This is a genomic window from Pseudomonas sp. TH07, assembly GCF_016651285.1.
Taxonomy (GTDB): Bacteria; Pseudomonadota; Gammaproteobacteria; order Pseudomonadales; family Pseudomonadaceae; genus Aquipseudomonas.
Genome location: NZ_JAEKED010000001.1, coordinates 3,116,655 through 3,173,943 on the forward strand (window position 1 = coordinate 3,116,655; position 57,289 = coordinate 3,173,943).

Here is a 57,289-nt window from a genome sequence, read left to right on the forward strand (position 1 = left end):
GCCCGCGTTGGGCAGATTCCGCAGAGTGCGGTGGCGCCGATCGAGGCGGCCTGTCGCGCCGAGCTCTATGATTTCGCGGTCCTCGGCGAAGCCATTGCCACGGCCGGCAACTCGGCGATTCCATTGGTCAAGGCACTGGGCAAGCAGATTGCCCAACGCGACGCCGAGGCCGAGCGCTATGTGCACCTGGGGGCGACCAGCCAGGACGTGATGGACAGCGGGCTGGTGCTGCAACTGCGCCAGGCCCTGGGCTTGATCGAAGCCGACCTGGGGCGCCTGGGGCACATCCTTGCGGCCCAGGCCACCCGCTATGCCGGCACACCGTTGGCCGGGCGGACCTGGTTGCAGCATGCGACCCCGGTCACCCTGGGCATGAAAATCGCCGGCTGGCTGGGGGCGGTCAGCCGCAGCCGGCAACGCCTGCTGGAGTTGAAGCCGCGGCTGCTGGTGCTGCAGTTCGGCGGCGCCTCCGGGACCCTGGCGGCCCTCGGCGAGCAGGCATTGCCGATTGCCCAGGCATTGGCCGGCGAGCTGCACCTGGGCCTGCCGGAACAACCCTGGCACACCCAGCGCGACCGTCTGGTGGAGTTCGCCGCTGCGCTTGGCCTGATCGCCGGCAGCCTGGGCAAGCTGGGACGGGATATCAGCCTGTTGATGCAGACCGAAGCGGCGGAAGTGTTCGAGCCCTCGGCGCCGGGCAAGGGCGGATCATCGACCATGCCCCACAAGCGTAATCCGGTGGGCGCGGCGGTTTTGATCAGTACCGCGACCCGGGTTCCCGGGCTGCTGGCAACCATGTTCAGCGCCATGCCCCAGGAGCACGAACGCAGCCTGGGCCTGTGGCATGCCGAGTGGGAAACCCTGCCGGAGATCTGCTGCCTGGTTTCCGGTGCCCTGCAACAAGCCTTGCTGGTGGCCGAGGGCCTGGAGGTCGACGCCGAGCGCATGGCCAGCAACCTCGACCTGACCCGCGGCCTGGTATTGGCCGAAGCCGTGAGCATCGCCCTGGCCCAGCGTCTGGGACGCGAGACGGCCCATCATCTATTGGAACAATGCTGCAAGCGGGCGGTGGCCGAAGGGCGCCACCTGCGTGCGGTACTGGGCGATGAACCCCAGGTCGGTGCCGAGCTTTCGGCCGCTGAACTGGATCGCCTGCTCGATCCGGCCCATTACCTCGGCCAGGCCCAGACCTGGGTCGAACGCGCGGTGGCCGAACACTTTGCCTTGAACGCCTGAAGGAGACTGCTGTGGCATTCGTAAAACTCGCCGATGGCGAACTGCACTACCAGCTTGATGGTCCGGAACACGCTCCGGTACTGGTGCTGTCCAACTCGTTGGGCACCAGCCTGCGCATGTGGGATATCCAGATCCCGGCCTTTACCCAACACTTCCGTGTGCTGCGCATGGATACCCGAGGCCACGGCAAGTCGCTGGTCACCCCGGGGCCCTACACCATTGACCAGTTGGGCCATGACGTGCTGGCGCTGCTGGATGCCTTGCACATCGAGCGCGCGTACTTCTGCGGCCTGTCCATGGGCGGCCTGATCGGCCAGTGGCTGGGCATCAATGCCGGCGAGCGCCTGCATAAGCTGGTGGTGTGCAACACCTCGGCGAAGATTGGCGAGCCGTCGATCTGGAACCCGCGCATCGAAACCGTACTGCGTGACGGCGAGGCAGCCATGGTGGCGTTGCGCGATGCTTCGATCGCCCGCTGGTTCACCGCGGACTTCGCCGAAGCTCACCCTGACCAGGCCAAGTTGATCACCGACATGCTGGCGGCGACTTCGCCCGAGGGCTATGCAGCCAACTGCGCGGCCGTGCGTGATGCAGACTTCCGTGACCAAGTGTCGGCGATCAAGGTTCCGACCCTGGTGATTTCCGGTACCGAAGATGCGGTCACGCCGCCGTCGGGCGGGCATTACATTCAGGAACATGTTCTGGGCGCCGAGTACGCCGAGTTCTACGCCGCGCACTTGTCCAACGTGCAGGCTGGCGCCGCATTCAGCGACCGGGTCGTGGAATTCCTGCTGGCCGACAAGAGCATTTGAGGAGTCGCTTGTGGACGAGAAACAACGTTATGACGAGGGGATGCAGGTGCGCCGCGCGGTGCTGGGTGATGCCCACGTCGATCGCAGCCTGAATGCCCTGACCGAGTTCAACTCGGAGTTCCAGGAGATGATCACCCGCCACGCCTGGGGCGATATCTGGACCCGTCCGGGCCTGCCACGGCATACCCGCAGCCTGATCACCATTTCCATGCTGATCGGCATGAACCGCAATGAAGAGCTCAAGCTGCACCTGCGTGCCGCCGCCAACAACGGGGTGACCCGTGGCGAGATCAAGGAAGTGATCATGCAGAGCGCGATCTACTGCGGCATTCCTGCGGCCAATGCGACCTTCCATCTCGCCGAGTCGGTGTGGGATGAATTGGGTGTCGAGTCCCGCGAGGCCTGAACCCCGCACGCCGATAAAAAAGGCCAGCACCGGTAAACCGGGCTGGCCTTTTTCATGGGTGGGTTTTGCCGGAGCAGGTCCTGGCGAAACGACTTACAGCAGGCTGATCGGGTAGCTGACGATCACGCGGTTCTCGTCGAACTCGTTGTTGCTGTAGTCGCGACGCATGCTGGAATTGCGCCATTTGAAGTTGAGGTTCTTCAGGGTGCCGCTCTGCACGGTATAGGCCAGTTCCGACTCGCGGCCCCATTCCTTGCCATCGGTGATGGTGCCGGTGTGCACGTTGTCACCGCTGATGTAGCGGTTCATCAGGGTCAGGCCCGGTACGCCGACGGCGGCGAAGTTGTAATCGTGGCGCAGCTGCCAGGATTTTTCCTTGGCGTTGTCGTAGCTGGAGTTGTAGCTGTCGTTGGCCAGGGTGCCGCCGCTGGTGCCGTTGACCCGCATCCAGGCGTTGTCCCCGGTGAGTTTTTGCAGGCCGACATAAAAGGTGCTGCCGCCGTACTTGGCCGAGAACAGGCCGGACCAGGTCTTGTTGTCCAGGTCGCCGGCGCGGGCACTGCCGTCTTCCTTGCCGTAGAAGAAACCGAGGTTGGCGCCCAGGGTCCAGTCCCCCACGGGTTGGGTATGAACCAGATTGATGAACTGTTGGCTGTAGATGTCCTTGAGTTCGGCGTTCCACAGGCCGATCTGGGTGCGCTTGTCGTTGAAGCTGTATTCGCCGCCCTGGAAGTTGAAACGGTCGGACGTGAACGCGGCTTTGCCGGTCATCGACATGTCGCTCATGCTGCTGTCGTCTCGCGGGCTGTTGGCGCGGAACTGGCCGCCGTAGAGGGTTAGGCCGTCGATTTCCTTGGACGTGATCTGGCCGCCACGGAAGGTCTGTGGCAGCGAGCGGCCGTCATCGGAACGCAGGATCGGCAGCACCGGCATCCATTCGCCCACCTTGACCTCGGTCTGCGACAAGCGCGCCTTGAACGCCACCCCCAGGCGCCCGAAGTTGTCGGCCGGGCGCCCGTCACGGTCCAGGGGCAGTAACTGAGTGCCGCCGGTGCCTTTGCCGCCGTCGAGCTTCAGCGAGTACAGGCCCAGCACGTCCATGCCGAAACCCACGGTGCCTTGGGTGAACCCGGACTTGGCATCGAGGATGAAACTCTGGGTCCACTCTTCGGCCTTGCCCTGGGCCTTGGTCGGGTTGGTGAAGTTGCGGTTGATGTAGAAGTTGCGCAGGTTCAGGTTGACCTTGGCATCTTCGAGAAAACCGGACTCTTCGGCCATCGCCGGCAGGGCGGCAGCGGCCAGCGCCACGCCGAGCAGGCCAGGCAGGAGGAAAGGAGAAGTGGGGGTCGTTGGCTTCATGTTGTCGGTCTCTCTAATTGTTAGGGCGCAGCACGGCACTGCCGCTACGTCAGTCGCAGAGCCAGGTGGAAAGTGAGCGTGATGAAACGGCTGCAAATCAGCCGGAGAGGGCAGGGCGAGGGGTCATGGTGCAGAGCCTGTTGTTATTGGTTTTTATCGCTGCGGGGAATGGTGCGGTGCCAGATAGGGCGATTCAATCGGGCATGAGCGGGTTTTGGGCGATAAACGAACACAAGTGACAGGCCGGGCACAGGCCAAAAAAAACCCACCGTGAGGTGGGTTTTTTCACAGCCGGCAGGTGCTTAGAACAGGCGCAGCTTCGGTGCCTGTTCGGCCACCGGTTCGTTCTTCGCGGTCTGCTCGTTCCAGCCGCCACCCAGGGCCTTGTACAGATTGACCTCGCTGGTCAGCTGCGAAAGGCGGTCACTGATCAGCGCCTGTTGCGCACTGAACAACGAACGCTGGGCGTCGAGGAAGGTCAGGTTGCTGTCGACCCCAATGCGGTAGCGGCGCTCGGCCAGACGGTAGTAGTCCTGGTTGGCGGTGACGAAATCACGCTGGGCCTGCAACTGCTGGTTGTAGGTCTGACGTGCCGCCAGGCCATCGGAGACTTCCTGGAAGGCGGTCTGGATGGATTTCTCGTACTGCGCAACCGTGATGTCTTTCTGGATCTTCGAGTAGTCCAGGCTGGCGCGCAGGCTGCCGGCGTTGAAGATCGGCAGATTGATCTGCGGCTGGAACAGCCAGGTCCCCGAACCACCTTTGAACAGGCCGGACAGGTCCGGGCTCAAGGTGCCGGCATTGGCGGTCAGGCTGATGCTCGGGAAGAACGCCGCGCGGGCCGCGCCGATATTGGCATTGGCCGCCTTGAGCTTGTGTTCGGCTTCAAGGATGTCCGGACGCCGTTGCAAGAGCTCCGAAGGCAGGCCCGCTGGCATTTCGCTCAACAGGTCGGCCGCCAGGGGCTGTGCGCCAGGCAGGTTGGCTGGAAGGCCGGTGCCCAGCAGCAGGGTCAGGCTGTTTTCGTCCTGGGCCACTTGGCGCGTGTAGCGCGCCAGTTGCACCCGGGCGTTCTCGACCGAGGTCCGCGACTGGCTCAGGTCCAGCGCCGAGGCAACCCCGACTTCGTTGCTGCGCGAGGTGAGCCGGTAGCTCTCCTCGAAAGCGCCCAGGGTGTCCTGGGTCAGCTTCAGCAGTTCCTTGTCGGCCTGCCAGGTCAGGTAGGCGTTGGCCACGCTGGCCACCAGGCTGATCTGGGTACTGCGCCGGGCTTCTTCGCTGGAGAAGTAGGTCTGCAGGGCCTGCTCGCTCAAACTGCGAACGCGGCCGAACAAGTCCAGCTCATAGGCGCTGATACCCAGGGTGGCCGAGTACTGGCTGGTGATGCCCGACTCGCCGGTTTGCGACATGCGCGCCGGGGTCCGCTGGCGGCTGCCGCTGCCATTGGCCGAGACCGCGGGGAACAGGTCCGCGCGCTGGATCTGGTACTGCGCGGCATAGGCGTCGATGTTCAGCGCCGCCACCCGAAGGTCGCGGTTGTTGACCAGCGCGGTCTGGATCAGCTGTTGCAGCGCCGGGTCATGGAAGAACTGCCGCCAGCCCTGTTCGGCGGCCGCCTGGTTGGCGGCCTCCGTTGGCGAATAGGCCGGGCCTTGCGGGTATTGCGCGGCCACCGGTGCTTGCGGCTGCTGATAATCGGGTATCAGCGAGCAGCCACTTAGCACGGCGGCGGTGATTGCCAGGGAGAGTAGCGACTTGCTCATTGGCCAGCCTCTTTAGGAGTTTCAGATGTTTCTGCCGAGTCCGCGTTTTTCTTGCGACCCATGCCAGACACTGTGACGAAGAACAAAGGCACCCAGAATATCGCCAGAATCGTCGCGGTGAGCATACCGCCAATCACCCCGGTACCGATGGCGTGCTGGCTGCCCGAGCCCGCGCCGGTGGAGATGGCCAGGGGGACCACACCCAGCACGAAGGCCAGCGAGGTCATGATGATCGGTCGCAGACGCATGCGGCAGGCTTCGATTGCCGCGTCCGTCAGGCTGCGACCCTGCTCATGCAGTTCCTTGGCGAACTCGACGATCAGAATGGCGTTTTTCGCCGCCAGACCGATGGTCACCAACAGCCCCACCTGGAAGTACACGTCGTTGGACAGACCCCGCAGGCTGGTGGCCATCAGTGCACCGATGATCCCCAGGGGTACCACGAGCATGACCGCGATCGGAATCGACCAGCTTTCATACAGCGCCGCCAGGCACAGGAACACCATCAGCAGCGACAGGGCATACAGCGCCGGTGCCTGGGAACCCGACAGGCGTTCCTCATAGGACAGGCCGGTCCAGGAAATACCCACGCCCGCCGGCAGCTTCGCGGCAATGGCTTCGACTTCGGCCATGGCTTCACCGGTACTGTATCCAGGCGCCGGAGCCCCCAGGACTTCCATCGCCTCGACACCGTTGTAGCGCGCCAGCTTCGGCGAACCGTAGACCCACTCACCCTTGGCGAACGAGGAGAACGGCACCATGGTCCCGGCACTGTTGCGCACGTACCATTTCTTCAGGTCTTCCGGGCTCATGCGAGCGCCGGGCTGACCCTGGATGTACACCTTCTTCACTCGACCACGGTCGATGAAGTCGTTGACATAGCTACTGCCCAGGCCGATCGACAGGGTGTTGTTGATATCAGAGATGGTCACGCCCAAGGCACTGGCGCGTTCATCGTCGATGGTCAACTGGTACTGCGGCTCATCGCTCAGGCCGTTCGGACGCACCTGGCTCAGGATCTTGCTCTGCGCGGCCATGCCGAGGAACTGGTTGCGTGCTGCCATCAGTTTCTCGTGCCCGATACCGGCGCGGTCCTGCAGGAACACGTCGAAACCGGTGGCGTTACCCAACTCCAGTACGGCTGGCGGAGCGAAGGCAAACACCATCGCGTCGCGAAAGCTGAAGAAGTGCTGCTGGGCACGGGCCGCGAGGTTGAACACGCTGTTTTCCGAAGAGCGCTCGCCCCACGGCTTGAGCATGATGAACGCCATACCCGAACTCTGGCCGCGACCGGCGAAGTTGAAGCCGTTCACGGTGAATACCGAGGCTACGGTGTCCTTCTCCTTGTCCAGCAGATAGGCGCGCATTTCATCGACCACCACCTGGGTCCGCTCGGCACTGGAGCCGGCTGGCGTCTGCACCTGGGCGAAGAGTACGCCCTGGTCTTCTTCCGGCAGGAACGCCGATGGAATACGGGTGAACAGCCAGATCATGCCAAGCACGATCAGCACGTATGCCAACAGGTACGGCACCTTGTGACGCAGCATATTGCCCACGCCGCGCTCGTAGCTTTTGACGCTGCGGTCGAAGGTGCGGTTGAACCAGCCGAAGAAACCGCGTTTCTCGGTGGCGTGCTCGCCTTGTGGGTGAGCCTTGAGCATGGTGGCGCACAGGGCCGGGGTGAAGATCAGGGCAACCAGTACCGACAGGGCCATGGCCGAAACCACGGTGATCGAGAACTGCTTGTAGATCACCCCGGTGGAACCACTGAAGAACGCCATTGGCAGCAGTACCGCGGACAGCACGAGGGCGATACCCACCAGTGCGCCCTGGATCTGGCCCATGGACTTTTTCGTGGCCTCCTTGGGCGATAGCCCTTCCTCCTGCATCACCCGCTCGACGTTTTCCACCACGACGATGGCATCGTCCACCAGCAAACCGATGGCCAGCACCATGCCGAACATGGTCAGGGTGTTGATGCTGAAGCCGGCTGCCGCAAGGATCCCGAAGGTCCCGAGCAACACCACCGGAACGGTCATGGTGGTGATGACGGTGGCGCGGAAGTTCTGCAGGAACAGGAACATCACCAGGAACACCAGCACGATGGCTTCGACCAGGGTGTGAACCACACCGCTGATGGACTCCGTCACCACCGGGGTGGTGTCGTACGGGAATACCACTTTCATCCCGGACGGGAAGAAGGGTTCCAGGTCGCTGATGGTCTTGCGCAGCGCCTTGGCGGTATCCAGGGCGTTGGCGCCGTTGGCCAGTTTGACCGCCAGGCCGGAAGCCGGCTTGCCATTGAACTGGGCGCTGACTGCGTAGTTTTCACCACCCAGCGCAACGTCGGCGACATCACCCAGGCGAACCTGCGAGCCGTCCTTGTTGACCTTCAACAGGATCGCCTTGAACTGCTCGGCAGTCTGCAGGCGGGTCTTGCCGATGATCGTGGCGTTCAGTTGCTGGCCAGGCAGCGCCGGCAAACCACCGATCTGGCCGGACGACACCTGGACGTTCTGCGCCGCAACGGCGGTTTTCACGTCCACGGGGGTCAGGCTGTAGTTGTTGAGCTTGGCCGGGTCGAGCCAGATACGCATGGCGTACTGTGCACCGAACACCTGGAAGTCGCCGACACCTGCGGTCCGCGACACCGGGTCCTGCATGTTGGACACGATGTAGTTGGACAGGTCGTCCTTGGACATGCTGCCGTCTTCGGAAACCACACCGATAACCAACAGGAAGTTCTTCACTGCCTTGGTTACCCGGATGCCCTGTTGCTGCACTTCTTGCGGCAGCAACGGGGTGGCCAGGTTCAGTTTGTTCTGGACCTGGACCTGAGCGGTATCGGAGTTGGTGCCTTGTTCGAAGGTCGCGGTGATGGTCATGCTGCCGTCGGAGTTACTTTCCGAGGACACATAACGCAGGTTATCGATACCGTTGAGCTGCTGCTCGATGACCTGAACCACGGTGTCCTGCACGGTTTGTGCAGAGGCGCCTGGGTAGGTCACGGAGATAGCGATCGCCGGTGGCGCGATGCTTGGATACTGGTTTATCGGCAACTTGAGGATCGATAGAGCCCCGACCAGCATGATCACCAGGGCAATTACCCAGGCGAAAATCGGACGGTCGATGAAAAATTTCGACATGGTTTACTCCCCTTTGCCGCCTGCAGCTTTGTCTGTTGCCTGTGCAGGGGCCGGGTTGGTCGCCGGAACATTGGTCGCTTCGGTCGCCTTGACTTCAATGCCTGGCTTGACGAACTGCAGGCCTTCGGTAATCAGTCGATCGCCGGCTTTCAAGCCGTCTTCCACCAGCCATTGGCTGCCGACGGTGCGACTGGCCTTGAGCTGACGCAGTTCGACCTTGTTGTCCGGGCCGACCACCAGGGCGGTTGGCGTGCCTTTGAGGTCACGGGTCACGCCTTGTTGCGGGGCAAGAATGGCCGCAGCGTTGATCCCGGCCTGCAATTGCGCGTGCACGAACATGCCTGGCAACAGGGTGTGATTAGGGTTCGGGAACACGGCGCGCAGGGTTACGGAGCCGGTGGTTTCGTCGACCGAGACTTCGGAAAACTCAAGTTTGCCGTCCTGTTGGTACTGGCTGCCGTCTTCCAGGGTCAGCTTGACCTTGGCCGAGTTGTCGCCGGCCTTTTGCAGGCGACCGCTTTCCAGCTCGCGGCGCAGTTCCAGCAGCTCCACGGAGGACTGGGTGACGTCGACGTAGATCGGATCGAGCTGCTGGATCACGGCCATGGCGTCGGCCTGGCCGTTGCTGACCAGCGCGCCTTCGGTGACCGAGGAGCGACCGACACGGCCGGTCAGTGGCGCAAGCACCTTGGTGTAGCGCAGGTTGATCTGCGCGCTTTGCAGCGTGGCTTCCGATTGCAGGCGGTTGGCTACGGCAGTGTCGTATTCCTGGCGACTTACGGCCTGTTCGTCGACCAGTTGCTTGTAGCGGTCGGAGATCGACTTGGTCGATTGCAGGTTGGCCTGGGCGCTTTTCAGCGTCGCCTCATAGACCGACGGGTCGATCTGGTACAGCTGCTGGCCTTCTTTGACATCCCCGCCTTCTTTGAACAGACGCTTGAGGATGATGCCGTTGACCTGCGGTCGCACTTCGGCGATGCGGTAGGCGGTGGTCCGCCCCGGGAGTTCCGAGGTCAGGGTGAAGGGTTGGGTTTTCAGGGTGACTACGCCGACCTGAGGGGCCTGTTGGGGAGGGGCCGCCTCTTCCTTTTTACATCCGCTGAGCAGCGATGCCAGGGCGACGGCAGTGACCAGAGCGGTAACAGCTGGCTTGAATTGCATGAAAATCCTCGGGTCAGGCGCGCAAGACGCGCACTCGAAAGGTGGAAGGGTCAAAAAAGTGCGCTGAGTGGATAAGTAGCTTGCTATGGAATATACTTACATTCATGGTTGTTTGTAAACAGCGGGTCGCGTACCCGGTTTAATACAAAACATGAGTTGGCGGACGATAAACACATAACAATCGCCGTCCGTAATTAAGCTCGGATTAAGGCCTCGTGCGCCCCGAGCCATCCTGATTGAGGTTTTGCTGCCATGGCCCGTCGTACCAAAGAGGAAGCTCAAGAAACGCGCAAGCAAATACTTGAGGCAGCAGAAAAGGCTTTCTATGAACGCGGAGTCGCCCGTACGACATTGGCGGACATTGCCACCTTGGCAGGGGTGACTCGTGGCGCGATCTACTGGCATTTCAGCAATAAGGCGGATCTGGTGCAGGCCATGCTGGATACCTTGCGCGAGCCGCTGGAAGAACTGGCCAGGGCCAGTGAAAGCGAGGAAGAGCTCGACCCGCTGGGCTGCATGCGCAAGCTGCTGATTCATCTGTTCCATCAGGTCGCTCTGGATCCAAAGACTCGGCGAATCAACGAAATTCTGTTTCATAAGTGCGAGTTCACCGATGAAATGTGCGACCTGCGCCATCAGCGCCGGGCTGCCAGTATTGACTGCAACGTGCGTATCGAATTGACGTTGCGCAATGCAGTGAACCGTGGACAGCTGCCGTCGAATCTCGACACTGCCCGCGCTGCCATCAGCATGCACGCCTATATCGACGGCATCCTTTATCAGTGGCTTCTGGCCCCGGACAGCTTCGAGCTTGATAAGCAGGCTGAGCGCTGGACCGACATCGGGCTGGATATGCTGCGTCTGAGCCCCAGCTTGCGCACTTAAGACAAAATGCGTAATTGCCACCGCTTGTGTCAACAGTTAAGGCGAGCATAGATCATTCTGGTGCTCGCCTTATTTCGATGGGGTGCTTTTATATACGCACCGGCCCTTTCTTTATAGATAGCGGGTTACGTATTTTGTAGGGATTTTGTGTCGGGTGTGTGAACGAGTGTGAACCCTCATTGCTCAAGGGCGCCGAGCAGCCGATCAAATGGATAGCCCTGATCTGCATGCTGCCAGCCACGATAGGCAACCCAGGATCCTGTTGAACAGGTAATGAAAAAGCCCCGGCTCTCACGAGTCGGGGCTTTGTTTTTAGCGCTGTGCTTACAAGGTCGGGTAGTCGATGTAGCCGACCGGGCCTTTACCGTAGAAGGTTTCCGGATGCGGCTCGTTCAACGGTGCATCGGCTTTCAGGCGGGCGGGAAGGTCCGGGTTGGCGATAAATGGCACACCGAAGGCCACGGCATCGGCCTTGCCGGCAGCCAGCCAAGCGTTGGCGCTGTCTTTGGTGAAACGTTCGTTGGCGATGTACGGGCCACCGAATGCGGCTTTCAATTGTGGGCCGAGGCTGTCGGCGCCTTCTTTTTCCCGCGAGCAGATAAAGGCAATGCCGCGCTTGCCCAGTTCACGGGCGACGTAGGTGAAGGTTTCGCTGAGGTTGTCATCACCCATGTCGTGAGAGTCGGCACGGGGTGCGAGGTGCACGCCAACCCGGCCCGGGCCCCAGACTTCGATGACCGCATCAGTCACTTCCAGCAGCAGGCGCGCACGGTTTTCCAGGGAACCGCCGTAGTGGTCGGTACGCTGGTTGGTGCTGCTTTGCAGGAATTGGTCGAGCAGGTAGCCGTTGGCGCCGTGCACTTCCACACCGTCGAAACCGGCGGCCTTGGCGTTTTCCGCACCCACGCGGTAGGCGTCGACGATGTCGGCGATTTCAGCGATTTCCAGGGCGCGCGGAGTCGGGTAGTCGGCCAGCGGACGCACCAGGCTGACGTGACCTTTAGCCTGAATGGCGCTCGGTGCCACTGGCGCCTCGCCGTTCAGGTAGGACGGGTGGGAAATGCGGCCGACATGCCACAGTTGCAGGAAGATTTTGCCGCCCGCGCCGTGGACCGCCTTGGTCACGTTGCTCCAGCCGCGAACCTGGTCGTTGGACCAGATGCCCGGGGTGTCCGGGTAGCCGACGCCCATGGGTGTCACGGAAGTGGCTTCGCTGAGGATCAGGCCCGCGGAAGCACGTTGTACGTAGTACTCGGCCATCAGCGCGTTGGGCACTCGGCCTTCATCGGCGCGGCAGCGGGTCAAGGGCGCCATGATGATGCGGTTGGCCAGTTCGAGGTCGCCGAGTTTGATCGGGTCAAAAATAGTTGTCATGAAATACACCCTTCTTAAATAAACGTATCAGTTGGTCGCTGGGGCCAGATCGGCATTGCCGCCCTGGCGAAAAGTAATCAGGGTCACCAGCAGCGCCAGTACCGCCAGGGCTGCTGCGGCCAGAGGCACGCTGGTCAGGCCGAAACCATGGGCGATCACGCTGCCGCCGACCCAGGCGCCGAGGGCGTTGCCGATGTTGAAGGCGCCGATATTGAGGGTCGACACCAGATTTGGCGCGGCCTTGCCGAAGGTCACCACGTTGATTTGCAGCGCCGGTACGGCGGCGAACGAGGCGGTGGCCCAGAGGAACAGGGTGATCTCGGTCGGGATCAGCGCGACGCTGGTCCAGCTCAGGACGGTGGAGACCACGGCCATGCTGATAAACACGCCGATCAGGGTGGCCGCCAGGCGTTTATCCGCCAGCTTGCCGCCAATAATGTTGCCCACGGTCAGGCCCAGGCCGATCAGCAGCAGGGTCCAGGTCACGCCTTTGGGCGACACCCCGGTGACGTCGCCCAGCAGCGGCGCGACATAGGTGAAGAGGGTGAACATGGACGCGGCGAACAGCGCGGTCATGCTCAGTGACAACCAGATCCCGGCGCCCTTGAGGGCGGCCAGTTCCGAGCGCATGTCGAGTTTTTCCTCGTCGCGCTTGGCCGGCAGAAAGCGGATCAGGCCGATCAGGGCAACGACACCGATCACGGTCACGGCCCAGAACGTCGAGCGCCAGCCGGCTTCCTGGCCCAGTGCCGTGCCCAGTGGAACACCGAGGACGTTGGCCAAGGTCAGGCCGGTGAACATCAGGGCCACGGCCGAGGCGCGCTTGTTGGCGGGCACCAGGCCGGCGGCAACCACCGAACCGATACCAAAGAAGGCGCCGTGGCAGAGGGCGGTGACCACTCGGGCGAACATCAGCACGTTGTAGTCACTGGCCAGCGCACACAGCAGGTTGCCGACAATGAAAATGCCCATCAGGGCTACCAGGGCAGCCTTGCGCGGCAGCTTGGCGGTGGCCAGTGCCATGAAGGGCGCACCGATGGCCACGCCCAGGGCGTAACCGGTCACCAGCCAGCCGGCGCCCGGGATCGACACACCGAGGTCGTTCGCCACATCGGGCAGCAAGCCCATAATGACGAACTCGGTGGTGCCGATGGCGAAGGCGCTCAGGGCCAGGATAAGTAGCGAGAGGGGCATTGTGGGTCCTTGTCAGATCAGAGCTCTTGGCTCATTTGTTTGAGGAACAGCTGAATGTTTTCCTCATTGCGTTTGAAGAAATGCCATTGGCCGACTTTGCGGCTGCTGATCAGTCCCGCTCGTTGCAAGGTGGCGAGGTGGGCGGAGACGGTCGACTGCGACAGGCCGCAGCGTTGATCGATCTGCCCGGCGCATACGCCGTGTTCATTGCTGTGGCTCTGATCAGGGAATTCAACAGTCGGGTCTTTGAGCCAGTGAAGAATTTCTCGCCGTACTGGGTGCGCCAGGGCTTTTATTATTTCGTCGAGATCGATAGGCATGGCAGTGCTCGGTTTGGGTAAAACGTTATATCGCGATGAAGCGAACTTTAAATCGGTATTTCGCGATATACCAATATGATTTTGGTCTTAAATCATTCTTTATCGGTATATCGGGTTATAACGATGCGTGTCGCGCGGTGCTAAGCTGCGCCCATGAATTATCTCGCACATCTGCACCTCGGCGGCCAGCGCCCCGGTCAATTGCTCGGCAGTCTGTACGGCGACTTCGTCAAAGGTCGGCTGCAAGGCCAGTTCAACCCGGAGATCGAAGCCGCGATTGCGTTGCATCGCAGCATCGATACTTACACCGACAGCCACCCACTGGTGGGCGCTGCGCTGTCGCGTTTTTCCCTGACCCGCAGGCGCTATGCCGGCATTGTCATCGACGTGTTTTTCGATCACTGCCTGGCGCGCGACTGGGCTCTGTACGCCACGCAGCCACTGGCGCTGTTCACCTCGGACGTGTACCGGGTGCTGGCCAGTGAACCGCAACTGCCGGGACGCCTGGCGCAGATCGCGCCGCATATGGCGGCCCATGACTGGCTGGGTTCCTATCGGGAGTTCGAGGTGCTGGAGCAAGTGCTGCGAGGGATTTCGCGTCGCTTGTCACGCCCGGAGGAGCTGGCGCAAGCGATGGGCGAACTGGAGCGGCTGTATCAGCCATTGAGCGAGGACTTTCGGGAGTTCTACCCGCAGTTGCAGCTGTTTGCCCAAGAACGCCTCAGGGAAACCGGCTGACCTGCCGGCTTCCCAGGAAGCGTCCTGTGACGAAGGCGCTTGCTGGCGATGCACTGGGCTGGCGCGCCAAAAACGAATTCCTCAGGCCGCCACCCATTCCTCGCCGCGCCCAACCTCAACGCCCTTGGGCACCTCGCCAAACAGCGCCTTCTGCACCGCCTGCTGCGCCTGGAAGGCCAGCGCCGCGCGTTCCTGGCCGCGACAGGCAATGGGTTTGAGCAGGTGGATTTCGACCTGGCCCTGGTCGTTGGCAAACAGGCGCATCAGGTGCGAGAGCAGATCGTCATCGCCGATAAACGGTGCCAGAGAGTCAATTTGCCCGTCACGCAGGTAACGAATGGCCACCGGCTGCAGCGCCACGTCGGCGTCAATGGCACTGGCCAGCAAACGCCCGTGAAAGGTGCGCAGGCCACGGCCATCGGTGGTGGTGCCTTCAGGGAACATCAGCAGCGGATGTTGCTGCTGCAGGTGCCGGGTCATTTGCTTGCGGATCAACTGGCTGTCGCCCGCGCCACGGCGGATAAACAGGCTGCCGGCCTTGGCCGCGAGCCAGCCAGCCACCGGCCAGGTCCGCACTTCGGCCTTGGACAGGAATGACAACGGGTTCAGCGCGCCAAGCAACGGGATATCAGTCCAGGACACGTGGTTGCTGACCCACAGCATCGGCTGCCGCGGCACCTCGCCATGTACCGTGATTTCAAAGGGCAGGGCGTTGCTCAGGCGGGCCATGAAGAAGCGCGACCAGCGCTGGCGCCGAACCATGGAATTGGCCACGCCCAGGCGTTCGAACAAGCCAAACACGGTGGCCATGCTCAAGCCCAGCGCGACCACCAGCAGCACCCGGGCAATCCGCCCGTAGACCCGTAGCCGGCTCATTACACGGCCGCCTTGAAGTGCCGGGCGTAGCGGGGGCACAACTCGTCGCGCTTGAGCAGGATAAACACGTCGGCGACCTGGAAGTCTTCGTCCCAGCACGGCTCGCCGCAGATCTTCGCGCCCAGGCGCATGTAGGCCTTGAGCAGCGGCGGCATTTCAGCGATCACGTTGGACGGGATATCGAGGCTCGGCAGCGGTTTTTTCGGTTCGGCACGCAGGTGTTCGGTGCACAGGTAGCGCTCGCGCAGGCGTTGCATGATGGCGTGGGCCTGCACGCCGCCGTCCTGCATCGGGATGCTGGCGCAGCCCATCAGGTAGCTGTAGCCGCCCTGGTTGAGCACTTCGGCCAACTCGCCCCAGAGCACGGCAATGGTGCCGCCGTTGCGGTAGGCCGGGTCGACACAGGTGCGACCGATTTCCAGGATCGGGCCCTTTAGATGCACCAGCCCGTGCAGGCTGAATTCCTCTTCGCTGTAAAAGCGCCCCAGGCTGCTGGCGGCCTGGTGGTCGAGCAGGCGAGTGGTGGCGACCAGGCGCCCGGTGTTCAGGTCACGCACACCGATATGGCTGCAGTGGACGTCATAGTCATCCATGTCCAGACCCAATTCCGCGCCCTTGAGCTTGGCGTTGAACTCGCCGCTGAAGACGGTGAAGCGCAGCGCCTGGGCTTCTTGCAGGGCGTGGGCGCCGACCAGACGTTCGGCTTGCAGGCGGCGTTCACTGCCGGTGTCGCTGATGCGGGCGATCTGAGTCATTGTGAATCTCCGTGCGGGCCGCTGACCCGCCTTGGGTTGCAGCCGATCGACTTTGTTGTGCAAAGTCAGGCTATGTAGCCCCGGTGTCATCGCCATTAAGCTTTGGTGATGCTTATATGACAGCCCAGAAGGAGCCCCCCATGCCTTGGCCAGACCTGCTCAACTGCCGTGAACGACTGCCGGCCAACCCGGACCTGGCGGAGGGTTACGCCGCGCTGCTGGAGCACCTGGGCCCGGTCACCCCGTTCGACCTGGCGCTGCGCGGCGGGCGCTTGATGAGCAGCCCGGGGCTGGCGTTTCTGGTGGGTTACCAAGCCGCGTTGCGTGTGCTCTGGCCCAGTGCGCCGCCGAGCCTGGGCGCCTTGTGCGCCACCGAGCAGCGCAGCCTGCGCGCGGCGGACATGCAGACCCGGCTGGCGGATCTGCGCCTGAGCGGGCGCAAGGATTTCGTCACCGCAGGCGATGCCGCCGACTGGCTGCTGATTGCCGCGCGCAGCGAAGCACCCGGCGAAGATCCGCGCCTGAGCCTGGCGGTGGTCTACGCCGGCGAGCCTGGGGTCAGCGTGGAAAAACTCCCACCCCTGCCGCTGATGCCCGACATCAGCCACGGTCGCCTGCACCTCGAACACGCGCTCTGCGAACGGCTGGCCGGCGATGGCTGGGATGCCTACGTCAAACCCTTTCGCAGCCTGGAGGACATTTATGTCCTCAGCGCCCTGGGCGCCTGGCTGTATGGCGTCGGCCAGGACAGTCAATGGCCGCAGGCTCTGCAATTGCAACTCCTGGCCCTGCTCGCCGGGTGTGCCGAAGCCAGCCGGCAAAGTCCCTCGGCCAGCAGCACACATATTCTGCTGGGCGGGTTGTTCGCTCAGTTCGATGGGCTCAAGGCGCAGATCCAGCAGGCCTTTGCCGAAGGCCCCCAGGAGTGGGCACAGTTGTGGTCCCGCGACCAATCCGTGCTTGAGATCGCCGGCGGCGCCCGGGCCAAACGCCTGGCCAAGGCCTTGGCCGGCTTGGCGCCGCTGTCGGCTTGAGGCGCTGCTGAAACTGTCATCTGCCGGGGCTAGGCTGTGCAGGTTTCCGGCCCCGGGTTTTCTACAATGTTCAAAGGCTCGACCCTGTTGCTCACCTTGCTCTTGCTGGTCACTGTGCCGGTGCGCGCCGAACACTGGCCCGGCGAGCAATGGAGCCAGGGTCCGGCAGCCAGTGGCCCGGCACTCGATGCGCTGGAAGCCTATGCCTTCGTGCCGCGGGATGACACGACCCGTGCCGGTATTCGCACCGACGCCCTGCTGGTGATCCGCGATGGCCAGCTCATCTACGAACGTTACGCCGGGCCGACCACCGCCAACACCCCGCACCTGACCTGGTCCATCAGCAAGAGCCTGCTCGCGGTGATGCTGGGCGTGGCTTATGGCCAAGGGCGCTTTCAGCTGGAGGACAAGGCCGCGAGCTTCTATCCCGCCCTGCAACAACACCCGCAGATCAGCATGGCCGATCTGCTGCATTGGGCCTCGGGCCTGGATTGGCAGGAGGACTATGAATACGCACCACTCAACTCCTCGGTGGTGGCCATGCTCTACACCCGCGGCCATCAGGATATGGCGGCCTTCGCCGCAGGCCATGCCGCCTTCAGCGCGCCAGGGCAGGCTTTCCGTTATTCCAGCGGCGACAGCAACCTGCTGTCTGCGGCCTTGCAGAACATGCTCGGCGCGCCCGCCTATGCCGATTACCCCTGGACCGCGTTGTTCGACCCCCTGGGAATCAGGCAGGCGGTGTGGGAAACCGATGCTGCCGGGACGTTCGTCGGCTCCTCCTATGCCTACCTGCGCGCCCGTGACCTGGCGCGCATCGGCCTGTTGATGCAGCGCGACGGGCGTTGGGGCGAGCGCCAGTTGCTGCCCAAGGCCTGGGTCGAATTCTGTCGCACGCCCTTCAGCGGCTACCAGGCCCACCAGGACGAGGCGGTGCCGGGCGCCCACTGGTGGCTCAACCGCGCCGTGCAAGGCGCGGCGCCACCCTGGCCCGATGCGCCGAGCGACACCTTTGCCGCCCTGGGGCACTGGGGCCAGGCGCTGTACATAGTGCCCAGTGAAAACCTGGTCATCGTGCGCTACGCCGACGATCGCGATGGCAGCTACCGGCACAACGAACTGCTGAAGCGGGCCCTGCTGGCATTCGGACGGCAGGGGCGACCATGAGCCGTTCATGGGTTCGGCGCCGACCTGTTTCCAGCCTGCTGCTGTTGCTGCTGGCGGCGCTGCTGGCCTGGGTCTGGCATGAACGGCTGGCGCTGCGGGCATTCCCGGACATCCTCGGTGCCTACAGCGCCAAGGAGTACTGCTCCTGCCGTTATGTGATGCAGAACCCGGCCGATTATTGCCTGGGTTACGTGCGGCAATACTTGCCCCTGAGCCAATTTGTCGATGAGCCGGAGCACCGCCGGGTCACGGCCGGTGGCCTGGGACGCAGCCACAGCGCGGCCTGGATCGGCGAGCGCGAGGGATGCCGGCTGGCTCCCTGAACCACCCCACCCAAGCCTGTTCCACCCAGTGGAACCACATTTGATTGTCCTCTGATCCGGCTCGCGGTTATCTGACGCAGAGCCGTGATCACGCCTTGCTACGCCGTGAAGCGCTCCGAAAAAGAACGGGAACACACCCGACCCAAGGAGACCCAGCATGACCCGACACCCGCACATCCTGGCCTGGCTCAATGACGTCGCCAGTGAGTTGCACGCCATTCGCCAGGATATTCACGCCCACCCTGAACTGGGCTTTGAAGAGCAGCGCACTGCCGCGCTGGTGGCGCGCTTCCTGGAAGAGTGGGGGTTCGAGGTTCACACCGGCGTTGGCCATACCGGCGTGGTCGGCGTGCTGCGCAATGGCAATGGCCCCGGTCGGCTGGGCCTGCGGGCCGACATGGACGCCTTGCCGATCATCGAAAACACCGGGCTCGGCTACAGCAGCCAGCACCAGGGTTGCATGCATGCCTGTGGCCATGACGGGCACACGGCAATGCTGCTCGGTGCTGCACGTTACCTGGCAGCTACCCGCCGTTTCGACGGCACCCTGACCCTGATTTTCCAGCCGGCCGAAGAAGGCCAGGGCGGGGCCGAGGCCATGCTGGCCGATGGTTTGCTGGAGCGTTTCCCCTGTGATGCGCTGTTCGGCCTGCACAACATGCCAGGGCTGCCGGCCGGGCACCTGGGTTTTCGCACGGGGCCGATGATGGCGTCCCAGGACCTGCTTACCGTGACCATTGAAGGCGTTGGCGGCCACGGCTCCATGCCGCACCTGGCGGTGGACCCGTTGGTGGCGGCGGCGAGCATGGTCATGGCGTTGCAGACGGTGGTGGCACGCAATATCGATGCCCAGGAGGCGGCCGTGGTGACCGTAGGGGCATTGCAGGCCGGTGAAGCCGCCAACGTCATCCCGCAACAGGCGTTGCTGCGCCTGAGCCTGCGCGCGCTGAATGCTCCGGTGCGCGAGCTGATGCTCGAACGGGTCAGGGCCATCATCCGCAGCCAGGCACAGAGTTATGGCTGCACCGCCAGCATCGACCACCGGCCGGCGTATCCGGTGCTGGTCAACAGCCCGGCGGAAACCGAGTTCGCCCGCCAGGTCGGTGTGGCGTTGCTGGGGGAGCAGGCGGTCGATGGCAATACGCCGAAACTGATGGGCAGCGAAGACTTCGCCTGGATGCTGCAACGCTGCCCCGGCAGCTACCTGTTTATCGGCAACGGCCTGGGGCGGCCGATGGTCCACAACCCTGGCTATGACTTCAACGACGACATCCTGCTCACGGGCGCTGCCTACTGGGGTGCGTTGGCCGAGAGTTGGCTCAAGCCGGCCTGAGCTTTTCCTTTCTTCTGCCGCTGACCCGGGTGCCTGCCAGTGCCCGGCACTTCCCGATTGGGTTGCATGACCCACGAGCATTGAAGGAACGTCCCGATGAGCACTTCGACAGTCAGCGTTTCCCGTACCCGGCAGGTGGTTGCCGCCGTGATCGGCAACGCCCTGGAATGGTACGACTTTATCGTTTACGGCTTTCTGGCCAGCATCATCGCCCGCCAGTTTTTCCCCGCCGAAGATGAGTACGCCTCGCTGCTGATGGCCCTGGCGACCTTCGGTGTCGGCTTCTTCATGCGCCCGGTGGGCGGCATCCTCCTGGGCATCTATTCGGATCGCAAGGGGCGCAAGGCGGCGATGCAACTGATCATCCTGTTGATGACCGTGTCCATTGCCCTGATTGCCTTTGCACCCAACTACGCCGCCATCGGCATGGGGGCGCCGCTGTTGATCGTGGTCGCGCGCATGCTCCAGGGGTTTGCCACCGGCGGCGAATATGCCAGCGCCACGGCGTTTCTGGTGGAGAGTGCGCCGGCGCATCGCAAGGGCCTGTACGGTTCATGGCAACTGGTGGGGCAATGCCTCGCGGTGTTCGGTGGCGCGGCGATGGTGGCGCTGGTGACCCGTTTGTTCTCGCCCGAGGTACTCGACCTCTGGGGCTGGCGCCTGCCGTTCCTGATCGGCCTGCTGATCGGCCCGGTGGGGTTGTGGATCCGCAAGCACATGGACGAGCCGCAAGCCTTTATCGAGGCGCGCAGGCAAGTGCGCGGCAAAGGGCCGACCCTGATGCAGGTAGTGCGTGATCATCGGCGCAGCATCCTGGTATCCATGGGCCTGTGCTGTGGCTCGACCGTGTCCTTCTATGTGGTGCTGGTCAACATGCCGACCTTTGCCCACAAGAACCTCGGCTTGCCGCTGGACCAGGTGCTGCTGGTGCAGATGTTGGCGGTGGCGCTGATGACCGTGGTGATTCCGCTGTCCGGTGCCCTGTCGGACCGCCTTGGTCGGCGCCCGGTATTGCTGGCCTTCAGCCTGGCGTTTTTTGTCATGGTGTATCCGTTGTATGTGTGGGTGGCCGCGGCGCCGTCGATCGAGCGCTTGCTGGTGATGCAGGTGCTGCTGTGCACCGCGATTGGCGGGTTCTTCGGACCGGCGCCGACCGCCCTGGCCGAGCAGTTTCCGGTGGAGGTGCGGTCCACGGGCGTATCGGTGGCCTATAACGTGGCGGTCATGGTCTTTGGCGGGTTCGCGCCGTTGATCGTGACCTGGCTCAGCAAGGTCCTGGGCACGCCGGTGGCGCCGGCTTTCTATGTGCTGTTCGCCTGCCTGCTGACCTTGTTGGGCACCTATTGCCTGCAGGAAACCCCCAGGGTAAAGAAACCCGGCGTAATGACCTATGGAGTCGAACCTTGATCAAGACCACCGAGCACCCTGGACCCTGGCACAACCCGATCGTCGAGCTGGACGCCCTGGCGCTGTCGCAGGCGATTCATGCCCGGCAGGTTTCCTGTCGCGAGGTGATGCTGGCCTATCTGGCACAGATCGAACGCTTCAACCCGCAGGTCAATGCCCTGGTGTCCTTGCGTGAGCCGCAGGTGCTGCTGGCCGAAGCCGATCAGCGCGATCGGCAGTTGGCTCGGGGCCAATCCCTGGGCTGGATGCACGGCATGCCCCAGGCGATCAAGGACCTGGCGGCGACCGCTGGGCTGCGCACCAGCCTGGGTTCGCCGCTGTTCGCCGAGCAGATTCCTGCCCATGACGCCATCAGTGTCGAACGGGTACGGGCGAGCGGGGCGCTGTTGGTGGGCAAGAGCAACGTGCCGGAATTCGGTTTGGGTTCGCACACCTACAACCCGCTGTTCGGCACCACCGGCAACGCCTACGATCCGACGCTCAGTGCCGGCGGCAGCAGCGGCGGGGCGGCGGTGGCCCTGGCCATGCGCATGCTGCCGGTGGCCGATGGCAGCGACATGATGGGTTCGCTGCGCAACCCGGCGGCCTTCAATAATGTCTTCGGCCTGCGCCCGTCCCACGGTCGAGTCCCCCACGGCCCGGCGCCGGAGCTGTTCGTGCAGCAACTGTCCACCGAGGGACCGATGGCGCGCAGTGTGTCTGATCTCGCCCGCTTGCTCGGTACCCAGGCCGGGTTCGACCCACGGGTACCGCTGTCGCTCAAGGAAGACGCCAGTGTGTTCAGTCAGCCGTTGACTCGTGATTTCGACGGCGCGCGCCTGGGTTGGCTGGGTGACTACCAGGGGTATCTGGCCATGGACGATGGCGTCCTGGGTCTGTGTGAAACGGCCTTGGCGGATTTTGCCGAGCTGGGGTGCGAGGTCGAGGCCTGTCAGCCGGCTTTTTCCATGGCGCAGCTTTGGCAGTGCTGGCTGGTGCATCGCCATTGGTTGGTCCAGGGTTCGATCGGGGCGTTGTATGCCGACCCGGCGAAGCGCGAGCGGCTCAAGCCTGAGGCGCAATGGGAGATCGAAGGTGCCATGGCCTTGAGCGGGGCTGAGGTTTACCAGGCCTCGCAGACCCGCAGTGACTGGTACCGGGCCTTGAGCCATTTGTTCGAGCGTTACGATTTTCTATTGCTGCCCTCGGCCCAAGTGTTCCCTTTCGATGCACGCCAGCCATGGCCGAGCGTCGTCGGGGGGCAGCCCATGGACACTTACCACCGTTGGATGGAGGTGGTGATCGGCCCGACCCTGGCCGGCTTGCCGAGTATCAGCGTGCCGATAGGCTTCAATTCGGCCGGATTGCCCATGGGCATGCAGATCATCGGCCCGGCCCAGGCTGATCGTGCGGTGCTGCAACTGGCGTTCGCCCATGAACAACTGACCCGCTGGGTCCAGCGTCGCCGGCCTGGCAATCTGCTGTAACCGCAGCGCACGGCCCACGCCGCTCGGTGGGCCCGCATCTTGCTGCATCAATGGCTTACCTATCAGGTTCCAGGGAGGTCCGAACATGGCCAGCAAGGTAGAAAGCGGTAGCGTACGTTCGGTCGAGCGCGCCTTGGCGATCCTCGAACTGCTGGGGCTGCATCAGGCCCTGGGGCTTGAAGAGCTGCACTACCTGACCGGGCTGCCCAAGGCCACCGCTTCGCGCATGTTGTTGACCTTGCAGGAGCAAGGCTGGATCTATCGTGGGCTCAGCGACCGGCGTTACCGACTGAGCGCCAAGCGCCTGTTTGGTGACAGCCAGCTGCGTTTCAAGCGGCACATGGTGGAGCAGGCCGCGCCCTGGTTGCAGGAGCTGAGCGAGCGCACCGGCCTGGTGACTGACCTGTCGTGTTTTGACGGCGAGCGGCTGGAGGTCATGGAAAGCTCGATTCCGACGGTGTTGCGCAAGCGCTACCCGAACAACTGTCAGATCGTCGGGCATTATTCGAGCCTGTTTCATTCGGCCATGGGCAAGGCCTGCCTGGCCGAACTGGAGCCGCAGCAAGTCGAACGCCTTGCTGCCCGCGAGCAAGTGCCCCTGGAAGATCAGTACCAGGCCTGCGAGCAGTCGCAGCACCAGGGGTTTGGCCAGCGTACCGAAGGTTATTGGGAGTACCCGGTGCGCCTGCCGTTCCTGATTCGCGCGGTGGCGCTTCCGATTTGGGCCGAAGGTCGGCTGGTGGGCAGTATGGCCCTGCATTGGCCGATGGATCAGGCACCGGTGGAGCGGGTGTTGAGCTTGCACATGGCCAGCCTCGCGGCCACCGTTGACGATGTGCAACGGGTATTGGCCTGAGCGCCGGTGAGTGCGTGCACTGGAGGGCTGCCGGTCTGTTCGAAAAGAAGCCGCTTGGGTCTGCGTTTGCGCATCAATGCTCGCTGCCAGGGCACGGGAAGCATTCTGCTGTTTGCAAGGCCATTCAAGCAGGCTAAGGTTCGGCTCAGGTTTATCTGCCCATGAGTGTTTATGTTCAACCCGTCCTTCCCCAAAGCCCTGGCCTTGCTGCTAATGGCGTGCGCGGCCGTGCCGGCCCACGCCGACTGGTACCTGGATAACGAGTCTTCCCGCCTGTCGTTCGTCAGCACCAAGAACTCCAGTATTGCCGAGGTGCAGCGCTTTCTCGTGCTGCACGGCAAGGTCGATGAACAGGGCAAGGCCCAGTTGCAGGTCGAGCTGGAGTCGGTCAACAGCGCCATCCCGCTGCGCGACGAGCGCGTGCGCAAAGAGCTGTTCGAGATCAAGGCCTACCCCGAAGCGGCGATCAGCGCCCAGCTCAATCTGCAACCGATCAAGGACCTGGCGCCCGGGGCGCAGATCGAGCTGCTGCTGCCGGTGACCGTCGACTTGCATGGCCAGCAGCACACCTACAACGCCGAGTTGCTGGCGACGCGCCTGGATGATCGGCGGTTTCAGGTGGTGACCCTGGAGCCGCTGGTGCTCGATGCCGAAGACTTCAAGCTGGCGCCGGGCGTCGAAACCTTGCGCAAGGCCGCGGGCTTGTCGGCCATCAGTTTGTCGGTACCGGTGGGTGCGGTACTGATCTTCACGGCGCGCTGACATGGTCGGCGCGGTGTTTCCCTGGCGTGAAGGCAACCGTTTCGAGTTGCTGATCGACGGCCCGCGTTTCTTTCCGCGGATGCTGGCGGCCATCGATCGTGCCACCGAGCAGGTCGAGCTGGAGCTGTACCTGGTGGAAGCGGGGGCCTGCGCCGAAGCCATGGTCCAGGCCCTGGTGCACGCCGCCGAACGTGGGGTTCGGGTGCGCTGCCTGTTCGATGACTACGGCAGCCTGGCCTTTACCCTGCGCTTGCGTCAGCGCCTGACCGGGGCCGGGGTCGAGTTGCGTTTCTACAATCGCCTGAGCTGGCGCCGGGGTGGCCGCAACCTGTATCGCGATCACCGCAAGCTGCTGCTGGTCGACCAGTCCCTGGCAGTGGTGGGCGGCACCGGGGTCACCGATGAGTTCTGGGACCCGGAGGCCGACCACAGCGAGTGGCATGAAGTCATGGTCGAGATCGTCGGCCCGTTGGTGCTCGACTGGCAGATCCTGTTCGATCGACAGTGGCTCGCCAACCCCCACCGCACGGCCTGGAAACCCGCCGCGAATTTCGGTTTGCAGCGCTTGCCGAAAGTCCCGGCGCAGGGCGAGGGCATGGGCCGGGTGGCCTACGCCGATGCCCGTCAGCATCGGGATATTTTGCATTCGTTGATTCGTGCCCTGAACAGCGGCCAGCGGCGGATCTGGCTGGCGACTCCGTATTTCCTGCCGACCTGGTCGGTGCGCCGTTCGTTGCGGCGGGCGGCGGCGCGGGGTGTCGACGTGCGGCTGCTGCTGACCGGGCCACGGACTGATCACCCTTCGGTGCGCTACGCCGGGCATCGCTACTACCCGAGGTTGCTCAAGGCGGGGGTGAAGATTTTCGAGTATCAGCCGTGTTTCCTGCACCTGAAGATGGTGCTGGTGGATGACTGGGTGAGCATTGGTTCCTGCAACTTCGACCACTGGAACCTGCGCTTCAACCTGGAAGCCAACCTCGAGGCCCTGGACCCGCCACTGACCGGGGCGGTGACCGCGAGTTTCGAGGCCGACTTTGCCCAGAGCCAGGAAGTCAGCCTCGAAGCCTGGAAGCAGCGACCGCTATGGCGCCGTATCAAGCAACGCATCTGGGGCTGGGTCGACCGGCTGGTGGTCAATATGCTCAATCGTCGGAGTTGAGCACGTTGCCTGCGAATAACACGGTGCCCACTCCGGATTATCGCGGCGCCCTTTCGGGCCAGCGTCCGAACGCGGCCCGAGCCTGGCGGCAGCGGCTACAGAGTCAGAGCAGTTCGAAGCTCTGTTGTTTGACGTCCTGTGAGTCCAGGCCGATCTGCACGTTGAAGTCACCCGGTTCGGCCGCGTACTTGAGTTGGGCGTTGTAGAACTTCAGGTCGTCCTCGGTGATGGTGAAGTGAATGGCTTTCTCTTCACCGGCCTTGAGCATGATTTTCTGGAAGTTCTTCAGTTCCTTGATCGGCCGGATCATCGATCCCGCCACGTCCTGGATATACAGCTGCACCACGGTCTCACCGTCGCGCTTGCCGTTGTTTTTCACCGTCACGCTGGCGTCGAGCTTGCCGCTCTTGTTCAGGGTGGTGGAGGACAAGGCCATGTCCGACAGGCTGAAGCTGGTGTAGCTCAGGCCATAGCCGAACGGGAACAGCGGCCCGGTGGTGTCATCGAAATACTGCGAGGTGTAGTTGCCCGGCTTGCCTGGGGTAAACGGCCGGCCGATGGTCAGGTGGTTGTAGTAGGTCGGGATCTGTCCGACCGAGCGCGGGAAGGTGATCGGCAGCTTGCCCGACGGGTTGTAGTCGCCGAATAGCACGTCGGCAATCGCATTGCCGCCTTCGGTGCCGCTGAACCAGGTTTCCAGGATCGCGTCGGCCTGTTCGTTTTCATCCAGCAACGACAGCGGACGGCCGTTCATCAGCACCAGCACCAGGGGTTTGCCGGTGGCCTTGAGGGCCTTGATCAGCTCACGCTGGCTGGCCGGAATGTGCAGGTCGGTGCGGCTCGACGATTCGTGGGACATGCCCCGCGACTCGCCCACGGCGGCTACGACCACGTCCGAGGCCTGGGCGGCTTTCACCGCTTCGTCGATCATCTGTTGCGCCGAGCGTGGATCGTCCACCACTTCCGGTGCGTCGAAGTTGAGGAAGTTGAGGTAGTCGACCACCTTCTTGTCGGCGGTGATGTTCGAGCCGCGAGCGTAGGTCAGGGTCGCCTTGTCGCCCAGGGCGCGGCTCATGCCGTCGAACAGGGTCACCGATTGTGCCGGCACGCCAGCGGCGGCCCAGCTGCCCATCATGTCGATCGGCGCCTTGGCCAGCGGGCCGACCAGGGCGATTTTTGCGGTCTTGGCCAGGGGCAGGGTTTCGTTGCGGTTCTTCAGCAGCACCAGGCTGCGGCGAGCCACATCACGGGCTTCGCTGCGGTGCAGGCGGCTTTCGGCATTGGTGTCGGCCGGGTCATCCTCGGCCTTGCCGATGCGCAGGTACGGGTCCTTGAACAGGCCCATGTCGTACTTGGCGCCGAGCACCTCGCGCACCGCGTTGTCGATATCGCTCTGGGCGATTTCCCCGGACTTGAGCAGCCCCGGCAGTTCCTTGCCGTACAGCGAGTCATTCATGCTCATGTCGATACCGGCCTTGATCGCCAGCTTCGCGGCTTCACGTCCGTCCTTGGCCACGCCGTGGCGGATCAGTTCGATGATCGCGCCGTGGTCGCTGACCGCCAGGCCCTTGAAGCCCCATTCCTTGCGCAACAGGTCCTGCATCAGCCACATGTTGGAAGTGGCCGGCACGCCGTTGATCGAGTTCAGCGCGACCATCACCCCACCGGCCCCGGCGTCGATCGCGGCACGGTACGGCGGCAGGTAGTCCTGGTACATCTTGACCGGGCTCATGTCGACGATGTTGTAGTCGCGCCCACCTTCCACCGCGCCGTACAGGGCGAAGTGCTTGACGCTGGCCATGATGCTGTCGGCGGCGTTCGGGCTCACGCCCTGGTAGGCCTTGACCATCACCTTGGCAATGCGCGAGACCAGGTAGGTGTCTTCGCCGAAGCCTTCGGAAGTCCGGCCCCAGCGCGGGTCGCGGGAGATATCGACCATCGGCGCGAAGGTGATGTCCAGGCTGTCGGCGCTGGCTTCCTGGGCGGCAATGCGCCCGGACAGGCCAATGGCCTCCATGTCCCAGCTCGAGGCCAGGGCCAGGCTGATGGGGAAGATGGTCCGGTGGCCGTGGATCACGTCATAGGCGAAGAACATCGGGATCTTCAGCCGGCTGCGCATGGCTGCGTCTTGCATCGGCCGGTTTTCCGGGCGGGTGATGGAGTTGAACGTGCCACCGATACGGCCGGCGGCGATTTCCTTGCGGATCAGCTCGCGAGGCATTTCCGGGCCGATGCTGATCAGGCGCAACTGGCCGATCTTTTCGTCGAGGGTCATCTGCTGTAGCAGGTTGGCGACAAAGGCGTCCTTGTCTTGCAAGGCCGCGCCCTGGGCCGGCTGGTTTTGCACGGTGGCCACCGAGGTCGCGGCCAATACGGGGTGACTGGCCAGGCTGATCAACAGGCCCAGCAAACACAGCTTCTTCATGAATATTGTTCTCAAGGGCTAAAGCCGACACCGGTGAGACGGGTCGAACAGCCGAAATTTAGGGAGCGCCTATTGTTGTTCGGATAAATACCGCACACTTCTGAACTCTTTTTTGCGCTGGGCATCTTTTAGCCCATCAGCCCGATGCATTCCAGTGGCGCAGGCAGTTTTTGCCCACAGGATGTGTGAAACCGGGCAAAAGCTTCATCTCAATCAGGTTGTGCAAGGAGCCCCACCCATGAACATCACCCAACGCCTGCGTTCGACCTGGCCCGTCGCCGTCTTGTTGCTGCTCTCCAGCCTGCTCAGTGGCTGCGGCATCAACAACATTCCGACCCTCGATGAGCAGGTAAAAGCCGACTGGGGCCAGGTGCAGAACCAGTACCAGCGTCGCGCCGACCTGATTCCCAACCTGGTGGAGACCGTCAAGGGTTACGCCAAGCACGAGGAAGACACCCTGACCGCGGTGATCGAGGCGCGATCCAAGGCAACCTCGATCCAGGTCGATGCCTCGACCCTGGACAACCCGGAAAAACTCAAGCAATTCCAGCAGGCCCAGGATCAGTTGAGCGGTGCACTCAGCCGGCTGATGGTGGTCTCCGAGCGCTACCCGGATCTCAAGGCCAACCAGAACTTCCTGGCCCTGCAATCCCAGCTCGAAGGCACGGAAAACCGCATTGCCGTGGCCCGTCGCGACTTCATCCTGGCGGTGCAGAAGTACAACACCGAGATCCGTACATTCCCCGGCCGCCTGTGGCACAGCATGATGTACAGCGACCTGCCGATTCGTGAAACCTTTGAGGCCACCAGCCCCGACGCCGACAAGGCACCGCAAGTCAAATTCTGATGGGCCGCTTGCCGCGCGTGCTGCACGGTGTGCTGCTGGCGCTGGCGCTGCTGACCAGTGGTGCAATCGCTGCCGAACCTGAGGCCCCGGCCAAAAAACCGGGGCTGTATTTGCGCAAGGCCGCTCCTGAACCGGTGCCCGAGCCGGCGCCACGGGATGAAACGCCTGCGCCCCTGGAAAGCCTGTTTCCCGAGTTGAGCGGGCGGGTGGTGGATGGCGCAGGCATGCTCGGCTCCACCAGCATCCGCTACCTGACGCCGTTGCTCGCGGCCCATGAACAGCGCACCGGCGACCAAGTGGTGGTGGTCACCCTCGACAGCCTGCGCGGCAACAGCATTGAAGCGTTCGGCGTGCAACTGGGGCGGCATTGGGGCCTTGGCCAGCGGGACCTGAACAATGGCGTGCTGCTGATCGTCGCCCGCGCCGAGCGCAAGATGCGCATCGAGGTGGGCTACGGGCTTGAGGGCCTGCTGACCGATGCCCTGGCTTCGCAGATTATTGCCGGCATGGGTCAGGACTTTGCCCGGGGCGAGTTCGCCCAGGGGATCATCAACGGGACCCAGGCTATTCTGGACACCTTGCGTCGGCCAGCGGTGGCCAGGGTCGAAACCTACCAGGAGCAGCTCAAGAGCGAGCGCCGCGAGGATTTTTTCCTCTTTGGCTTGCTGGCGGTGGTCCTCGGGTTGCTGTTTCTGTTGTTGCGTCAGGTGGTGAATATCGAGTTTGTCCGGGGCAAGTATCAACCGGGCGTCTCCAGGCGTTCTTCGAACAGCAGCAGCCGTGACAGCGCTTCTGCCAGTACGGGCAGCTATGAGGGCTCAAGCGGTTCGGCAGGTTCCAGCGACAGCGGCGACAGCCTGCGCTCCGGCGGCGGCAGTTTTGGCGGTGGCGGAGCGTCCGGCAGTTGGTAACGGCGATCACGAAAGGACGAGGTGCTGATGCGAGCAATTAAAGTGAGCCTGGTGCTGTTGCTCTGGGTACTGGCGGTGACGGCCCGGGCCGAGCTGAAGTTCCCGGAGTTGAGCGGTCGGGTGGTGGACGACGCGCAACTGATCGAGCCGGCGGTTCGAGCGTTCCTGACCCAGGAGCTGCAAGCCCACGAACAGGCCACCCGCGAGCAGTTGGTGGTGGTGACTGTGCCCAACCTGCAGGGCGCCCGGATCGAGGACTTTGGCTACTTGCTGGGGCGCCATTGGGGCATCGGCCAGAAGGACAAGAACAACGGCGCGCTGCTGATCGTGGCCCGCGACGAACGCAAGCTGCGCATCGAGGTGGGCTACGGCCTGGAGGACCGGCTGACGGACGCGCAGGCCTCGGTGATCATCAACCAGGTGATCACGCCCGCGTTCAAGGCCGGCGACTTCAGCAAAGGCATCAAGGACGGTGTAGCCGCCATGTTGCTGGTGCTGGGCGGTACGCCGCTGGAGCAGGCGAGCACGGCCTATGACTCGGGCTCCGATGACGGCGTCAGTGACAAGGATTTTGTCGAGCGGCACTCGTTCTTTTTCATCTTCCTGGTGATGCTGTTTATCCTCGCACTGATGGTTTTGCAGTTCCTCGGGATCTTGCCCAGCGGCGGTGGCCGAGGAGGTTCCAGCGGTGGCTCAAGCAGCGGCGGGTTCAGCGGCGGTTCGGGTGGCGGCTCAAGCGGCGGCGGTTTCAGTGGCGGGGGCGGCAGCTTCGGCGGCGGTGGCGCGTCGGGCGGTTGGTAACCAACAATAATCAGCGAGTATTGGACGACATGGCATTACTGAGTGAATACGAACAACGGCAGGTCGCCGAGGCGATTGCCCGGGTCGAGCAGCAGACCGACGCCGAGCTGGTGACCGTGCTCGCCGCCCGCGCTGATGATTACGCCTATATTCCGCTGCTCTGGGCTAGCCTGTTGGCGCTGATCGTGCCCGGGGTCATCCACCTGTTCGGCTGGATGGGCACCTACACTTTGCTGCTGACGCAATGGGCGACCTTTATTGTGCTGTGCCTGGTGTTTCGCATTCCCAAGGTCACCACCCGCCTGATCCCGCGCTCGGTCCGCCACTGGCGCGCGTCGAACCTGGCCCGCCGGCAATTTCTCGAACAGAACCTGCACCACACCGTGGGCAGCACCGGGGTGCTGATTTTCGTCTGCGAGGCCGAGCGCTACGTGGAGATCCTGGTAGATGAAGGAATCTCCCGGCGCCTGCCTGACCAGACCTGGGCGCCGCTGGTGGCAGCCTTCACTCAGCAGGTGAAGCAGGGCCAGACCTTGCAAGGCTTTATCAACTGCATCGACGCTTGCGGCGAATTGCTCAAGGTCCACGTGCCGGTGACCCAGGTGCGTAATGAGCTGCCCAATCGCCTGGTGGTGCTGGGTTGAATCGGTTGTCGGTGGTTAATGGTTCGAAAGTAGTAGTCGGGGGCTGTTTGCAGTAAGCATTGATTAAACGGCAATAGTTCCTGCCAGGCGGGCTGTTGCCGGTTGCCAGGCTGATAAAAGTGCAATGCTTTTCAGGCCGGTGTAATGCCGTTAATTACGACTAAAGTAGTAAAAATAGTAGTCCCCGAGTTCAGGCACTTCTTCCCTCATTTGAATGTCGCCATCCAGCATGGCCTGGATTCAAACCTATATCTGCCGACTTTTTTCTGTGTTGTAACAAGCAGGAAACACATCTTTTCTTATTCGATATTTGAATATAAAAGTAAAAAATAATATTAGAGCGGAATAAGTGTAGTCGTTATCCTGTGCTACGCAGGGCGTCGTTGAGCGGTTGCCGCCGTTGGACCCATCCATTGCGCGGCGGCCTTTCCTGGTTGTCGCTACTCGAACCCGAGTTGTCCGTATCGGTTAAAGATAGGGCAGGGAGCAGCCGGGAATTAATCATCGAGTTCGGAGTGGGTGTCTTGCAGATCGGTCTTCTTATTATTGAAGTTGCCCAGGGCGGCGCAACTTCGCAGTGAGTGTGCCGAGGTCGATTAATCACGTGTTTGTATCGGGTAACTGCCGGGGAACTTAGTGTTTCTTCAATGGCGGCCAGGTGGCTGTGTGCTTGCTGTTTGCGGTCTGTGACGGTTTTTTAACTTAAGGGTTTGGGGGATTAATGAATATTCGTAAAAAAGCCGTATCGAGCCTGGCGCTCCTGGCGCTGGCGTTGGCCGGGGCGAGCATGGCCCATGCCGCGCAGCCGAGCGTGCGCATCGGCTATCAATTGCCATTGACCGGCAACACCGCCCAATACGGGCAGGACTTCAAGGCCGCCGCTGAAATCGCCCTCAAGGAGTTCAACGCGTCGGGTCGGATCCCGGTGCCAGTTGAAATCGTGTTCGAAGACTCGCGGTCCGATGCCAAGGAGGCCGTGTCGATTGCCCGCAAGTTCGCCGACGACCCGAGCATTGTCGGGGTCCTGGGGGATTTCACCTCGACGGTGTCGATGGCCTCGGCGCAGGTGTACAAGCGTGCCGGTCTGTCGCAACTGTCCCAGACCGCTTCCCATCCCGACTACACGAAAATCTCCAAGTGGCAATTTCGCAACATCACCAACCAGGACCAGGAGGGGCCGTTCAACGCTGACTGGATCGCGTCCCAGGGTTTCAAGAAGGTCGCGGTGATTGGCGAGCAGACCGACTGGGGTCAGTCAGCAGTGCAGGCGTTTGAGAAAAAGGCCAAGGAAAACGGGATCGAGGTGGTCTTTTCCGAGTACTTCAACCGTGGCATTCCCGATTTTCGTTCGCTGATCACCAAGGTCGACCGGGTGCACCCCGACGCCATCTACGGCGCCATTTTCTACGAGGACGCGGCGCAGTTTCTCAAGCAGCTGCACCAACTGGGGGTCAAGGCCCCGGTGTTCTCCAGTTCGGCGGCCTACAACGAGCAACTGATCAAGCTGGCGGGTAAAGACGCCGATGGCTTGCGCCTGACCTCGACCTTCCTGCCAACCGTGGATGCGGAAAACGTGCGCCACTTCGTGACCGCGTGGAAGGCCGTGCGCAACGGCGAGGAGCCCGGACAATTCCCGGCCCAGGCCTACGACGCCACCAACATCATGCTCGCCGCCGTGGCGCGGACCTACCCTGACGCCACGCGCGACAAGGTGCGCCAGGCGCTGGCAGAGACCAAGGACTTTCCCGGGGTCACCGGTTCCACCACCTTTGATGCTGACCGCGAGCCACACAAGTCCCTGGTCAAGGTTGAAGTCGTGAACGGCAAATTCGAGCCCTCGGCGCACTGATCGGTCGCCTGCAATCCTTGCATTCAACTGTGTGGAAACACCCAGGAGCCGGCGCAGGTGTCTGCGTCGGCGATAAAGCCGTACCTGTTCGAGGCGTTTCCCGTGATCGATTCCTACTATTTCCAGCAACTGGTGATCGGCCTGTCGCAAGGCATGACCTACGCGCTGGTCGCTATTGGCTTCACCCTGATCTTTGGTGTGCTGAACGCGGTGAACTTCGCTCATTCCGAGGTCTACACCATTGGCGCCGTGGCCGGGCTGTTCGTCATCGGTGCCTACGCCCCGCCCCTGGCCGGCGTGGTGCTGTTGGTGGCCGCGGTGGGCGCGGCGCTCGGGTTCGGCCTGGAGCGGCTGGCGTTCAAGCCGTTCCGGCGTTTTTCCGACGAGGCCTCGCTGAAGTCCAGGGCCATGCGCGAGTCGACGCTGATGTCGTCCCTGGCGCTGTCGATCATCGTGCGCGAGGGCCTGGAGCTGGTCATGGGCTCGCAGATGCAGCCCGTCCCCTTCAACTACATGCTCAATACGCCGATTGTCCTGGGCAGCATCACCATCGTCAGTGGCGATGTGGTGATCTTCGCGGTATCGGCCAGCATGTTGATCGGCTTGCAACTGCTGCTGAAAAAGACCCGGATCGGCCTGTCGATCCGCGCGGTGTCCAATAACCCCCTGGGTGCCAAATACAGTGGGATCAATGTCGACCGCACCATCGTCTCGACCTTTGTCCTGGGTTCGTTGATGGGCGCGGTGGCCGGATTGCTGGTGGGGCTCTATTACGGTTCGGTGTTTCCTTCGATGGGTTTTGCCCCGGGCATCAAGGCATTCGTGGCGATGGTCATGGGCGGCCTGGTGTCGATCCCCGGCGCGGTGATCTGCGCGTTGATTCTCGGCGTTTCAGAAAGCATGGCCACCACCTTCATGCCCTCGGCGTGGGCGGACATGGTGCCGTACCTGTTCCTGATCCTGACCCTGATTTTCTTTCCCCGGGGCCTGTTCGGCGGAGGGCGCGAACGTGTCTGAGCGCTTTGTTCCTGCCGCCGTGATCGCCGCGCTGGTGGTGCTGGTATTCGTTGCCGTGCCCCTGGCCCTGCACGCTCACGGTGGTGGCTATTACTACCAGCTCGCCAGCCTGGCGTTGATCTTCATCCTGCTGGCCTCGTCCCTGCACCTGGTGTCGGGAGTGACCGGGCTGCTGCACCTTGGGCAAGCAGCGTTCTACGGGGTCGGCGCCTACCTGGCGGCGCTGGCCGGTGTGGCCTACCACGTGCCGTTCTGGTTGGCGCTGCCCCTGGCGGGCCTGGGCTCGGCGTTGATCGCCCTGCTGGTGGCGCTGCCCACCATGCGCCTGGTCAGTATCTATTTTGCGGTGGCGACCCTGGCCATCGGGCAGATGATCAACATCATCCTGATGAACTGGGTCCCGGTCACCGGCGGCCCGAACGGGGTCACGCTGTTTGCCCCCATGGACCTGTTTGGCTGGGAGATCACCGACAACACCGGCATCTACTACGTGGTGGCGGTGACGGTATCGCTGTCGGTGTGGGCCATCTACCGCCTCAGTTACTCCTATTACGGCAACGCGCTGCGTGCCCTGCGCGAAGACGATCAATGCGCGGCGGCCATGGGCATCGATGCGGTGCGGCTCAAGACCCAGGTGTTCACGGTGGCGGCGTTCTTTGCCGGGATTGCCGGCGCGCTCTGGGCCTACACCACGGGCTATATCTCGCCAAACGATTTCAAATTCTCGGAAACCATCCTGATCCTGGCCATGGTGGTGGTGGGCGGCCTGGGTAGCCTGCCGGGGGCAATTATCGGCGCGCTGCTGCTGGTCCTGCTGCCGGAAGCGCTGCGCGGCTTTGGCGACTTGCGCAACATCATTGTCGGCAGCGTCATGTTCCTCTCCATCCTGTTCCTGCCCAAGGGCCTGTGCGGTGAAGTGCCGGCGATCAGCCTGGCGCGCGGACTGTTGGGCGGCGCCTGGAAAACCGATGCGGGCAAAAAGGTGGGCTGGAAATAATGCTCCTTGAATTCAACGGACTGACTCGCCGATTCGGCGGGCTTACCGCTATCGATAACGTCTCGGGGCATGTGGCCAAGGGCGAGTTGCTGGGGCTGATCGGCCCCAACGGGGCCGGCAAGACCACCCTGTTCAACCTGATCACCGGGTTCGTCCCGGTCAGTGCCGGCACGGTGCATTTCGCTGGCCGCGATGTGACCGGCAAGCCACCCCATGTGGTCGCTCGGCTCGGTTTGTCGCGCACGTTCCAGAACCTGCGGATCTTCCCCAACATGACCGTGTTCGACAATGTCTCGGTCGGCGCCACAGGGATGATCGGCCAGGGCCTGGTCGAAACCATTTTCGGCCGCGGCGAGCGTCGCCGACGGATCTCGGAGCAGAGCTGGCAGGCGTTGGAGTCGGTGGGGTTGCAGCACCTGGCGAACCAGCTGGCGGCCAATCTCTCCTACGGCCAGCGCAAATACCTGGAAATTGCCCGGGCCCTGGCGATGCAGCCTGAGCTGTTGATCCTGGATGAGCCAGCAGCCGGGCTCAACGACACCGAAACCGCCGAGCTTGCGGCCTGTATCCAGCGCCTGCACGGCAGCGGGCTCAGCGTGATGCTGGTGGAGCACGACATGAACCTGGTGATGTCGATCTGTCAGCGGATTCTGGTGCTCGCCTCCGGCAGAAAGATCGCCGATGGACCGCCGGCGGCCATCCGCTGCGACGCGGCGGTCCTGGAATCCTATCTGGGGACTGATTGGGAATGAACATCCTCGACATCCAGGGCTTGAAGATCAACCTGGGCACCCACGACATTCTGCACGGCATCAGCCTGGCCGTGCCCGAGCGCAGCATCATTGCCGTACTGGGGGCCAACGGGGCGGGCAAGACCACACTGATGCGCGCGATTTCCGGGATCTACCAGGCCAGTGCCGGCAAGATCCTGTTCGATGGGCAGGACATCAACCGCCTGCCCAGCCACAAACGGGTGCAGCAGGGGATTCTGCAGACGCCGGAAGGGCGGCAGATTTTCTCCAACATGACCGTGCGCGAAAACCTGCTGGTGGGCGGTGGGCCTTATGGCATGCGTGAGGCTGAATCGGTGCTGGATCTGTTTCCGGTGATCGGCGAGCGCTTTCACCAACTGGCCGGCTCGTTGTCCGGCGGCGAGCAGCAGATGCTGTGCATCGGCCGGGCATTGATGCGCCGGCCGCGGATTCTGCTGATGGACGAGCCCTCATTGGGGCTGGCACCTAAAGTGGTGGGGGAGATTTTTCGGTTGATCCAGCACATCCGCTCCACCGGCCTCACCGTGTTGCTGGTGGAACAGAATGCCAAGGCCGCGTTGCGGGTCGCCGACTATGCGGCGGTACTGGACGGCGGCCATATCACGCTTGAAGGACCGGCCGCGCAGATTGCCGCCGATCCACGCATTGTCGACGCTTACCTCGGAGGTCATTACCACCCATGACGCACACAACGTCCAACGCCCTGGCCACGAGCCGCCTGCGTGAAGAACTGGCCTACCTGAAATTGCCCAGTGCGGCCTGGACGGCCGCGGGCAAGGGCCCTGACGGACTCGACCTGCCCGATGTCGCGATTATCGGCGCGGGCATGTTTGGCATTGCCGCCGCTGTGGCCCTGATCCTCAAGGGCGTGCACAACATCCGCCTGTTCGACAGCCAGCCGTCTGGCCGCAGCGGGCCCTGGACCACCTATGCGCGGATGCCGACCCTGCGCTCGCCCAAAGACCTGCCGGGGCTGAGTTTCGGGATCCGCGCGCTGACCTTCCGCGCCTGGTACGAAGCGACCTACAGCGCCGAGGCCTGGGAGGCGCTGTACAAGATTCCCAATGCGGTGTGGCAGGACTACCTCGAATGGATCGCCGAGGCCTTTGACCTGCCGATCGAACACAACGCGGTGATCCGACGTTTTTCGGTGGGGCCGCAGACCGTCACCCTGCAGCACGAGGACGGGCGCAGCCTGATTGCCCGGCGCCTGGTGATCGCCACCGGGCGCTCGGGGGCGGGGGGCGCGAGCCTGCCTGGATTTATCGATCCGGGGTTGTTTCCAACCCGCGCGGCCCACAGCTGCGACCCGATCGACTTTGCCGCCCTGGCCGGGCGTCGCGTGGCGGTGATCGGTGCCGGTTCCTCGGCCTGGGACAACGCCGCGACAGCGCTGGAGCACGGCGCGGCGCAGGTCACCCTGTATGCCCGGCGCAGTTATTTGCCGCAGATCAACAAGGCCCGGGGCTATATTTATCCGGGCTTTATCGAGGGCTGGCACGGGCTGGCCGCGCAGGAGAAGTGGGCGGTCTCGGCCTACCTCGACGACACGCCGCCGCCACCGCCCCATGAGACCGTGCTGCGAACCCTGGCGGCTGGGGGGGAGCGCTTTACCCTTAATTTCGACTCGCGGTTCGAGGCCGTGTCCGAGGTGGCCGGGCAGGTGCAACTGACCTTGGCCGAGCGCACCGATCACGCGGACTTCCTGATTGCCGGGACCGGCTTTCGCGTTGACCTGGCCCGTGAACCGCTGTTTGACCAGGTGGCCGGGCGCGTGGCCCTGTGGCGCGATCGCTTTGAACCGACTGCCGGTTCCGAACGGCCGCACCTGGGCCTGTTTCCGTGGCTGGGGGCGGGGTTTGAACTGCAAGAGCGCGGACTGGCCGACGGTGCTTCCGAACTGAACCGGGTGCACCTGCTCAACCACGCCGCGAGCCTGAGCTTTGGTTCGATTGCCTCGGATATCCCGGCGATTTCCGCCGCCGCCGAACGCCTTGCCCTGCACATTGTGGCCCAGCTTTTTCATGAGGGTTTCAGTGCGTATCAGCAACGGCTGGTGGATTGGGACAATGAATGGGAGCTGGAACCCACCCCTTATTTCCACCCCGCATCAGGCGCTCAAAAGGCGCTTTAAGCCTCAGGTTGCCAGGCGCAACGGGCGATTCCTTGTCGCCCGTTGCGCCGAGCGTTCGGCAACCGATAGCCAGCGGGGGCGCGGCTCGATTGCCTGCCCTGATCGCGCCCCGGCTCGCGGAAAAAACACCGCTGGGTCAATAACTCCGTGCCCCGACGGGCCATCCCCACTAAAATACCCGCCACTTTTGAATCACCGCGCGTATCGCCCGAGGCACCGTCCCCATGTCTGTCACTGCAACCTCCACCCGTCCGGCGCCGGATCACCATGCCCAGTTTCTGGCCTTGCTGGACACCAGCCTGGCGCAGAACGCCTTTATCAAACTGGTGCTGGCCAAGTACGTGGGCGACGAAGCGGATTTGCAGCGCATCATCATCAAGCAACTGACGGTCAAGGAGCAGCCGTGCCTGTCCTTCGTCTACCGCTACAAGACCCGGGACATCACCAAGAACTTCTCCCTGGAGGAGGGCGCGGCGTTGATTGGCGAGTGGCTGCCGGCTTCGTTCAAGAACGCGCACCTGCTGACCCTGACCGATGAAGTGCAGCTGGAATACAGCAAAAAGGGCAAGAGTTCGCTGTTCAAGGGCAAGCCCCAGCAGCAGCGTGAAGTACCGTCGGCCGAGCACAACCGCGAGAAGAATCGCTTTCTCGACCTCAGCCGGCCGTTTCTCGCTGATCTTGGGGTGACCAACAAGCAGCACGAGCTGATCCCGGCGATGTCGCGCAAGTGGAAGCAGATCAACAAGTTCATCGAAGTCTTCAGCCACGCCCTGGCCACGTCGCCGATCAATCTCGCGCAGCCGGTGCGGGTGGCGGACTTCGGTTCCGGCAAGGGCTACCTGACCTTTGCCATCCACGATTACCTGCGCAACACCTTGCAGGCGCCGGGTGAAGTCACCGGGGTCGAGCTGCGTGAGGACATGGTCACCCTGTGCAACACCGCCGCCTCGCGCCTGGAGCATCCGGGGCTGGTGTTCAAGTGCGGCGATGTGCGCAGTGTGGCCCCCAGCGAGCTGGACGTGATGATTGCCCTGCATGCCTGCGATATCGCCACCGACTACGCGATCCACACCGGGATCCGCTCCGGCGCGGCGATCATCATGTGCTCGCCGTGCTGCCACAAACAGATCCGCCTGCAGATCCAGAGCCCGGCGCTGCTCAAACCGATGCTGCAATACGGCCTGCACCTGGGCCAGCAGGCAGAAATGGTCACCGACAGCCTGCGCGCACTGTTCCTCGAGGCCTGTGGTTATGAAACCAAAGTCTTCGAATTCATCTCCCTGGAACACACCAACAAAAACAAAATGATCCTCGCCGTCAAACGCGCCGAACCCGCAGACCCGGCCCAGTTGCTGTTGAAAATCGAAGAGCTCAAAGCCTTCTACCACATCAGCGAACACTGCCTGGAAACCCTGCTCAAGGCGGATGGGTACCTGTAACCCAACGCGGCGTCTATGTTGGCCAGCGCAACCTGGCGGCAGCAGCTACAGGATGGTGTGGGGTTACAGGGCCCGGGCCGGCGCGGGTTGCGCCGGGCGTACGCTGGTCTTGCGCCCGAGCATCACGGTCAGAATTACGCCCACTGCGAACACCCAGGTGATCGGTTCGATGTGCTCGCCAAAAAACAGCGCGGAAAAGGCGATGGTGAAAAAGATCTGCAACAGCTGGATCTGACTGACCCGGGCAATGCCGCCCATGGCCAATCCGGCGTACCAGGCGAAGAAACCAAAGAACTGCGAAAACAGCGACACATAGCCAAAGGCCCACCAGGTGCGGCTGGAAATCGCCCCTTGATGCTGCATCGCGAGGTACCACACCGGGCCAATCAGCAGGGGCGTCGACAGCACCAGGGCCCAGCAGATCACCTGCCAGCCACCCATCTCCTTGGCCAGGCGGCCGCCCTCGGCATAACCCAGGCCGCCGACGGCAATCGCCCCCAGCATCAACACATCGCCGGCCTGAATGCTCCCGGCGCCGCGGATCAACGCATACCCCAGCACCAGCGCGCTGCCCAGGGCGGCGCAGGCCCAGAAGGCTTTCGACGGCCGCTCATGGGACAGCCACGCCGCATACAGCGCCACGCACAACGGTTGCAAGCCATTGACCAGTGCGCCGTGGGACGCGGGCAGAGTCTGCATGGCCCAGGCCGACAACACCGGAAAACCCAGAATCACCCCGAGGATCACCAAACTCAGGCCTTTGATCTGACGCCAGGTCGGCCACTTCTCCCGCTGCCACAGCAACAGCAACGCCGCCGGAATCGCCGCGACCAGCGCCCGCCCCAGGCCATTGAGCAGCGGGTGGATCTCCAGCACCACGATGCGGGTAAAGGGCAGGGTCAGGCTGAAAATGATGACACCCAGCAAGCCGAGGGCCATGCCGGTGTTTTCGCGGGAAGACATAAGGGCAACCAGATCAAGGGGAGGGCAGGGCGTATCTAGCCATAAAGCCGCCAAGCGGCGCTGTTACAGCTGGGCACAGACTTGGAGGTACAGTTGGTGGGGCAGCGGCAAGCTACAAGCTTGAAGCTTGCCGCTGCTCGTGTAGTACCCGCGTATTACCTGGGCCGGCAGATTAGGACTACCTTGAATACTCTTTCTGCCCACGTGTTTCTGTAAAAGGAGTCATCCCATGGCCGCTAAAAAGATCCTGATTCTGGTCGGCGATTACGTCGAAGACTACGAAGTGATGGTGCCGTTTCAGGCGCTACTGATGGTGGGGCATACCGTGCATGCCGTGTGTCCGGACAAAAACGCCGGCCAGACCGTACGCACCGCGATCCATGATTTCGAGGGCGACCAGACCTATAGCGAGAAGCCGGGTCACCTGTTTGCCTTGAACTTCGATTTTGCCAAGGTGCAGGCTGCCGATTACGACGCGCTGCTGATTCCTGGCGGACGGGCTCCGGAATACCTGCGGCTGAATGAAAAAGTCCTGCAACTGGTCAGGGAATTCGACCAGGCGGGCAAGCCCATCGCCGCGGTGTGCCATGGCGCGCAACTGCTGGCGGCAGCTGGTGTGCTTGAAGGCCGCGAATGCAGTGCGTACCCGGCCTGCGCCCCGGAAGTGCGACTGGCGGGCGGTACGTACATCGATATTCCCGTGACCGAGGGCCACGTTCAGGGCAATCTGGTCACCGCCCCGGCCTGGCCGGCGCACCCAAGCTGGCTGGCGGGCTTCCTCGGCCTGCTGGGCACCCGAATCACCCTGTAACGGAGGGCCCTGCGCATGTGCGAGCTGTACGTCAAAGCCGATCCGATTCTCTACGAATCCCGTTCACGCTCGCTGCGCATCTGCGGCGTGGTCACCACGTTGCGCCTGGAAAACCAGTTCTGGGACATCCTCAGCGAAATCGCCGGGGAAGACGGCATGACCACCAACCAACTGATCGCCAAGCTGTATGAAGAGGTCATGGACTACCGCGGTGAAGTGGTGAACTTCGCCTCCTTCCTGCGCGTCAGCTGCACCCGCTACCTCAGCCAGCGCCGCAGCGCCACGCCGGAACTCAGCGTGGTTCGGCGCAACGCCCTGTAACACCTGGCGCAGCTTCCCCTAGTGTCGGCCCTGTAGCCGCTGCCGTGGAACGAGGCTGCGCTGACCATTTCGCAACACAGGCGATTTGCCTGAAAGTGCACGGCACCTATCAGGGCCAGCGCAGCCTCGCGAACTCGGCAGCGGCTACAAGGCGGCGTCAATCGCGGGTACGGGCACCGTCGAGCAATGCTTCCACCACCGCCCGGGCCATTTCCACCGAGTGCACCATGGACCAGATCAGCCCGCGCTCGATGCCGCTGGCACGTTCGGTGATTTCATCGGACACCTCTTCGGCGCATTTCAGCAGCAGCGCGACGTGCATCAGCGCGTCTTCGGCATTGACCCCGGGTTGCACGGCGAACAGCGCATGACCCTGGGCATCGCGCAGGCCAAAGGGGCGAGGTCGGGTGTTTTTCAGGGATTGGAGCAGGTGGGCGTTGGCGCGATCCAAGTCTGGGTCACGGCGTTGCTGGTGGGGTGGATCGGGGACGAGCTTTTTCATGTGTGTGACTCACTCAGTAGTTGTCCGACTGCCAAGCTCACTTCCACATGAGGGGTGGCAGCTGTGCGTGGGTGTGGAAGACCGGGACTGAGTAACCCGGCACACCCGAAGGTGTCCCGCGCACAACTGCCATAAAGCGCCGTCGATGAAAATGCATCGACGCTTGCTCAAGAGCACTCATGCTTACTCAATCCCGAACTTCCACATCCGGGCCGCTGTTTTTGCAGCGACGCACGGAGACTGCCGGATCGGTATGAGCTGTACAAGGTGCTCAAAGGCGTTTTGGATTCTCTAGGAAACGCCCTACAAAACAAAGCGAAACCTCTTCACGGCTCAGCGGTATATGGCCCTGGCACCTATGGCGAGGGAGCTTCTCCTCACTGTCAACGCACTCTCTCTCCGCCCCAAGTGAGTTTCAGACTCTCCTTATATTCCCGCACTCGACCTCAGCCCTAGATTCCCTCAGCCATGGAAGGTCCTGCACACCTGCATAGGCTCAGATCTCTAAAACCCAAGGACTCAGTGACAGGGAGTTACTGATGGTCAGCCGATGTCGGTTCTCCCTCTCGATCCCACCAGCCTGCCACTGTCCGAGTAGCGGCCCGGCCCCAGGAGTGCTCTAGATGCTTGTCAGCTTCCCCTTCCTGCGCAACGCCGATCTTCAAGAGACGGATACGATCGACGATGGCACCTTCAATCTGGGCGAGAAAAGCGGCAAAGGGGCCTTTCCCGTCAGCCACCAGTTCGGCTGGCATGGCGGCGTGCACCTGGTAGCCCCAGGCGCACCGAGCGATCCAGAGCCCGTTCGCGCCATCGCCGATGGTGAGGTCGTGTTTTCCCGTCACAGCGACCCGATGCCGCTCAACAGCGCCAGCGCCGAGGTCCAGGTTGCCCACCCACTGCTGTACTACACCGGCTGGACCAGCAATGGCGTCATGCTCATCAAGCACCAAACCGAGATCGGCGAAGGGGTGAGCGTGACCTTCTATTCCATCTACCAGCACCTGCACACCGTGGCCAACAAACCGGGCACCGAAACGCCGCTGAAAAAAGGCGACAAGGTTTATCGCAAAGACTCGATCGGCAAGGCCGGGGCCGTCTACGGAAAACCCAATCGTATCCACTTCGAGATCGTCGCCGACCAGCGCAACGTGGAAGCCCTCATGGGCCGCAGTGCCGGTCCACTGACCGCCCCGCAAGGCCGGCGCACCAGCGTATGGGGCGATATGCATATCGTGCTGCCCGCCAACACGGTGCTCTACGCCCAGGACCCTCGTACCGAGAGCAAGGCTTATGTGGTGCGCACCAGTCACCCGGGTTCGGGGGGCATCAACGACAGCCTCAATTCAGTCGCGCAACGCTTCCACACCACGCCTGAACGCATCCGCCGGCTCAACGGCACAGCCGCCCAAGCGGCCAACTGGTGGTCAACGGTGGCGGCGGCAACCACGGTCGCCAAGCGCACCATCCGCGTACCGGCCCAGTACGGCGCCGCGGCGAACGCACCGCCCGCTGACCTGTCCCTGGAAGATTGGCGTCACTGGCACGCCACCCGCAGTGGTCGGACACCGGCTGATCTCATCATCAGCCTGAGCGAAGTGCGAGGAACCATCATCCTCACCACCCGCGACCGCGAGGGCGTCGTGATCGGCCGCTGTACGGAACCCGAGGGTGGCTACAACCTGTATAAAACCGCGGTCAAACACTACCCCGGCTGCCCCAGCGCCGGTTATGAAATGCTGCGCTTCGGACGCATCCTCGGTCCTGATGCACCTGCCACGACGGACATGCAAGGCGGGCGTCTGCCCCATGTACGCAAGATCGTCACCCCGGGCGGCGTGCAAGCGTTCGTCGACCTCAACCCGGCAGGGGTCAAGGTATACAGCGACGCCGATTTCCCCGACTGGCTCGGCTGGACCTTTATCGACGACGACACCGATGGCAACAGTCGCTGCGACTCGAAACAGTTACTGGACCTGATCGAGCCCATGGCGCCCACCCCCAACCCCGCGCCGAGCTTGCCGGGAGTGCTGGGCGAAGCCGTGCATGCCGCCGCCAAGGCGTTGGACACGGCCATGCACTACAAAGACCGCCTTGCCCGAGCCTACGCCAAGATCCACAACGCCAGCATGCGCAAGCGCCTGAGCTACTGCGTGGCCAAACTCCCTACCGAGTGGTCGCGCGACGACTTCGACCAGCGCTGGGGCTGGATCAAAGGCGACGATCCAAACGACGTGCCGGCCAACGTGCTGCTCAGCCTGTGCCTGTCACCTGAGGCCTACGACAAGCTCAAGCGCCACCATGGAGCGCTGGCGTTTTGGGAGGATGCGGTGAAAGAGGGGCTGGCCTTGGGCAAGGTGCACTATCACTTTCATCCGTTGCGGTTTATTGAGGTCTTCAAGAGGTGTGGGTGGTTGAGCCAATTGGAGACGGTACAACTGCTGCCCGCTAAAGGTATCGGCCTAACATACGACCGAGCGATAACCCTAATCCGTAATGGCCAATCTACTGAACAGCATTTACTCCCTCCACGTATGTGGGTGGTACTGAATCTGGTCAGAAGGAAATACTATCTTCTATCCGCGCTGCGGACGGCACATTTCTGGGGACAGATCGCGCAAGAAACGGACGGTCTTCAGACAGTCCGCGAATATGCGAGTGGTGCCGTGTACGAAGATCGAGCAGATCTCGGAAATACGCAACCTGGAGACGGCGTTCGGTTCCGAGGGAGAGGAGTCATCCAGGTAACAGGGCGTGTGAACTACGATCGATATGAGAAATATCGCAATGCCACTTACACCACCGAGCCAAATCAGCTCCTCCTGCAGTCAGATGCGTACGTTGCAGTCGACGCATCCGGCTTCTATTGGGCAGCTGAAGCCACACGAGATAGATATGCCAACCCTCCGGGCAGCTTGAAACCCTATAGATGGGTATTAGATGGCAAGACAAATATAAACACCCGGGCCGACAGCTCGATATTTCAGGTGCTCACTGATGAACAGACGGTGTCAGCAGACGTTTTAAATGTAACGCGCCAAGTTAACAGGGCTGCGTTGCACCTGGATCGACGCATCAGATATTTCAAGTACGCTTACAAAATGCTCAGTGATGATGTGACTACCAATCTTCCAGATGGGAACTTAAAACCATGAGTAAGGTATTAATGTTTTTCTTTCTCTCTGTGGTCTCGATTTTTTCCATCGCTTCGGAGGGCGGTGCACATAAATCATCATTCGATATTTTGCAGAAACACTATTATGACTTGCTATCGGCATGCGGCTTCTCCTTCAGTTCAGAACGTACGTTTGTTTATGACGAGAAAATATGTGGATTTATATATCAAGATAAAACACAAAGTCCCTTCTTCTACGGGTCAGTGTCATCCAATAAAGAGTATTTGACTGAGAAAAAACTTGTAGGGGCAATTCGATTGTCTGAAGAGTCTCCGATGTCGACGCGAACCGATTACTACGATGCTCAGAGAGATGTCACGCAGCATCAAGTAAGATCTCAGAAGCTTCTTGGGCTCACAGAAGGGAAGAGAGATATTGTCATCGTTTCCGAGCTTGAAGTTACTTATGATAAACCAGATAAAAGCGGGCAAATATTAACGCCGGTCAAAGAGATATACGAATGTTGGGATGGCGTACTTTACGGCAAAACTACCGCAATTTCTCTAGCTCTATGCAGTCTTGGTTCGGCCAGGAATAGTGGGTTTGCATCACAAAAAAGCTGGCAAGCCGAGGTCATCAAAAGCCTTTCTGTTGAGTGATGAATTTATAGGGTTTATCAATATTTATTTTCGAGTTTTATTATGTTGATCTGCTGTGGTTGGTATATTGATTTTCACCGTTTTTTCATGCCCGCAGCCAACAATGGTCTGGGCTACATCTCACCTGTTACTAACATGTATTCTTCCGATGCTTGAGTTGCTTGATCAAACTGTCCGTTCATGTTACCCGTATCCGCCCGTAGCTCAACGACTTGGACGAGCGTTATCGCGCCCATGCCTACACGCAAGCGCTGTTACTTGATCAAAGTATCTTTCCCACTGCCACGGTGTGCGGCGTGTGAATGGCAAGAAGCCGCCATCGCTCTACTTTGGTTTCCGACCAGGCGCAGCCACTAAGGTATGTCCGATGGAGTTCAAGGAGTACCGTGAACTATTTGCAGAAGATATTCGCGATATTCAGATACGGAAGTTAGGCTCACTTAATTCGTACTATTACACTGAAGCCTATATTCAACTTACACCGGTGTCGCCCCGCCTTGATCACGCATCCTCAGCCTATGTATGGGCGATGAAAACCATACGCTAATCACCAGAAATGGCGGTATCCGGCTCGGCGCCGACCCTCGCGAAATCTGGCAAGCCCGAAACAAATCGGTTCTTCCCACTTCAGAGGAGGCTTTACCGGAGGTCCTCGACATTATTCGCTCCATCCGCTTTTTACCGGCAGATAGCGAGTGAAAGGCGAGGCTGCGCTGGCCCTTCGAAACACCGCATTCCTTCCGGATTACCACGGCGTCTGTTCGGACCAGCGCCCACACGCGGCCCGAGCCTGACGGCAGCGGCTACAGATTGGTGACTACCCCGTTATCAGGGCGGGCTAGGGCTTAGCTGATTTTGCTAAGAAAGGCCGGCAGTTCCTGTTCGGGGACGACCGACAGGACTTTCAGGCGTTGCAGCATGCGTTGGCGGGCGCGTTGCAGGTGTTCCTTGAGGTTGAGGGCGGCGGCGTCGAAGGCGCCGTGCAGCAGCAGTTCGAGGATCAGGCGGTGTTCGGCGAGCATCGCCGGGTCGGCGCCGATGCCCAGCAGGCGGTAGAAAATCCGACTGATGATCATCGGGCTCTGGGCCTGGCGGATCAGGGTTGCCATTTTGCGATTCTGCAGGCCGGCGAGGCAGTGCTGGTGCAGGTCTTCTTCGATGCGCTCCAGTTGTTGCAGGCTGCAATGCTCGACCTGTTGTGCCTGGGTGATGCGTTCCAGCATGGCTTCCAAGACGTCGCGGCTCAGCCCCGGGGCGCTCTGGCGCAGGGCTTCGGGTTCGAGGCAGGCGCGCAGTTCGTAGTCTTCGGTGACTTCGCGGGCGGTCAGCGGTCCGGCCAGCCATTGCGAGTAGGGTTCCTTTTCCACCAGCCCGCGATCGCGCAGGCGCATCAAGGCCTCGCGCACCACCGCGCGGCTGACGCCGTAGTGCTCGGCGGCGGCCTGTTCGTCGAGGCGGTAATGGCCGAAGGCGATGCAGGTCGACAGCGCGCTGCCGATTTCCTCGTAGATCCGTTCCCCCAGGGGCCGGGTGTCCACCAGCTCTTCGCCGCTGTCCAGGCCGAGGTGGGTATGGCTCAAGGGCAGGCGTAATGGCTCGATGGCCAGGCCTTCGGGGTTGATCAGGTAGCCGCGGCCATCGAAGCGGCTGATCAGGCCTTCGTCGTGCAGCAGGTTCAGGGCCTTGCGCACCGGCACGCGGCTGGTGCCGAACAGTTCCGCCAGCGGCGCCTCCAGCAACACCAGGCCCTGCAAGGCGGTGCCCTGGATGATCGCGTCACGTAATACCTGACGGATCATCGCGTAGCGCGATGCGGTGCGTGGATCCTCGGCGGGTGCTGCTTTCATCGGTTCCTCTGGGGGCTGTGCGGCGATGGCCGGGGATTCTCTCACAGTTGGCCAGTGTCACTGCGCGCCACGTTTTTGTGCCCCGTCCTGGGGCTTGGAGAGGGGGAATGTTACTTTTCTGCACTAAAATGTACTTTTTAGTAAAAGGTACATTATTTCAATGGTGAGTCCTTTACCGATCCGATTTTCCGTCCGTCGGCATCCCGTTCTCCTTATTCATCCTCTCTACACCGGTCCTGTTGCCCCATTCGGCATGATTCGACAGACCCTACCTGCCCAAGGCGAACTCCAGATGGCACGGAACCTGCTCTGTATAAAACGTACATTTTAATAATTAGTACATTTTATCTGGATTTGGAGTACCCGCCATGACCCCTTCACCGCTGTTGGACGCCACTGCGCTGGCCGCCGAGTTTGCCCAGCGTCGCAACGACCCGGTGCAGGTGCTGGAACAGGCGCTGCAACAGGCCGAACGTACGCCCCACGTCTTTATCGCCTTGAGCCCGACGCGGGCGCGGCGGGAAGCCGAAGCCGCTGCCGCGCGCTGGCGTGATGGGCAACCCCTGAGCGCCCTGGATGGCGTGCCACTGGCCTGGAAAGATTTGTTCGACCTCGCCGGCAGTCGCACCACGGCGGCCGCGGCGGTGCGCCGCGAAATCGCCCCGGCCCTGCTGGATGCCCACAGCGTGGCTCAGCTCAGCCGCGCCGGCCTGGTCAGCCTGGGCAAGACCAACCTCAGTGAGTTCGCCTATTCCGGGCTTGGCCTGAACCCGCACTTCGGCACGCCGCTCAACCCCCATAGCGATGCCCAGCCGCGGGTGCCTGGCGGTTCGTCGTCGGGCTCGGCGGTGGCGGTGGCGGCCGGAATCGTGCCGCTGGCCATGGGCACCGACACTGCCGGTTCGATTCGCATCCCGGCGGCGTTCAATGGCCTGGTTGGGTTTCGCAGCAGTTGCCGGCGCTACAGCCGCGATGGGGTCTTCCCCCTGGCCCGCAGCCTCGACAGCCTTGGTCCGTTGACCCGCAGCGTGCGTGACGCCTGGCTGCTCGATGAACTGCTGCGCGGCCATGATCCACGCCAGTCGCCACCGGTGCGCAGCCTGGCCGGGCAACGGGTGTGGGTTGAGCAAACAGTGCTGGAAGATGCCCGCGTCGAGCCCGCAGTGCGGGCCAATCTGCTGGCTGCGGTTGAACGCCTGCGCAGTGCCGGAGCGCTGCTGGAAGTGCGCCCGCTGCCGGCGTTCCAGGCCAGCCTGCAACTGATCGCCGACCACGGCTGGCTGGGCGCGGCCGAAGCCTTTGCCCTGCATCAGAGCCTGCTCGACAGCCCCGAAGCCGAGCACCTCGACCCCCGCGTGCGGCGGCGCCTGGAGGCCGCGCGTGCTATGCCGGCCAGCCAATTGCTCAAGCTGTACCAGGCGCGCCGGGTGTTGCAGCAACAGTTGCAGGCCGAGCTCGACGGCGCGCTGCTGCTGACCTCGACCGTGGCCCATGTTGCGCCGCCCCTGGCGCCGCTTGAGGCCGACGACTCACTGTTTGCCCAGACCAACCTCGCCACCCTGCGCCTGACCATGCCCGGCAGCCTGCTGGATATGCCCGGCGTCAGCCTGCCCAGCGGCTGCGATGCCCAGGGCCTGCCCACTGGCGTGCTGCTCAGCCTGCCCCAGGGCGAGGACGCGCGCCTGCTGCGCGCTGCGTTGTCGGTGGAGGCAGCGCTGCTCGATTCCTGAAATTCCCTTTGCCCTTTCCAACAACACGCAACGATTGGAGGCCGCTCATGGCTAAAGAAATTCTCTGTGCATTTGGTGTCGACGTGGACGCGGTGGCCGGCTGGCTCGGTTCCTACGGCGGTGAAGATTCCCCGGACGATATCTCCCGTGGCCTGTTCGCCGGCGAGATCGGCGCGCCACGCCTGCTCAAGCTGTTCGAGCGCTACGGCCTGCGGACCACCTGGTTTATTCCCGGGCACTCGATGGAAACCTTCCCCGAGCAAATGAAGGCCGTGGCGGACGCCGGCCATGAAATCGGCGTGCACGGCTACAGCCATGAAAACCCGATTGCGATGACCGCCGAGCAGGAAGAAATCGTCCTCGACAAGTCCATCGAGCTGATCACCCAGGTCACCGGCAAACGCCCCACCGGCTACGTCGCGCCCTGGTGGGAATTCAGCAAGGTGACCAACGAACTGCTGCTGAAAAAGGGCATCAAGTACGACCACAGCCTGATGCATAACGACTTCCATCCGTACTACGTGCGGGTCGGCGACAGCTGGACCAAGATCGACTACAGCCAGCACCCCGACACCTGGATGAAGCCCCTGGTGCGCGGCCAGGAAACCGAGCTGGTGGAGATCCCGGCCAACTGGTACCTCGATGACCTGCCGCCGATGATGTTTATCAAGAAATCGCCCAACAGCCACGGCTTCGTCAACCCGCGTCACCTCGAAGAAATGTGGCGCGACCAGTTCGACTGGGTCTACCGCGAGCACGAACACGCGGTGTTCACCATGACCATCCACCCCGACGTTTCCGGCCGCCCGCAAGTGCTGCTGATGCTCGAACGCCTGATCGAACACATCCAGAGCCATGCTGGCGTGCGCTTCGTCACCTTCGACGAGATCGCCGACGACTTTATCCGCCGTAACCCCCGTAACCGCTGATCACCGCAACTTACTTGAGGCGCGATCCATGTCTATCTACAACAAGCTCGACCTGACTGGCTGGAAACCCCAGCAGTTGACCCCGGCCCAAGTGCGCTTTGCCACCTGGATCGCGTTTTTCGCCTGGGTGTTTGCGGTGTACGACTTCATTCTGTTTGGCACCTTGCTCCCGGAAATCGGCCGGCATTTTGGCTGGGGCGAGGTCGAGCAGGCCGAGATTGCTACCTGGGTCGCGGTCGGCACCGCGGTGGTGGCCCTGGCCATCGGCCCGCTGGTGGACAAGCTGGGGCGGCGCACCGGGATTATCTTCACCGTCGCCGGCTCGGCCCTGTGCTCGGCCTTGACCGCCATCGGCGGTGCCTGGGGCAAGTCGCCGCTGATTCTGATCCGTTCCCTGGGCGGCCTGGGGTATGCCGAAGAGACGGTCAACGCCACCTACCTCAGCGAGCTGTACGCCGCCTCGGATGACCCGAAGCTGGCCAAGCGCCGGGGCTTTATCTACAGCCTGGTGCAGGGCGGCTGGCCGGTCGGGGCCTTGATCGCCGCTGGGTTGACTGCGGTGCTGCTGCCGATCATTGGCTGGCAGGGCTGCTTTATCTTCGCCGCGATCCCGGCCATCGTCATCGCGCTCATGGCGCGCAAGCTCAAGGAGAGCCCGCAGTTCCAGATTCACCAACGCATCACCCAGTTGCGCAAAAGCGGCGCGGTCAGCGAAGCGCAAGCGGTGGCCAGCACCTACGGCGTGGACTACGACGAACACAGCAAGGCCGGCCTCAAGGCGGCATTTCGCGGCACCTCGCGCCGCGCGACCCTGGTGATCGGCGCGGCGATCCTGCTCAACTGGGCGGCGATCCAGGTGTTCAGCGTGCTCGGCACTTCGGTGATCGTCAGCGTGCATCACCTCTCGTTCGAGAACTCGCTGATCATCCTCGTGCTGTCGAACCTGGTGGGCTACTGCGGCTACCTGAGTCACGGCTGGATGGGCGACAAGATCGGCCGGCGCAACGTTATCGGCCTGGGCTGGATGCTCGGCGGCCTGTCGTTCGCCGGCATGCTCTACGGCCCGAGCAACATGCCGACGGTGGTCGGGCTGTACAGCCTGGGCCTGTTCTTCCTGATCGGTCCTTACTCGGCGGCGCTGTTCTTCATCAGTGAAAGCTTCCCCACCAGCATCCGCGCCACCGGCGGCGCGATCATCCACGCCATGGGCCCGATCGGCGCGGTGGTGGCGGGCTTTGGCGCGACTCAGGTGCTGTCGGCCGGTGGCGACTGGCAGACCTCGGCCCTGTACTTCGGCGCACTGCCTTGCTTCCTCTCGGGGGCGCTGATGTTCGCTGCGCGCCATGTGCGTCCTGAAACCGTGAAATAAGGAAAAAGACTCCCATGACTCAGAAAGTCGCATTGATCACCGGTGCCGCCAGCGGCATCGGTCAGGCCCTGGCAGTGGCGTATGCCCAGCGTGGGGTGGCGGTGGTCGGCGGGTATTTCCCGGCCGATCCCCATGACCCGCAGATCACCCGGAACCTGGTTGAGGAGGCCGGCGGCCAGTGCCTGATGCTGCCCCTGGATGTTACTGACAGCCAGTCGGTGGACGCGCTGGCCGAGCAGGCGGTGCAGACCTTTGGCCGCCTGGATTACGCGGTGGCCAACGCCGGCCTGCTGCGCCGCGCGCCGTTGCTGGAGATGACCGATCAGGCCTGGAACGCCATGCTCGACGTCGACCTGACCGGGGTCATGCGCACCTTTCGCGCAGCGGTACGGCACATGGGCGAGGGCGGTGCGCTGGTGGCGATCTCGTCGATTGCCGGCGGCGTATATGGCTGGCAGGACCACGCTCATTACGCGGCGGCCAAGGCCGGTGTGCCGGGCTTGTGCCGTTCGCTGGCGGTGGAACTGGCAGGGCGCGGCATCCGCTGCAATGCGGTGATCCCGGGGCTGATCGAAACCCCGCAGTCCCTGGACAGGCAAAACTCCCTGGGCCCGGAAGGCCTGGCCAAAGCCGCCAAGGCCATCCCCCTGGGGCGGGTCGGGCGCGCCGATGAAGTGGCGTCGCTGGTGCGCTTCCTCACCAGCGACGAAGCCAGCTACCTGACCGGGCAAAGCATCATCATCGACGGCGGCCTGACCGTGCGCTGGCCTGATTGACCGACCACCCGACATCTACCTGTAGCCGCTGCCGCCAGGCTGCGCTGGCCATAACGAACGCCATAGGAGTGTCGGTTAAATAAGGGGTGTTTTTTCAGGCCCGCTCAGCCTCGCGGCAGCGGTCACAGAATTTTTGCTACAGGAGTTTCCCATGTCTCAACTGTCCAATCGCCGCGCCGTGATCACCGGGGCCGGCAGTGGTATCGGGGCGGCCATCGCCCGGGCTTATGCGGTGGCCGGTGCGCGGTTGTTGCTGGCTGATCGCGACCCCGCCCGCCTGGCCGAAAGCGCCCGGGCCTGCCGTGACTTGGGGGCGCAGGTGTTCGAATGCGTGGCCGATGTCGGCAGCGTCGAAGGCGCCCAGGCCGGGGTCGATGCCTGTGTCGCGCAGTTTGGCGGCATCGATATCCTGGTGAACAACGCCGGCATGCTGACCCAGGCACGCTGCGTCGACCTCAGCATCGAGATGTGGAACGACATGCTGCGGGTCGACCTCACCAGCGTCTTCGTCGCCAGCCAGCGCGCCTTGCCGCACATGCTGGCGCAAGGTTGGGGGCGGATCATCAACGTCGCCTCGCAACTGGGGATCAAGGGCGGCGCCGAGCTGACTCACTACGCCGCGGCCAAGGCCGGGGTGATCGGCTTTACCAAGTCCCTGGCCCTGGAAGTGGCCAAGGACAATGTGCTGGTCAACGCCATTGCCCCGGGGCCGATCGAGACACCGCTGGTGGCCGGCATCAGCAGCGCCTGGAAAGCCGCCAAGGCCGCCGAGCTGCCCCTTGGGCGTTTCGGCCTGGCCGATGAAGTGGCGCCGGTCGCGGTGCTGCTGGCCAGCGAGCCGGGGGGCAACCTGTTTGTCGGCCAGACCCTGGGCCCGAACTCCGGCGACGTCATGCCTTGAAGGAGGCCTGAACATGTGTGGTTTGTGCGGTTTGTTGGGCGAGGACGTGCACTGGAGCGACCCCCTGGGCGGTGAACTGCCCCGGCGCCGCGAACGCTTGCGTCGGATCGCCGCGATCAACCGGGTACTGGCGCCCTGGCGGCTCAAGGTCGAGGACTTCCAGGGCTCGGCCTACCTGCTGCTCGGCGCCACCGGACGCCAGGAACTGGCCAGCGGCCTGGAGCAGCTCTGGGGCCAGGCCGAAGCCATGCTCGGCCGCCCGCTGGATCCCTTGGATCCCGGCCTGTTACAGCACCTGGAGCACGGCCGATGAGCATCGCCCTGAACGTGATCACCGGCTTTCTCGGCAGCGGCAAGACCACCTTGCTCAACCGCCTGTTACAGGGCGAAAGCCTGGGTGACACGGCGCTGCTGATCAACGAATTCGGCGACGTCGGCATCGACCATCTGCTGGTGGAGGAGGTCGCGCCCGACACCGTGCTGCTGCCCAGCGGCTGCATCTGCTGCTCGATTCGCGGTGAGCTCAAGGACGCGTTGCTCGGCCTCCTGGCGCGCCGCAATCGCGGCGAGATCCCGGCCTTTCGCCGGGTGATTCTGGAGACCACCGGCCTGGCCGATCCGGCACCGATCCTCGCCACCTTGAACAACGACCCGCAACTGCGCGGGCGCTTTCATATCGGCCTGGTGGTGACCCTGGTGGACGCCAGTCATGCCCAGTTGCAAGAACGGATTCACCCGGAATGGCTGGCCCAGGTGGCAGCGGCCGATCGTCTGCTGCTGAGCAAGACCGACTGCACCGAACCCGCGTTGGTGGCCCGGTTGCGCGAGCGGTTGCAGGTATTGAACCCCGGCGCACCGATGCTCGACAGCCATGCTGTGCACAGCGGCGAGCAACTGTTGCTGGGCGAGGGCGTGCGCAGCGCACAGCCTGAAGTCGAGGTCGCGCGCTGGCAGTTGCAACGCGTGCAGCCTGTAACTGCGCAGCATGGCGCGGCGCAGGTGTGCTGCCTGGAGTTCGAGCAGCCCCTGGATTGGGTCGGCTTCGGGGTCTGGCTGTCGATGCTGCTAAGATGCCACGGCGAACGTATTCTGCGCGTCAAAGGATTGCTCAACGTGAACGCCAGCCAAGCCCCTATCGTCATCCATGGTGTGCAGCATTGTCTGCACGCTCCCGTGCACCTTGCCCGTTGGCCCGGCAGCGATCGGCATTCGCGGCTGGTGTTTATTCTGCGTGGGCTGGACCCGGCCCAGCTGCGCCGTTCCTTCGAGGTGTTTGCCCGCAGTTTTGCCCCGGCCCCCGGGGAGCCTGCCTGATGAGTGGCACGCAACCGATCACGTTGCGGGTCCTGGGCACCTCGGTGACCTTGCTGGAATCGCTGCGGGTCCGCGCCGAGCAGGACCTGGGCATCCGTCTGGTGTACCAGGTGCACGACGTCGAGCAGGCGCAGCGAATCGCGGTGATGCAGCCCGACAGCTACGACCTCTATGACCAGTGGTTTCACAACGTCGACTTTGTCTGGCCGGCGCGGGCGATCCAGCCGATCGATACCCGGCGCATTGCCCTGTGGCATGAAATCAACGACCTGCCCAAGCGCGGGCGGCTGTCGGCCAGCGATCGCCTGGGCAGTGGCAGCGTGCCCAGCGAGCGGCTGTTCGTGCAGCACGATGGCAGCCTCGGCAGTGCGGTCAGCGAGCGCATCAGCATGTTGCCGCTGACCCACAATGCCGACAGTTTTGCCTACCGCCCGGAGCGCTTGCCGGCCGGTTTGAGTTGCGCCAATGAGAGCTGGGGCTGGTTGCTCGACCCGGCCTGGAGCGGGCGAATCGCCCTGCAAAGCGACGCGGCGATTGGTGCGCTGGACGCGGCCCTGGCGATTCAGGGCAGTGGGTTGGCGTCGTTCAAGGACATCGGCAACCTGAGCATCGAGGAGATCGACAGCCTGGCGCAGATTCTTGTGCGCAAGCAGCGCGAGGGGCATTTTGCGGCGTTCTGGTCGGACGATGAAGAAGCCGCGCAATTGATGCTCAGCCCGTGCATCGATATCCAGAGCCTGTGGTCACCGACCCTGATGCGCCTGCATCGGGCCGGGGTCAAATACCGCCTGGCGGTGCCGCGCGAAGGGTACCGCGCGTGGTTTGGCGGGTTGTCGTTGTCGCGCCATGCCCAGGGGCCGGTGCTGGATGCGGCCTACGCCTACCTCAATTGGTGGTTGTCGGGCTGGCCTGGCGCGGTAATGGCGCGCCAGGGTTATTACATCGGCAACCCGGCTCGCAGCCGCGACCACCTGAGCAGTGCCGAATGGGATTACTGGTACGCCGGCAAGCCGGCCCGCGAGCAGTTGCCGGGCAGCGATGGCGAGCCCTTGATCGAAATCGGCGAGACCCGCGACGGCGGCTCCTACGAGCAGCGCATGGGGCATATCGCGGTGTGGAATTCGGTGATGGATGAGCACAATTATCTGGTGCGCCGCTGGGGCGATTTCCTGCGCGCCGGGAGCAAAAGCGCAGGACGCGGGAAGGGTTGACCTTCTTTCCCTAAACCCCGCGCACCCGCATCTGTAGCCGCTGCCGAAGGCTCGGGCCACGTTCGGACGTTGGCCCTTGAAGACGCCGTTGTTTTCCTGAAACTCCACGGCGTCCGTGATGGCTACAGCGGTTCAGAAGAACCTTGTCACGCTGACCTTGGCGTTGCGGCCCAGGCTGGTGGCGTTTTCGCCGCTTAGCGGCGGGCGGTAGTCGCGGTTGAACATGTTATCCAGGGTGAAGTTGACCTCGGTGCCCTTGAGGTACGCCTGCTGCGGTTTCCAGCTGGCGAACAGGCCCTGCACGTTGAAGCGATCATTCTCGTACTGGTCCCAGCTGCTGTCGCCCAGGACACTGGCCGGGCCCTTGGCGTACTTGTCGCTCGGCACGCGGTCGGTCTGGCGCATCCACATCCCCTGCCAGCCCACTTGCGCATCCCACTGCGGGATTTTAAAGCCCAGGGTCGCCACCCATTTGCTCGGCGGAATATCCCGCGCCCAGACATTCGGCCCCCACGGGTTGGTGTAGGCGCCCTCGTGCTTGCCGGTGATCCAGGAATACGACAGCGAACCGAACACATAGGTCGAGTCGTAGAAGCTTTCGATATCAATGCCCTTGATGGTCAGGTCGCCGATGTTGCGGTACACCGAGATCGGCGAGCCGCTGCACACCTGGCTGATGCTCTGGCCGTTGATCAATTGCTCCGGGCAACCGATCCCGAGGTTTTTCATGATCTCGTCTTTGATGGTGTTGTGATAAAGCGTGGTGCGGATTTGCGCCGCATCGGAGTCGGTGAGGATCTTCGAGAAGCTGGTGACGTTACCTGCACGCAGGGCGGTGATCCGCTCCGGGTCGAGGTTGCGGCTGGTGGCCGAGCGGGTCGAACTCGGGGACTGGACTTCATACTGTTCGTCGATCACCGGCGCGCGCCAGGTCTTGCTGTAGTCGGCGAACAGGGCAACCTCCGGGGTCACCGTCCAGAAGGCCGACAGGCGCGGCGACCAGCCGGTGTAGGTCTTGTCGCTGTAGTCGTGACCGGCCTTGGGATCTGGGCTGTTGTACAGCGGCGCGTCGTTTTTCTCGCCGCGGTTGCGCACATAGTCGTAGCGCAGGGACGGGGTCAGGGTGAAGTTGCCCAGGCTCACCGCGTCCTGGATGTAGAAGGCGTTGTTGTCGACCTTGCCATGGGGCATGAAGCCCGGCTGGTAATGGCCGTAGTTGTACTGGGCCACCTCGTAGGTTTTGCCGGGCATCCACATGTCGACTTCGCGGGTGTGCTTGCGGATCTGCACGCCGTTGGTCAATGCATGTTGCAGCGGGCCGGTTTCGAAGCGGCTGACGTTCTTCAACTCGAGGATCTTGTCTTCATAACCCACGGTGATCTTGCGTCCGCCCGAGGTCGGCTGATAGAAGGCGGTCGGGCCGCGCTCGTCGGTCTGCTCGGTCTTGGAGTTGGAATACTTGAGCTCCAGG

The 57,289-nt window shown here is 62.7% G+C and carries 51 protein-coding genes (2 of these 51 only partly in view); 37 read left to right on the forward strand and 14 right to left on the reverse strand.

What is annotated here, in order from left to right:
* The 3 genes in view from JFU57_RS14540 to pcaC are tightly spaced (at most 11 nt apart) and all read left to right on the forward strand, a layout consistent with a single transcriptional unit that may run on beyond the window.
* A protein-coding gene (locus tag JFU57_RS14540; protein ID WP_201129768.1) for a 3-carboxy-cis,cis-muconate cycloisomerase crosses the window boundary here: on the forward strand, positions 1–1,236 show its 3' portion. It extends 129 nt beyond the left edge of the window; 1,236 of the gene's 1,365 nt are visible here — the last part of the coding sequence; its start codon lies off the left edge, out of view; it ends in the stop codon at positions 1,234–1,236.
* An 11-nt stretch (positions 1,237–1,247) separates the two neighbouring features.
* The gene (gene pcaD / locus JFU57_RS14545) at positions 1,248–2,048 is read left to right on the forward strand and encodes a 3-oxoadipate enol-lactonase (protein WP_201129769.1); all 801 of its coding nucleotides are present in this window, start codon (positions 1,248–1,250) and stop codon (positions 2,046–2,048) included.
* Positions 2,049–2,058: 10 nt separating this feature from the next.
* Positions 2,059–2,454 carry a 4-carboxymuconolactone decarboxylase gene (pcaC, locus tag JFU57_RS14550; protein WP_078470186.1) on the forward strand — a complete coding sequence of 132 codons (396 nt, stop codon included), beginning with the start codon at positions 2,059–2,061 and terminating at the stop codon, positions 2,452–2,454.
* Positions 2,455–2,547: 93 nt separating this feature from the next.
* On the opposite strand, the gene JFU57_RS14555 is transcribed toward pcaC, so the two are convergent.
* From JFU57_RS14555 to emhA, 4 genes are all read right to left on the reverse strand, one after another.
* Complete coding sequence (locus JFU57_RS14555) at positions 2,548–3,813, reverse strand: OprD family porin (RefSeq protein WP_078470187.1); 1,266 nt, start codon at positions 3,811–3,813, stop codon at positions 2,548–2,550.
* Between the two features lie 302 nt (positions 3,814–4,115).
* The gene (gene adeC / locus JFU57_RS14560) at positions 4,116–5,576 is read right to left on the reverse strand and encodes an AdeC/AdeK/OprM family multidrug efflux complex outer membrane factor (protein ID WP_078470188.1); all 1,461 of its coding nucleotides are present in this window, start codon (positions 5,574–5,576) and stop codon (positions 4,116–4,118) included.
* Positions 5,573–8,722: an efflux RND transporter permease subunit gene (locus JFU57_RS14565; protein ID WP_201129770.1), complete on the reverse strand. Its 3,150-nt coding sequence runs from the start codon at positions 8,720–8,722 to the stop codon at positions 5,573–5,575. Before JFU57_RS14565 ends, adeC begins: the two co-directional genes overlap by 4 nt.
* A 3-nt stretch (positions 8,723–8,725) precedes the next feature.
* A complete protein-coding gene (gene emhA, locus JFU57_RS14570; protein WP_020299056.1) occupies positions 8,726–9,883 on the reverse strand; it encodes an efflux RND transporter periplasmic adaptor subunit EmhA in 1,158 nt (385 codons plus the stop codon).
* A 252-nt stretch (positions 9,884–10,135) separates the two neighbouring features.
* Here emhA and emhR point away from each other — a divergent pair, with 252 nt between their 5' ends.
* On the forward strand, positions 10,136–10,768 hold the full coding sequence (emhR, locus tag JFU57_RS14575; protein ID WP_078470190.1) for an efflux system transcriptional repressor EmhR: 633 nt from the start codon (positions 10,136–10,138) through the stop codon (positions 10,766–10,768).
* 324 nt (positions 10,769–11,092) lie between these two features.
* Here emhR and JFU57_RS14580 read toward each other — a convergent pair whose 3' ends face one another.
* From JFU57_RS14580 to JFU57_RS14590, 3 genes are read right to left on the reverse strand one after another with little or no spacing between them, the layout of a single operon-like run.
* Positions 11,093–12,142: an alkene reductase gene (locus tag JFU57_RS14580; RefSeq protein ID WP_201129771.1), complete on the reverse strand. Its 1,050-nt coding sequence runs from the start codon at positions 12,140–12,142 to the stop codon at positions 11,093–11,095.
* A 27-nt stretch (positions 12,143–12,169) separates the two neighbouring features.
* Positions 12,170–13,336 carry an MFS transporter gene (locus JFU57_RS14585; protein ID WP_020299052.1) on the reverse strand — a complete coding sequence of 389 codons (1,167 nt, stop codon included), beginning with the start codon at positions 13,334–13,336 and terminating at the stop codon, positions 12,170–12,172.
* 17 nt (positions 13,337–13,353) lie between these two features.
* On the reverse strand, positions 13,354–13,656 hold the full coding sequence (locus JFU57_RS14590) for an ArsR/SmtB family transcription factor (protein WP_020299051.1): 303 nt from the start codon (positions 13,654–13,656) through the stop codon (positions 13,354–13,356).
* A 153-nt stretch (positions 13,657–13,809) separates the two neighbouring features.
* On the opposite strand from JFU57_RS14590, the gene JFU57_RS14595 reads away from it, so the two are divergent.
* Positions 13,810–14,394: an acyl carrier protein phosphodiesterase gene (locus JFU57_RS14595; protein ID WP_078470192.1), complete on the forward strand. Its 585-nt coding sequence runs from the start codon at positions 13,810–13,812 to the stop codon at positions 14,392–14,394.
* 81 nt (positions 14,395–14,475) lie between these two features.
* Here the strand turns inward: JFU57_RS14595 and JFU57_RS14600 are convergent, their stop codons facing one another.
* Together JFU57_RS14600 and olsB are read right to left on the reverse strand one after the other, a co-directional pair.
* Positions 14,476–15,270, reverse strand: coding sequence for a lysophospholipid acyltransferase family protein (locus tag JFU57_RS14600; protein ID WP_078470193.1), 795 nt, complete (start codon positions 15,268–15,270; stop codon positions 14,476–14,478).
* On the reverse strand, positions 15,270–16,025 hold the full coding sequence (olsB, locus tag JFU57_RS14605) for an L-ornithine N(alpha)-acyltransferase (protein WP_078470194.1): 756 nt from the start codon (positions 16,023–16,025) through the stop codon (positions 15,270–15,272). The genes JFU57_RS14600 and olsB overlap by 1 nt, the downstream gene beginning before the upstream one ends.
* Before the next feature lie 140 nt (positions 16,026–16,165).
* Here olsB and JFU57_RS14610 point away from each other — a divergent pair, with 140 nt between their 5' ends.
* From JFU57_RS14610 to JFU57_RS14650, 9 genes are all read left to right on the forward strand, one after another.
* Positions 16,166–17,059 carry an acyl-CoA dehydrogenase family protein gene (locus JFU57_RS14610; RefSeq protein ID WP_201129772.1) on the forward strand — a complete coding sequence of 298 codons (894 nt, stop codon included), beginning with the start codon at positions 16,166–16,168 and terminating at the stop codon, positions 17,057–17,059.
* Positions 17,060–17,125: 66 nt separating this feature from the next.
* Positions 17,126–18,226, forward strand: a complete 1,101-nt coding sequence (locus JFU57_RS14615) for a serine hydrolase domain-containing protein (protein WP_201129774.1) — start codon at positions 17,126–17,128, stop codon at positions 18,224–18,226.
* Positions 18,223–18,549: an amidase gene (locus JFU57_RS14620; RefSeq protein ID WP_201129776.1), complete on the forward strand. Its 327-nt coding sequence runs from the start codon at positions 18,223–18,225 to the stop codon at positions 18,547–18,549. Before JFU57_RS14615 ends, JFU57_RS14620 begins: the two co-directional genes overlap by 4 nt.
* Positions 18,550–18,706: 157 nt before the next feature.
* Positions 18,707–19,882 carry a M20 aminoacylase family protein gene (locus JFU57_RS14625; protein WP_201129778.1) on the forward strand — a complete coding sequence of 392 codons (1,176 nt, stop codon included), beginning with the start codon at positions 18,707–18,709 and terminating at the stop codon, positions 19,880–19,882.
* 96 nt (positions 19,883–19,978) lie between these two features.
* Positions 19,979–21,289 (forward strand): citrate-proton symporter, encoded by a 1,311-nt coding sequence (locus tag JFU57_RS14630; protein WP_201129780.1) that lies wholly within the window; start codon positions 19,979–19,981, stop codon positions 21,287–21,289.
* On the forward strand, positions 21,289–22,755 hold the full coding sequence (locus JFU57_RS14635) for an amidase (RefSeq protein WP_201132120.1): 1,467 nt from the start codon (positions 21,289–21,291) through the stop codon (positions 22,753–22,755). The genes JFU57_RS14630 and JFU57_RS14635 overlap by 1 nt, the downstream gene beginning before the upstream one ends.
* An 85-nt stretch (positions 22,756–22,840) precedes the next feature.
* A complete protein-coding gene (locus tag JFU57_RS14640; RefSeq protein WP_201129782.1) occupies positions 22,841–23,611 on the forward strand; it encodes an IclR family transcriptional regulator in 771 nt (256 codons plus the stop codon).
* Between the two features lie 171 nt (positions 23,612–23,782).
* Entirely contained in the window at positions 23,783–24,373 is a 591-nt protein-coding gene (locus JFU57_RS14645; protein ID WP_078470201.1) for a YceI family protein, read from the forward strand.
* A gap of 1 nt (position 24,374) precedes the next feature.
* On the forward strand, positions 24,375–25,532 hold the full coding sequence (locus JFU57_RS14650) for a phospholipase D-like domain-containing protein (protein WP_078470202.1): 1,158 nt from the start codon (positions 24,375–24,377) through the stop codon (positions 25,530–25,532).
* Positions 25,533–25,635: 103 nt separating this feature from the next.
* Here the strand turns inward: JFU57_RS14650 and bglX are convergent, their stop codons facing one another.
* The gene (gene bglX / locus JFU57_RS14655; RefSeq protein ID WP_078470203.1) at positions 25,636–27,957 is read right to left on the reverse strand and encodes a beta-glucosidase BglX; all 2,322 of its coding nucleotides are present in this window, start codon (positions 27,955–27,957) and stop codon (positions 25,636–25,638) included.
* Positions 27,958–28,195: 238 nt separating this feature from the next.
* On the opposite strand from bglX, the gene JFU57_RS14660 reads away from it, so the two are divergent.
* From JFU57_RS14660 to JFU57_RS14710, 11 genes are all read left to right on the forward strand, one after another.
* Positions 28,196–28,804, forward strand: coding sequence for a LemA family protein (locus tag JFU57_RS14660; protein ID WP_078470204.1), 609 nt, complete (start codon positions 28,196–28,198; stop codon positions 28,802–28,804).
* A complete protein-coding gene (locus tag JFU57_RS14665) occupies positions 28,804–29,715 on the forward strand; it encodes a TPM domain-containing protein (protein WP_201129784.1) in 912 nt (303 codons plus the stop codon). The genes JFU57_RS14660 and JFU57_RS14665 overlap by 1 nt, the downstream gene beginning before the upstream one ends.
* Positions 29,716–29,742: 27 nt before the next feature.
* Positions 29,743–30,516 (forward strand): TPM domain-containing protein, encoded by a 774-nt coding sequence (locus JFU57_RS33425; protein WP_078470206.1) that lies wholly within the window; start codon positions 29,743–29,745, stop codon positions 30,514–30,516.
* A gap of 29 nt (positions 30,517–30,545) precedes the next feature.
* The gene (locus JFU57_RS14675; RefSeq protein WP_078470232.1) at positions 30,546–31,160 is read left to right on the forward strand and encodes a TPM domain-containing protein; all 615 of its coding nucleotides are present in this window, start codon (positions 30,546–30,548) and stop codon (positions 31,158–31,160) included.
* A gap of 721 nt (positions 31,161–31,881) precedes the next feature.
* Entirely contained in the window at positions 31,882–33,009 is a 1,128-nt protein-coding gene (locus JFU57_RS14680; RefSeq protein ID WP_201129786.1) for an ABC transporter substrate-binding protein, read from the forward strand.
* Between the two features lie 57 nt (positions 33,010–33,066).
* Positions 33,067–34,026 (forward strand): branched-chain amino acid ABC transporter permease, encoded by a 960-nt coding sequence (locus JFU57_RS14685; protein WP_078470208.1) that lies wholly within the window; start codon positions 33,067–33,069, stop codon positions 34,024–34,026.
* Entirely contained in the window at positions 34,019–35,023 is a 1,005-nt protein-coding gene (locus tag JFU57_RS14690) for an ABC transporter permease subunit (RefSeq protein WP_201129788.1), read from the forward strand. Before JFU57_RS14685 ends, JFU57_RS14690 begins: the two co-directional genes overlap by 8 nt.
* Positions 35,023–35,775: an ABC transporter ATP-binding protein gene (locus tag JFU57_RS14695; protein WP_078470210.1), complete on the forward strand. Its 753-nt coding sequence runs from the start codon at positions 35,023–35,025 to the stop codon at positions 35,773–35,775. Before JFU57_RS14690 ends, JFU57_RS14695 begins: the two co-directional genes overlap by 1 nt.
* Positions 35,772–36,479, forward strand: a complete 708-nt coding sequence (locus JFU57_RS14700; RefSeq protein WP_078470211.1) for an ABC transporter ATP-binding protein — start codon at positions 35,772–35,774, stop codon at positions 36,477–36,479. The genes JFU57_RS14695 and JFU57_RS14700 overlap by 4 nt, the downstream gene beginning before the upstream one ends.
* The gene (locus tag JFU57_RS14705) at positions 36,476–37,930 is read left to right on the forward strand and encodes an NAD(P)-binding domain-containing protein (RefSeq protein WP_201129790.1); all 1,455 of its coding nucleotides are present in this window, start codon (positions 36,476–36,478) and stop codon (positions 37,928–37,930) included. The genes JFU57_RS14700 and JFU57_RS14705 overlap by 4 nt, the downstream gene beginning before the upstream one ends.
* 224 nt (positions 37,931–38,154) lie before the next feature.
* Complete coding sequence (locus JFU57_RS14710) at positions 38,155–39,369, forward strand: class I SAM-dependent methyltransferase (RefSeq protein ID WP_201129792.1); 1,215 nt, start codon at positions 38,155–38,157, stop codon at positions 39,367–39,369.
* A 63-nt stretch (positions 39,370–39,432) separates the two neighbouring features.
* Here the strand turns inward: JFU57_RS14710 and JFU57_RS14715 are convergent, their stop codons facing one another.
* Positions 39,433–40,332, reverse strand: a complete 900-nt coding sequence (locus JFU57_RS14715) for a DMT family transporter (RefSeq protein ID WP_201129793.1) — start codon at positions 40,330–40,332, stop codon at positions 39,433–39,435.
* A 229-nt stretch (positions 40,333–40,561) separates the two neighbouring features.
* On the opposite strand from JFU57_RS14715, the gene JFU57_RS14720 reads away from it, so the two are divergent.
* Together JFU57_RS14720 and JFU57_RS14725 are read left to right on the forward strand one after the other, a co-directional pair.
* Complete coding sequence (locus JFU57_RS14720; protein ID WP_078470215.1) at positions 40,562–41,143, forward strand: DJ-1/PfpI family protein; 582 nt, start codon at positions 40,562–40,564, stop codon at positions 41,141–41,143.
* A gap of 15 nt (positions 41,144–41,158) precedes the next feature.
* A complete protein-coding gene (locus JFU57_RS14725; RefSeq protein WP_020299022.1) occupies positions 41,159–41,464 on the forward strand; it encodes a ribbon-helix-helix domain-containing protein in 306 nt (101 codons plus the stop codon).
* Between the two features lie 157 nt (positions 41,465–41,621).
* Here the strand turns inward: JFU57_RS14725 and JFU57_RS14730 are convergent, their stop codons facing one another.
* Positions 41,622–41,966 carry a DUF6124 family protein gene (locus JFU57_RS14730; protein ID WP_078470216.1) on the reverse strand — a complete coding sequence of 115 codons (345 nt, stop codon included), beginning with the start codon at positions 41,964–41,966 and terminating at the stop codon, positions 41,622–41,624.
* A 623-nt stretch (positions 41,967–42,589) separates the two neighbouring features.
* On the opposite strand from JFU57_RS14730, the gene JFU57_RS14735 reads away from it, so the two are divergent.
* A complete protein-coding gene (locus JFU57_RS14735) occupies positions 42,590–45,121 on the forward strand; it encodes a M23 family metallopeptidase (protein ID WP_201129796.1) in 2,532 nt (843 codons plus the stop codon).
* Positions 45,118–45,741, forward strand: coding sequence for a hypothetical protein (locus JFU57_RS14740; protein WP_201129798.1), 624 nt, complete (start codon positions 45,118–45,120; stop codon positions 45,739–45,741). Before JFU57_RS14735 ends, JFU57_RS14740 begins: the two co-directional genes overlap by 4 nt.
* 845 nt (positions 45,742–46,586) lie before the next feature.
* Here the strand turns inward: JFU57_RS14740 and JFU57_RS14745 are convergent.
* A complete protein-coding gene (locus JFU57_RS14745; RefSeq protein ID WP_078473118.1) occupies positions 46,587–47,588 on the reverse strand; it encodes a GntR family transcriptional regulator in 1,002 nt (333 codons plus the stop codon).
* A gap of 368 nt (positions 47,589–47,956) precedes the next feature.
* On the opposite strand from JFU57_RS14745, the gene JFU57_RS14750 reads away from it, so the two are divergent.
* The 8 genes from JFU57_RS14750 to JFU57_RS14785 all read left to right on the forward strand — a co-directional run bounded on the left by JFU57_RS14750 (position 47,957) and on the right by JFU57_RS14785 (position 55,818).
* Complete coding sequence (locus tag JFU57_RS14750) at positions 47,957–49,318, forward strand: amidase (protein ID WP_201129799.1); 1,362 nt, start codon at positions 47,957–47,959, stop codon at positions 49,316–49,318.
* 47 nt (positions 49,319–49,365) lie between these two features.
* A complete protein-coding gene (locus JFU57_RS14755) occupies positions 49,366–50,247 on the forward strand; it encodes a polysaccharide deacetylase family protein (protein WP_078473120.1) in 882 nt (293 codons plus the stop codon).
* A gap of 28 nt (positions 50,248–50,275) precedes the next feature.
* Positions 50,276–51,616 carry an MFS transporter gene (locus tag JFU57_RS14760; RefSeq protein WP_201129802.1) on the forward strand — a complete coding sequence of 447 codons (1,341 nt, stop codon included), beginning with the start codon at positions 50,276–50,278 and terminating at the stop codon, positions 51,614–51,616.
* A 14-nt stretch (positions 51,617–51,630) separates the two neighbouring features.
* Complete coding sequence (locus tag JFU57_RS14765) at positions 51,631–52,392, forward strand: SDR family NAD(P)-dependent oxidoreductase (protein WP_078473122.1); 762 nt, start codon at positions 51,631–51,633, stop codon at positions 52,390–52,392.
* 151 nt (positions 52,393–52,543) lie between these two features.
* A complete protein-coding gene (locus JFU57_RS14770; protein WP_201129804.1) occupies positions 52,544–53,293 on the forward strand; it encodes an SDR family NAD(P)-dependent oxidoreductase in 750 nt (249 codons plus the stop codon).
* 13 nt (positions 53,294–53,306) lie between these two features.
* A complete protein-coding gene (locus JFU57_RS14775) occupies positions 53,307–53,606 on the forward strand; it encodes a hypothetical protein (protein WP_020297472.1) in 300 nt (99 codons plus the stop codon).
* Positions 53,603–54,607, forward strand: a complete 1,005-nt coding sequence (locus JFU57_RS14780; RefSeq protein ID WP_201129806.1) for a CobW family GTP-binding protein — start codon at positions 53,603–53,605, stop codon at positions 54,605–54,607. Before JFU57_RS14775 ends, JFU57_RS14780 begins: the two co-directional genes overlap by 4 nt.
* On the forward strand, positions 54,607–55,818 hold the full coding sequence (locus JFU57_RS14785; RefSeq protein ID WP_201129808.1) for an ABC transporter substrate-binding protein: 1,212 nt from the start codon (positions 54,607–54,609) through the stop codon (positions 55,816–55,818). Before JFU57_RS14780 ends, JFU57_RS14785 begins: the two co-directional genes overlap by 1 nt.
* 132 nt (positions 55,819–55,950) lie before the next feature.
* Here the strand turns inward: JFU57_RS14785 and JFU57_RS14790 are convergent, their stop codons facing one another.
* Positions 55,951–57,289: the 3' portion of a TonB-dependent receptor gene (locus tag JFU57_RS14790; RefSeq protein WP_201129810.1), read on the reverse strand. Its footprint extends 1,226 nt past the window's final position; the window shows 1,339 of its 2,565 coding nt (coding positions 1,227–2,565); its start codon lies off the right edge, out of view; its stop codon occupies positions 55,951–55,953.

Bases quoted from the DNA above. Each gene is read 5' to 3' on its own strand.
- JFU57_RS14555 (WP_078470187.1), bottom strand. From the start codon at position 3,813: ATGAAGCCAACGACCCCCACTTCTCCTTTCCTCCTGCCTGGCCTGCTC.
- adeC (WP_078470188.1), bottom strand. From the start codon at position 5,576: ATGAGCAAGTCGCTACTCTCCCTGGCAATCACCGCCGCCGTGCTAAGT.
- JFU57_RS14565 (WP_201129770.1), bottom strand. From the start codon at position 8,722: ATGTCGAAATTTTTCATCGACCGTCCGATTTTCGCCTGGGTAATTGCC.
- emhA (WP_020299056.1), bottom strand. From the start codon at position 9,883: ATGCAATTCAAGCCAGCTGTTACCGCTCTGGTCACTGCCGTCGCCCTG.
- emhR (WP_078470190.1), top strand. From the start codon at position 10,136: ATGGCCCGTCGTACCAAAGAGGAAGCTCAAGAAACGCGCAAGCAAATA.
- JFU57_RS14580 (WP_201129771.1), bottom strand. From the start codon at position 12,142: ATGACAACTATTTTTGACCCGATCAAACTCGGCGACCTCGAACTGGCC.
- JFU57_RS14585 (WP_020299052.1), bottom strand. From the start codon at position 13,336: ATGCCCCTCTCGCTACTTATCCTGGCCCTGAGCGCCTTCGCCATCGGC.
- JFU57_RS14590 (WP_020299051.1), bottom strand. From the start codon at position 13,656: ATGCCTATCGATCTCGACGAAATAATAAAAGCCCTGGCGCACCCAGTA.
- JFU57_RS14595 (WP_078470192.1), top strand. From the start codon at position 13,810: ATGAATTATCTCGCACATCTGCACCTCGGCGGCCAGCGCCCCGGTCAA.
- JFU57_RS14600 (WP_078470193.1), bottom strand. From the start codon at position 15,270: ATGAGCCGGCTACGGGTCTACGGGCGGATTGCCCGGGTGCTGCTGGTG.
- olsB (WP_078470194.1), bottom strand. From the start codon at position 16,025: ATGACTCAGATCGCCCGCATCAGCGACACCGGCAGTGAACGCCGCCTG.
- JFU57_RS14610 (WP_201129772.1), top strand. From the start codon at position 16,166: ATGCCTTGGCCAGACCTGCTCAACTGCCGTGAACGACTGCCGGCCAAC.
- JFU57_RS14615 (WP_201129774.1), top strand. From the start codon at position 17,126: ATGTTCAAAGGCTCGACCCTGTTGCTCACCTTGCTCTTGCTGGTCACT.
- JFU57_RS14620 (WP_201129776.1), top strand. From the start codon at position 18,223: ATGAGCCGTTCATGGGTTCGGCGCCGACCTGTTTCCAGCCTGCTGCTG.
- JFU57_RS14625 (WP_201129778.1), top strand. From the start codon at position 18,707: ATGACCCGACACCCGCACATCCTGGCCTGGCTCAATGACGTCGCCAGT.
- JFU57_RS14630 (WP_201129780.1), top strand. From the start codon at position 19,979: ATGAGCACTTCGACAGTCAGCGTTTCCCGTACCCGGCAGGTGGTTGCC.
- JFU57_RS14640 (WP_201129782.1), top strand. From the start codon at position 22,841: ATGGCCAGCAAGGTAGAAAGCGGTAGCGTACGTTCGGTCGAGCGCGCC.
- JFU57_RS14645 (WP_078470201.1), top strand. From the start codon at position 23,783: ATGTTCAACCCGTCCTTCCCCAAAGCCCTGGCCTTGCTGCTAATGGCG.
- JFU57_RS14650 (WP_078470202.1), top strand. From the start codon at position 24,375: ATGGTCGGCGCGGTGTTTCCCTGGCGTGAAGGCAACCGTTTCGAGTTG.
- bglX (WP_078470203.1), bottom strand. From the start codon at position 27,957: ATGAAGAAGCTGTGTTTGCTGGGCCTGTTGATCAGCCTGGCCAGTCAC.
- JFU57_RS14660 (WP_078470204.1), top strand. From the start codon at position 28,196: ATGAACATCACCCAACGCCTGCGTTCGACCTGGCCCGTCGCCGTCTTG.
- JFU57_RS14665 (WP_201129784.1), top strand. From the start codon at position 28,804: ATGGGCCGCTTGCCGCGCGTGCTGCACGGTGTGCTGCTGGCGCTGGCG.
- JFU57_RS33425 (WP_078470206.1), top strand. From the start codon at position 29,743: ATGCGAGCAATTAAAGTGAGCCTGGTGCTGTTGCTCTGGGTACTGGCG.
- JFU57_RS14675 (WP_078470232.1), top strand. From the start codon at position 30,546: ATGGCATTACTGAGTGAATACGAACAACGGCAGGTCGCCGAGGCGATT.
- JFU57_RS14680 (WP_201129786.1), top strand. From the start codon at position 31,882: ATGAATATTCGTAAAAAAGCCGTATCGAGCCTGGCGCTCCTGGCGCTG.
- JFU57_RS14695 (WP_078470210.1), top strand. From the start codon at position 35,023: ATGCTCCTTGAATTCAACGGACTGACTCGCCGATTCGGCGGGCTTACC.
- JFU57_RS14700 (WP_078470211.1), top strand. From the start codon at position 35,772: ATGAACATCCTCGACATCCAGGGCTTGAAGATCAACCTGGGCACCCAC.
- JFU57_RS14705 (WP_201129790.1), top strand. From the start codon at position 36,476: ATGACGCACACAACGTCCAACGCCCTGGCCACGAGCCGCCTGCGTGAA.
- JFU57_RS14710 (WP_201129792.1), top strand. From the start codon at position 38,155: ATGTCTGTCACTGCAACCTCCACCCGTCCGGCGCCGGATCACCATGCC.
- JFU57_RS14715 (WP_201129793.1), bottom strand. From the start codon at position 40,332: ATGTCTTCCCGCGAAAACACCGGCATGGCCCTCGGCTTGCTGGGTGTC.
- JFU57_RS14720 (WP_078470215.1), top strand. From the start codon at position 40,562: ATGGCCGCTAAAAAGATCCTGATTCTGGTCGGCGATTACGTCGAAGAC.
- JFU57_RS14725 (WP_020299022.1), top strand. From the start codon at position 41,159: ATGTGCGAGCTGTACGTCAAAGCCGATCCGATTCTCTACGAATCCCGT.
- JFU57_RS14730 (WP_078470216.1), bottom strand. From the start codon at position 41,966: ATGAAAAAGCTCGTCCCCGATCCACCCCACCAGCAACGCCGTGACCCA.
- JFU57_RS14735 (WP_201129796.1), top strand. From the start codon at position 42,590: ATGCTTGTCAGCTTCCCCTTCCTGCGCAACGCCGATCTTCAAGAGACG.
- JFU57_RS14740 (WP_201129798.1), top strand. From the start codon at position 45,118: ATGAGTAAGGTATTAATGTTTTTCTTTCTCTCTGTGGTCTCGATTTTT.
- JFU57_RS14745 (WP_078473118.1), bottom strand. From the start codon at position 47,588: ATGAAAGCAGCACCCGCCGAGGATCCACGCACCGCATCGCGCTACGCG.
- JFU57_RS14750 (WP_201129799.1), top strand. From the start codon at position 47,957: ATGACCCCTTCACCGCTGTTGGACGCCACTGCGCTGGCCGCCGAGTTT.
- JFU57_RS14755 (WP_078473120.1), top strand. From the start codon at position 49,366: ATGGCTAAAGAAATTCTCTGTGCATTTGGTGTCGACGTGGACGCGGTG.
- JFU57_RS14760 (WP_201129802.1), top strand. From the start codon at position 50,276: ATGTCTATCTACAACAAGCTCGACCTGACTGGCTGGAAACCCCAGCAG.
- JFU57_RS14765 (WP_078473122.1), top strand. From the start codon at position 51,631: ATGACTCAGAAAGTCGCATTGATCACCGGTGCCGCCAGCGGCATCGGT.
- JFU57_RS14770 (WP_201129804.1), top strand. From the start codon at position 52,544: ATGTCTCAACTGTCCAATCGCCGCGCCGTGATCACCGGGGCCGGCAGT.
- JFU57_RS14775 (WP_020297472.1), top strand. From the start codon at position 53,307: ATGTGTGGTTTGTGCGGTTTGTTGGGCGAGGACGTGCACTGGAGCGAC.
- JFU57_RS14780 (WP_201129806.1), top strand. From the start codon at position 53,603: ATGAGCATCGCCCTGAACGTGATCACCGGCTTTCTCGGCAGCGGCAAG.
- JFU57_RS14785 (WP_201129808.1), top strand. From the start codon at position 54,607: ATGAGTGGCACGCAACCGATCACGTTGCGGGTCCTGGGCACCTCGGTG.